Origin of the sequence: Rhizobium sp. YAF28 (genome assembly GCF_052113285.1) — a bacterium.
Lineage (GTDB): Bacteria > Pseudomonadota > Alphaproteobacteria > Rhizobiales > Rhizobiaceae > Rhizobium.
Map to the genome: position 1 here is coordinate 231863 of NZ_JBFRCX010000007.1, position 57671 is coordinate 289533.

47 protein-coding genes (2 of these 47 running past the window's edge) are annotated in these 57671 nt (G+C 60.2%); 26 read left to right on the top strand and 21 right to left on the bottom strand.

All coding sequences use genetic code 11. From position 1 onward, the window contains the following. The 11 genes from AB4Z13_RS18050 to AB4Z13_RS18100 all read left to right on the top strand — a co-directional run. Positions 1-703 carry the final stretch of a transglutaminase family protein gene (locus tag AB4Z13_RS18050; protein WP_442206418.1) on the top strand. 2624 nt of this gene lie to the left of the window's left edge, so 703 of the gene's 3327 nt are visible here — the last part of the coding sequence; the start codon falls outside the window, past its left edge; the stop codon is at positions 701-703. Positions 704-717: 14 nt separating this feature from the next. Further along, positions 718-3135, top strand: a complete 2418-nt coding sequence (locus AB4Z13_RS18055; RefSeq protein WP_442206419.1) for a circularly permuted type 2 ATP-grasp protein — start codon at positions 718-720, stop codon at positions 3133-3135. Continuing rightward, positions 3132-4019 (top strand): transglutaminase family protein, encoded by an 888-nt coding sequence (locus AB4Z13_RS18060; protein ID WP_442206420.1) that lies wholly within the window; start codon positions 3132-3134, stop codon positions 4017-4019. The genes AB4Z13_RS18055 and AB4Z13_RS18060 overlap by 4 nt, the downstream gene beginning before the upstream one ends. A 117-nt stretch (positions 4020-4136) precedes the next feature. Next, complete coding sequence (locus AB4Z13_RS18065; protein ID WP_442206490.1) at positions 4137-5327, top strand: pilus assembly protein TadG-related protein; 1191 nt, start codon at positions 4137-4139, stop codon at positions 5325-5327. A gap of 280 nt (positions 5328-5607) precedes the next feature. Beyond that, positions 5608-8067: a glycogen/starch/alpha-glucan phosphorylase gene (locus AB4Z13_RS18070; protein ID WP_442206421.1), complete on the top strand. Its 2460-nt coding sequence runs from the start codon at positions 5608-5610 to the stop codon at positions 8065-8067. Beyond that, positions 8067-10274 carry a 1,4-alpha-glucan branching protein GlgB gene (glgB, locus tag AB4Z13_RS18075; protein ID WP_442206422.1) on the top strand — a complete coding sequence of 736 codons (2208 nt, stop codon included), beginning with the start codon at positions 8067-8069 and terminating at the stop codon, positions 10272-10274. The genes AB4Z13_RS18070 and glgB overlap by 1 nt, the downstream gene beginning before the upstream one ends. 19 nt (positions 10275-10293) lie before the next feature. Beyond that, complete coding sequence (gene glgC / locus AB4Z13_RS18080; protein WP_113320954.1) at positions 10294-11556, top strand: glucose-1-phosphate adenylyltransferase; 1263 nt, start codon at positions 10294-10296, stop codon at positions 11554-11556. Positions 11557-11559: 3 nt separating this feature from the next. After that, the gene (glgA, locus tag AB4Z13_RS18085) at positions 11560-13002 is read left to right on the top strand and encodes a glycogen synthase GlgA (protein WP_442206423.1); all 1443 of its coding nucleotides are present in this window, start codon (positions 11560-11562) and stop codon (positions 13000-13002) included. A 6-nt stretch (positions 13003-13008) separates the two neighbouring features. Next, positions 13009-14640, top strand: a complete 1632-nt coding sequence (locus AB4Z13_RS18090) for an alpha-D-glucose phosphate-specific phosphoglucomutase (protein WP_442206424.1) — start codon at positions 13009-13011, stop codon at positions 14638-14640. A 14-nt stretch (positions 14641-14654) separates the two neighbouring features. Next, positions 14655-16625: a glycogen debranching protein GlgX gene (gene glgX / locus AB4Z13_RS18095; protein WP_439016578.1), complete on the top strand. Its 1971-nt coding sequence runs from the start codon at positions 14655-14657 to the stop codon at positions 16623-16625. An 87-nt stretch (positions 16626-16712) separates the two neighbouring features. After that, entirely contained in the window at positions 16713-17201 is a 489-nt protein-coding gene (locus AB4Z13_RS18100; protein WP_439016579.1) for a MaoC family dehydratase, read from the top strand. A gap of 15 nt (positions 17202-17216) precedes the next feature. On the opposite strand, the gene AB4Z13_RS18105 is transcribed toward AB4Z13_RS18100, so the two are convergent. The 4 genes from AB4Z13_RS18105 to AB4Z13_RS18120 are packed head-to-tail and all read right to left on the bottom strand — an operon-like array spanning position 17217 to position 22355. Beyond that, entirely contained in the window at positions 17217-17765 is a 549-nt protein-coding gene (locus tag AB4Z13_RS18105) for a sarcosine oxidase subunit gamma (RefSeq protein WP_442206425.1), read from the bottom strand. Next, entirely contained in the window at positions 17758-20751 is a 2994-nt protein-coding gene (locus AB4Z13_RS18110; RefSeq protein WP_442206426.1) for a sarcosine oxidase subunit alpha, read from the bottom strand. The genes AB4Z13_RS18105 and AB4Z13_RS18110 overlap by 8 nt, the downstream gene beginning before the upstream one ends. Then, positions 20748-21089 carry a sarcosine oxidase subunit delta gene (locus tag AB4Z13_RS18115; protein WP_007817381.1) on the bottom strand — a complete coding sequence of 114 codons (342 nt, stop codon included), beginning with the start codon at positions 21087-21089 and terminating at the stop codon, positions 20748-20750. Before AB4Z13_RS18115 ends, AB4Z13_RS18110 begins: the two co-directional genes overlap by 4 nt. A 12-nt stretch (positions 21090-21101) precedes the next feature. Then, positions 21102-22355 carry a sarcosine oxidase subunit beta family protein gene (locus AB4Z13_RS18120; protein ID WP_113320962.1) on the bottom strand — a complete coding sequence of 418 codons (1254 nt, stop codon included), beginning with the start codon at positions 22353-22355 and terminating at the stop codon, positions 21102-21104. Positions 22356-22596: 241 nt separating this feature from the next. Between AB4Z13_RS18120 and AB4Z13_RS18125 the strand changes: the two genes are divergently transcribed. Next, the gene (locus AB4Z13_RS18125; protein WP_442206427.1) at positions 22597-23793 is read left to right on the top strand and encodes a FecR domain-containing protein; all 1197 of its coding nucleotides are present in this window, start codon (positions 22597-22599) and stop codon (positions 23791-23793) included. Between the two features lie 4 nt (positions 23794-23797). Here AB4Z13_RS18125 and AB4Z13_RS18130 read toward each other — a convergent pair whose 3' ends face one another. Further along, entirely contained in the window at positions 23798-25969 is a 2172-nt protein-coding gene (locus tag AB4Z13_RS18130; RefSeq protein ID WP_442206428.1) for a CHASE2 domain-containing protein, read from the bottom strand. 300 nt (positions 25970-26269) lie between these two features. Here AB4Z13_RS18130 and AB4Z13_RS18135 point away from each other — a divergent pair, with 300 nt between their 5' ends. The 6 genes from AB4Z13_RS18135 (at position 26270) to AB4Z13_RS18160 (ending at position 32800) form a co-directional block, all read left to right on the top strand. Further along, complete coding sequence (locus tag AB4Z13_RS18135) at positions 26270-27898, top strand: adenylate/guanylate cyclase domain-containing protein (protein WP_442206429.1); 1629 nt, start codon at positions 26270-26272, stop codon at positions 27896-27898. 179 nt (positions 27899-28077) lie between these two features. After that, the gene (gene rpsU / locus AB4Z13_RS18140) at positions 28078-28293 is read left to right on the top strand and encodes a 30S ribosomal protein S21 (RefSeq protein ID WP_003542939.1); all 216 of its coding nucleotides are present in this window, start codon (positions 28078-28080) and stop codon (positions 28291-28293) included. 141 nt (positions 28294-28434) lie between these two features. Continuing rightward, the gene (locus AB4Z13_RS18145; RefSeq protein WP_113320966.1) at positions 28435-29301 is read left to right on the top strand and encodes a tetratricopeptide repeat protein; all 867 of its coding nucleotides are present in this window, start codon (positions 28435-28437) and stop codon (positions 29299-29301) included. Positions 29302-29326: 25 nt separating this feature from the next. Beyond that, positions 29327-30400 carry an NAD(P)/FAD-dependent oxidoreductase gene (locus AB4Z13_RS18150; protein WP_442206430.1) on the top strand — a complete coding sequence of 358 codons (1074 nt, stop codon included), beginning with the start codon at positions 29327-29329 and terminating at the stop codon, positions 30398-30400. A 211-nt stretch (positions 30401-30611) separates the two neighbouring features. Further along, positions 30612-32255 carry a sensor histidine kinase gene (locus AB4Z13_RS18155; protein ID WP_442206431.1) on the top strand — a complete coding sequence of 548 codons (1644 nt, stop codon included), beginning with the start codon at positions 30612-30614 and terminating at the stop codon, positions 32253-32255. Positions 32256-32317: 62 nt separating this feature from the next. Next, positions 32318-32800, top strand: coding sequence for a DUF992 domain-containing protein (locus tag AB4Z13_RS18160; protein WP_310383724.1), 483 nt, complete (start codon positions 32318-32320; stop codon positions 32798-32800). 45 nt (positions 32801-32845) lie between these two features. On the opposite strand, the gene AB4Z13_RS18165 is transcribed toward AB4Z13_RS18160, so the two are convergent. The 6 genes from AB4Z13_RS18165 to AB4Z13_RS18190 form a co-directional block, all read right to left on the bottom strand. Then, positions 32846-34240 carry an NAD(P)(+) transhydrogenase (Re/Si-specific) subunit beta gene (locus AB4Z13_RS18165; RefSeq protein ID WP_113320970.1) on the bottom strand — a complete coding sequence of 465 codons (1395 nt, stop codon included), beginning with the start codon at positions 34238-34240 and terminating at the stop codon, positions 32846-32848. Between the two features lie 7 nt (positions 34241-34247). Beyond that, positions 34248-34646: a proton-translocating transhydrogenase family protein gene (locus AB4Z13_RS18170; RefSeq protein WP_007817406.1), complete on the bottom strand. Its 399-nt coding sequence runs from the start codon at positions 34644-34646 to the stop codon at positions 34248-34250. Then, positions 34646-35794, bottom strand: coding sequence for a Re/Si-specific NAD(P)(+) transhydrogenase subunit alpha (locus AB4Z13_RS18175; RefSeq protein WP_442206432.1), 1149 nt, complete (start codon positions 35792-35794; stop codon positions 34646-34648). The genes AB4Z13_RS18170 and AB4Z13_RS18175 overlap by 1 nt, the downstream gene beginning before the upstream one ends. 106 nt (positions 35795-35900) lie before the next feature. Next, positions 35901-36125 carry an aa3-type cytochrome c oxidase subunit IV gene (locus AB4Z13_RS18180; protein WP_007817412.1) on the bottom strand — a complete coding sequence of 75 codons (225 nt, stop codon included), beginning with the start codon at positions 36123-36125 and terminating at the stop codon, positions 35901-35903. 165 nt (positions 36126-36290) lie between these two features. Next, on the bottom strand, positions 36291-37043 hold the full coding sequence (locus tag AB4Z13_RS18185) for an N-acyl amino acid synthase FeeM domain-containing protein (RefSeq protein WP_113320972.1): 753 nt from the start codon (positions 37041-37043) through the stop codon (positions 36291-36293). A gap of 143 nt (positions 37044-37186) precedes the next feature. Beyond that, on the bottom strand, positions 37187-39490 hold the full coding sequence (locus AB4Z13_RS18190) for a putative bifunctional diguanylate cyclase/phosphodiesterase (RefSeq protein WP_439016591.1): 2304 nt from the start codon (positions 39488-39490) through the stop codon (positions 37187-37189). 319 nt (positions 39491-39809) lie between these two features. On the opposite strand from AB4Z13_RS18190, the gene AB4Z13_RS18195 reads away from it, so the two are divergent. Further along, positions 39810-40349, top strand: coding sequence for a TRAP transporter small permease subunit (locus tag AB4Z13_RS18195; RefSeq protein ID WP_113325766.1), 540 nt, complete (start codon positions 39810-39812; stop codon positions 40347-40349). Between the two features lie 21 nt (positions 40350-40370). Further along, positions 40371-41861, top strand: coding sequence for a TRAP transporter large permease (locus tag AB4Z13_RS18200; protein ID WP_439016592.1), 1491 nt, complete (start codon positions 40371-40373; stop codon positions 41859-41861). 86 nt (positions 41862-41947) lie between these two features. Here AB4Z13_RS18200 and AB4Z13_RS18205 read toward each other — a convergent pair whose 3' ends face one another. The 5 genes from AB4Z13_RS18205 to AB4Z13_RS18225 all read right to left on the bottom strand — a co-directional run bounded on the left by AB4Z13_RS18205 (position 41948) and on the right by AB4Z13_RS18225 (position 47004). Beyond that, positions 41948-43054, bottom strand: a complete 1107-nt coding sequence (locus AB4Z13_RS18205; protein ID WP_442206433.1) for a TRAP transporter substrate-binding protein — start codon at positions 43052-43054, stop codon at positions 41948-41950. Between the two features lie 221 nt (positions 43055-43275). After that, entirely contained in the window at positions 43276-44055 is a 780-nt protein-coding gene (locus tag AB4Z13_RS18210; RefSeq protein WP_442206434.1) for a VWA domain-containing protein, read from the bottom strand. Continuing rightward, positions 44052-45098, bottom strand: coding sequence for a hypothetical protein (locus tag AB4Z13_RS18215; protein WP_442206435.1), 1047 nt, complete (start codon positions 45096-45098; stop codon positions 44052-44054). The genes AB4Z13_RS18210 and AB4Z13_RS18215 overlap by 4 nt, the downstream gene beginning before the upstream one ends. 13 nt (positions 45099-45111) lie before the next feature. Further along, positions 45112-45816, bottom strand: a complete 705-nt coding sequence (locus AB4Z13_RS18220; protein WP_037103435.1) for a TerD family protein — start codon at positions 45814-45816, stop codon at positions 45112-45114. 21 nt (positions 45817-45837) lie between these two features. Continuing rightward, positions 45838-47004, bottom strand: coding sequence for a toxic anion resistance protein (locus tag AB4Z13_RS18225; protein WP_442206436.1), 1167 nt, complete (start codon positions 47002-47004; stop codon positions 45838-45840). Between the two features lie 333 nt (positions 47005-47337). On the opposite strand from AB4Z13_RS18225, the gene AB4Z13_RS18230 reads away from it, so the two are divergent. Next, positions 47338-48117, top strand: a complete 780-nt coding sequence (locus tag AB4Z13_RS18230) for a gamma-glutamyl-gamma-aminobutyrate hydrolase family protein (RefSeq protein WP_442206437.1) — start codon at positions 47338-47340, stop codon at positions 48115-48117. Between the two features lie 56 nt (positions 48118-48173). On the opposite strand, the gene AB4Z13_RS18235 is transcribed toward AB4Z13_RS18230, so the two are convergent. The 4 genes from AB4Z13_RS18235 to AB4Z13_RS18250 form a co-directional block, all read right to left on the bottom strand. Then, complete coding sequence (locus AB4Z13_RS18235) at positions 48174-49205, bottom strand: aldo/keto reductase (protein ID WP_442206438.1); 1032 nt, start codon at positions 49203-49205, stop codon at positions 48174-48176. 262 nt (positions 49206-49467) lie between these two features. Next, positions 49468-50424, bottom strand: a complete 957-nt coding sequence (locus AB4Z13_RS18240; protein WP_113321896.1) for a 2-hydroxyacid dehydrogenase — start codon at positions 50422-50424, stop codon at positions 49468-49470. Between the two features lie 24 nt (positions 50425-50448). After that, positions 50449-51471: a LacI family DNA-binding transcriptional regulator gene (locus AB4Z13_RS18245; RefSeq protein ID WP_113321897.1), complete on the bottom strand. Its 1023-nt coding sequence runs from the start codon at positions 51469-51471 to the stop codon at positions 50449-50451. Between the two features lie 119 nt (positions 51472-51590). Continuing rightward, a complete protein-coding gene (locus tag AB4Z13_RS18250; protein WP_442206439.1) occupies positions 51591-52100 on the bottom strand; it encodes a MarR family winged helix-turn-helix transcriptional regulator in 510 nt (169 codons plus the stop codon). 83 nt (positions 52101-52183) lie between these two features. Between AB4Z13_RS18250 and AB4Z13_RS18255 the strand changes: the two genes are divergently transcribed. The 5 genes from AB4Z13_RS18255 to cysE all read left to right on the top strand — a co-directional run bounded on the left by AB4Z13_RS18255 (position 52184) and on the right by cysE (position 56540). After that, positions 52184-52975, top strand: coding sequence for a creatininase family protein (locus AB4Z13_RS18255; protein WP_442206440.1), 792 nt, complete (start codon positions 52184-52186; stop codon positions 52973-52975). A 143-nt stretch (positions 52976-53118) separates the two neighbouring features. Then, complete coding sequence (locus AB4Z13_RS18260; protein WP_442206441.1) at positions 53119-54210, top strand: CobW family GTP-binding protein; 1092 nt, start codon at positions 53119-53121, stop codon at positions 54208-54210. Further along, on the top strand, positions 54210-55202 hold the full coding sequence (locus AB4Z13_RS18265; protein ID WP_442206442.1) for a WD40 repeat domain-containing protein: 993 nt from the start codon (positions 54210-54212) through the stop codon (positions 55200-55202). Before AB4Z13_RS18260 ends, AB4Z13_RS18265 begins: the two co-directional genes overlap by 1 nt. A gap of 4 nt (positions 55203-55206) precedes the next feature. Further along, entirely contained in the window at positions 55207-55689 is a 483-nt protein-coding gene (locus AB4Z13_RS18270) for a GNAT family N-acetyltransferase (RefSeq protein WP_442206443.1), read from the top strand. 38 nt (positions 55690-55727) lie between these two features. After that, entirely contained in the window at positions 55728-56540 is an 813-nt protein-coding gene (gene cysE / locus AB4Z13_RS18275; protein WP_442206444.1) for a serine O-acetyltransferase, read from the top strand. Here the strand turns inward: cysE and AB4Z13_RS18280 are convergent. Further along, positions 56537-57671: the 3' portion of a GGDEF domain-containing protein gene (locus AB4Z13_RS18280; RefSeq protein ID WP_442206445.1), read on the bottom strand. Its footprint extends 23 nt past the window's final position; the window shows 1135 of its 1158 coding nt (coding positions 24-1158); the start codon falls outside the window, past its right edge; the stop codon is at positions 56537-56539. The two genes, cysE and AB4Z13_RS18280, sit on opposite strands and share 4 nt — an antisense overlap.

Here is a 57671-nt window from a genome sequence, read left to right on the forward strand (position 1 = left end):
CGATGGCAATTTCGTCCGCTGGGGTACGACACTGCACGACCGTTTCATGCTGCCGCATTTCGTCTGGACGGATTTCCTCGATGTGCTCGCCGACCTGCGCGAAAACGGCTTCGACCTCAGCCCCGAATGGTTCAAGGCGCAGCTCGAATTCCGCTTCCCCTTCTGCGGCGAGGTCGAATACGAGGGTTCGAAGCTGGAACTGCGCCAGGCGCTGGAGCCCTGGCACGTCATGGGCGAGGAAGGCGCGCCGGGCGGCACTGTCCGTTACGTCGACAGCTCCGTCGAGCGCCTTCAGGTTCGGCTCGAAACGAACAACGTCTCGCGCTACATCGTCACCTGCAACGGCCGAATCGTACCGCTGATGCCGACGGGCACATCGGGCGTGTCGGTCGCTGGCGTGCGTTTCAAGGCCTGGCAGCCGGCTTCTGGCCTGCACCCTGTATTGCCGGTGAATACGCCTTTGACTTTTGATATTTATGATACATGGTCGAAACGTTCGATCGGCGGCTGCATCTATCACGTTGCCCATCCGGGTGGTCGGAATTATGAAACCTTCCCGGTCAACGGCAACGAAGCGGAAGCGCGGCGGCTTGCCCGTTTCGAACCGTGGGGGCATACGGCGGGTGGTTATATCCCGCGCGCCGAAACGGTTTCGCCTGAATTCCCGCTCACGCTGGATCTGAGGCGGCCCGCTGGAATTTGAAGAAACTGGGTCTGATGGGCAAGAAGCCTGCACTAGAACTGAGGGACGAAATCGAAGAACGCGCCGGCGCGGACGCGGTCTTCGATTATGAGCCCTTGCCCGGTATCGCCGACGAGATGGTGGATAATAACGGCACCATCCGTCCGGTCTGGCAGCGCTTCCTCGCCCATCTGAACATCATGCCGGAAAAGGATCTGGCCGAGCGGTTCGCCCGCGCCGACCGCTATTTGCGCGACGCCGGCGTCTTTTACCGGGCTTACGGCGCCAAGGGCAGCGGCGAGCGTGCCTGGCCGCTCTCCCACATTCCAGTGCTGATCGACGAGCGTGAATGGCAGGCTCTTTCGGCAGGCCTCGTGCAGCGCGCCAATCTCCTCGAAGCGATGGTTGCCGATATCTACGGCGACAACGAGCTCGTCGAGGAGGGCATCTTTCCGCCCGCCCTCATCGCTGCCAATCCGGAATTCCAACGACCTCTGGTTGGCGTAAAACCGGCAACCGGGCACTATCTGCATTTCTGCGCCTTCGAGATCGGCCGTGGCCCTGACGGCAATTGGTGGGTACTTGCCGACCGCACGCAGGCCCCCTCGGGCGCAGGCTTTGCGCTGGAAAACCGGGTTGCGACCACCCGCGCCTTTTCCGATATCTACGCCGAAACGCCGGTCCACCGCCTCGCTTCCTTCTTCGGCGCCTTCCGCGATGCACTGCAGACGATGAAACATTCGGGTGACGACCGCATCGCAGTTCTGACGCCCGGCCCCGCAAACGAAACCTACTACGAACACGCCTACATTGCCCGCTACCTCGGCTTCATGCTGCTGGAAGGCGAGGATCTGACTGTCGTCAACGGCCGCGTCATGGTGCGCACCGTCGCCGGCCTGAAGCCGATCGGCGTTCTGTGGCGGCGTCTCGATTCCGCCTATGCCGATCCGCTGGAGCTGAACCAGAACTCGCATATCGGCACCCCCGGCCTTGTGGAGTCGCTGCGCGCCGAAACCATCACCATCGTCAACGCGCTCGGCACCGGCGTTTTGGAAACGCGCGCCCTGCTCGCCTTCATGCCCGCCGTCTGTCGCCAGCTGCTGGGCGAAGATCTGCGCCTGCCGTCCATCGCCACATGGTGGTGCGGCCAGAAGGACGAGCGTGACCACGTGGCTGCCAATATCGAGAAGATGGTGATCGGCCCGGCCTATTCCCGCGCCCCCTTCTTCGATGACAGCGGCGAATCCGTCCTCGGCTCGTCGCTGCGCGCCACAGCGAAGAACTCGATTACAGACTGGCTGACAAGCGACGGCGCAAAGCTCGTCGGTCAGGAAGTCGTCACCCTCTCGACCACACCCGCCTGGGTCAACGGCAAGCTGACGCCGCGGCCGATGTCGCTGCGCGTGTTCGCCGCCCGTACCGCCAACGGCTGGCAGATCATGCCCGGCGGCTTTGCCCGCATCGGCTCGGGAGACGATGTCGCCGCCATCGCCATGCAATCCGGTGGCGCGGCGGCCGATGTCTGGATCGTCAGCGACAAGCCGGTCGAGCGCCACACTCTTCTGCCCGCCGAGGGCAGCTTCACCCGCAACATGCCGGGCAGCCTGCCGAGCCGCGCGGCCGATAACCTCTTCTGGCTGGGCCGCTATATCGAACGCGCCGAAGGGGCGCTGCGCATCCTGCGCGCCTGGCATGCACGTTATGCCGAGGCGGCCGACCCGAACCAGCCGCTGCTTGCCGACGTCACCGAATATCTTGCCGCCGTCGATATCGACACCGCCGAGCCTGTGCCGGAATCGCTGCTGCGCAATATCGACAGCGCCGTCTATTCGGCGAGCAATATCCGCGACCGCTTCTCGCCGGATGGCTGGCTGGCACTGAACGATCTCGCCAAGACCGCCCGCCGCTTCCACTCGACTATCACCGCCGGTGACGATGCCAGCCACGCCATGACCATCCTGCTGCGCAAGCTCGCGGGCTTCGCCGGTCTCGTGCATGAAAACATGTACCGCTTCACCGGATGGCGCTTCCTCTCGCTTGGCCGATACATTGAGCGCGGCCTGCATATGACGCGGCTGCTCGGCCACATGTCCGGCCCGGAAGCGCCCGATGGCGCGCTCGACATGCTGCTCGAAATCGGCGACAGCGTCATGACCCACCGCCGCCGCTACAACGTCAACACGGCGCGGCTGACGGTCACCGATCTCCTGGCGCTCGATCCTCTTAATCCGCGCTCGATCCTCTTCCAGATGAACGAGATCCATCGCGAGGTGGAGCAGCTTCCAAACGCCTTCATGAACGGCCAGATGTCGCCCTTCTACCGCGAGGCGATGCGCCTGCATTCGGGCCTAGCCGTCATGACGCCGGAGACGATGAGCGACGATGTCTATCATCGGCTGGAGCGCGAACTGGAACACCTCTCCGACCTCCTGGCACAGACCTATCTCGGATGACGGCGGTGCTATACGATCTCACCCTGCATATGGGCTATGCCTACGACACGCCTGCGTCAGGCGCGCGCCATATCATGCGCCTCATGCCGCTCTCGCTGGCGAACCGCCAGCGGCTTGTCGCGGGCTCGATCAGCATTTCGCCGCAGCCGGACGAACAGTCGCATTTCGTCGATTTCTTCCAGCATCCGGCAACATCCTTCCTGCTGCGCTCGCCGCATGAAACGCTCGATATCCGCATGCAGGCCCGCGTGCAGGTCGAAAGCCAGGTCATGTCGGCCGACTTCTCGCCGCTGCTGGCTAACCTGCCGGAGGAAGTCGCCGGAATCTGGTCGCTCGATTCGGAATCGCCCCACCATTTCCTTGGCGACAGTCCGCGCCTGACCGAAACCAAGGCGATCAGTGAATACGCAAAGACCTGTGTACAGCCGTCGCTGACCATCATGCAGATCGCCTATGCGCTGTGCGCTCGCATCAACAAGGATTTCACCTACGATCCGGAAGCGACGACCGTCGACACCACGCCGCTGGAGTCCTTCAAACTGAAGCGCGGCGTCTGCCAGGATTTCACTCATGTCATGATCCTCGCGCTGCGCAGCCTCGGCATTCCCGCCGGCTATGTCTCCGGCTTCCTGCGCACAATCCCGCCGCCGGGCAAGGAGCGGCTGGAAGGGGCTGACGCCATGCATGCCTGGGTCCGCGTCTGGTGCGGCGAAACGGCCGGCTGGATTGAGCTCGATCCCACCAACAATATCCCTGCTGGAACCGACCATATCGTCGTCGCATACGGCCGCGACTATGCCGATGTCGCTCCCGTTATCGGTGTGCTCAAGAGTTATGGCAGCCAGCGTTCCGTGCAGGCAGTGGACGTAATTCCGCTCAAATAATCCCGAAATTGGAAAAAACAGCCAGTTGCCTGCAATTTTAGAGACCGGCTTTAGCGCCCATTAAAGTCATCTGGTCCATCAAGAGCCAAATAGGGCTCCTTCGAACCGGTGGACATGATGAACACCCTGCATTCGCTTCTTGATCGGCTGCGGCGCGACCGTGGCGGCAATTTCGGTATCATGACGGCCATCTTGCTGCCTGTGCTTATCGGCGCCGCGGGGTTGGCTATCGACTATTCAAATGCGATCCTGTCCAAGCGCGAGCTTCAGGAAGCGACGGACGCCGGCGCTCTGGCAGCCGCAACCGCGCTTGCCAACGGAACGGCCGCCAACAGCGCTGCCGCCGAAGCTCTTGCGAAGGATTTCGTCAGCGGCCAGATGGCCAATTATGTCGGCACTGACGCCGTGGACGACATCAAGGCCGCAACGAGCATCAACATCGACACCAGCACGACGGCAACCAGCAAGAGCTTTAAGGTTACGGTGAACAGCTCCTACGCTCTTGCCACCACGCCGTTCATGGGCGTCCTCGGCTACAAGACGATGAATGTCGGCACGACGAGCTCGACGACGAGCGGCACGAACGACACCAAGAGCGCCCTTTCGATGGAACTGGTGCTCGATCAGTCGGGTTCGATGGGCGACAAAACCAGCACCTGCGCCACGTATAATGGCACAAAGTGCAAGACCTATGTTATCAAGATCGACGCGCTCAAGCAGGCAGCCAATGCTCTCTTTTCGGCATTGAACACCGCCGATCCGGATCACAGCCTCGTGCGGACTGGCGCATACTCTTACAATAATGGTCTTATCTATAATTCAAAAAAGACCCAGATCAAAAGCATGAGCGCCATGGCGTGGGGCACGGCGACGACCGCAACCTATGTAAGCGGCATTACTGCGACCGGCGGCACGGATGCCACCGAACCGATGAGACAAGCAACTCTTTCCGTCCAGAAAGCCCAGGACGGTTCTGATGTTGAAAGCATGGCACACGAGGCCAAGGGCAACAAAAACGTATCGCGCTACATTGTCCTGATGACCGACGGCGAAATGACGGGCAACACAGGCGAATGGCAGAAGACCTACGACCAAAATGTTCGTGACCAATGCGATGCGACCAAAACAGCGGGCATCAAGATCTTCACCGTCGCGTTCATGGCTCCAGACAAGGGCAAGAGCCTGCTTCAATACTGCGCTTCGCCGGGCGGCAACTACTATGAGGCCGAGACCATGGAGAAACTGGTGGCATCCTTCACCAGCATCGCACAGGAGGCGACGAAGGCTCTCACACTGCTGACGAACTGACGGCCGCAGCCCGTATTTCACCACAGCAAAAAGCCGCTCCGGAACAAACCGGGGCGGCTTTTCGTTTAGACTTTATTCGGCCCATCAGATCGGGAAAACCGATTGAAATCAAGTCCCTTGGGCCTGTCGAATATGAAGGTTCCGCAAATTTTTCGTTTGCCCAATTCCCTTGTTGCAAGTGCGTGATAACGGTGCATAAACTGCCCTGTCGGTATAAGCGACAAATCGATTGAATCAGGCGTAAGATACTGTAACCAAATCAAAATTGGCGAGACCTGACATGAATACTGTTTCGAAGCCGATCATCCCCTCACCAGCTCCGCGCAGTTCCCGGCCAGAAATCCTCGCTGAGGAAATCATCGAGCGTCTGACCTACCGCATTGGCAAGGATGCCAAGGTCGCCAAGCCGCATGACTGGCTGACGGCAACCATTCTCGTGGTGCGTGACCGCATCATCGACAAGTGGATGGAGTCCACCCGCAAGGTCTATGAAACAGGCGCCAAGCGCGTCTACTACATGTCTCTCGAATTCCTGATCGGCCGCCTGATGCGCGATGCCGTGTCCAATCTCAACCTGATGGAAGAGGTTCGGGATGCGCTCGCTTCGCTCGGCGTCGATATCAACGTCATTGCCGGCCTCGAACCGGATGCCGCACTCGGCAACGGCGGTCTCGGCCGTCTTGCTGCCTGTTTTATGGAGTCGATGGCAACTGTCGATGTTCCGGCTTATGGCTACGGCATCCGCTACGTCCACGGCCTTTTCCGTCAGCAGATGGCGGACGGCTGGCAGGTCGAGCTGCCGGAAAACTGGCTTGCGCACGGCAATCCCTGGGAATTCGAGCGCCGCGAAAGCGCCTATGAAATCGGCTTCGGCGGCTCGATCGAGGTCATCAACAGCCATGACGAGCAGCCACGATACGTCTGGAAGCCGGCCGAGCGCGTCATCGCCGCCGCCTTCGACACACCTGTCGTCGGCTGGCGTGGCAAACGCGTCAATACGTTGCGCCTCTGGTCGGCACAGCCGATAGACCCGATCCTGCTCGACGCCTTCAACGCCGGCGACCATATCGGCGCGCTGCGCGAGAGCAACAGAGCTGAAAGCCTGACCCGCGTTCTCTATCCGGCAGACGCAACGCCTGCCGGCCAGGAGCTGCGCCTGCGCCAGGAATATTTCTTCTCCTCCGCCTCTCTGCAGGACATCCTGCGCCGTCACCTGCAGCAGTATGACGACTTCACCTCCTTGCCGGACAAGGTGGCGATCCAGCTCAACGACACGCACCCAGCGGTTTCCGTTGCCGAACTGACGCGCCTGCTCTGCGATGTGCACGGCATGGATTTCGATACGGCCTGGGATATCACCCGCCGCACCTTCTCCTACACCAACCACACGCTCCTTCCCGAAGCGCTGGAAAGCTGGCCGGTTCCGCTCTTCGAACGTCTGCTGCCGCGCCATATGCAGATCATCTACGCGATCAACGCCAAGATCCTGATCGAAGCGCGCAAGACGCGGAATTTCTCCGACACCGAAATCCGTTCGATCTCGCTGATCGATGAAAGCGGTGACCGCCGCGTGCGGATGGGCAACCTCGCCTTCGTCGGCTCGCATTCGATCAACGGCGTCTCCGCGCTGCACACCGACCTCATGAAGGTTACGGTCTTTGCGGACCTGCACAAGCTCTACCCTGATCGCATCAACAACAAGACCAACGGCATCACCCCCCGTCGCTGGCTGCAGCAGTGCAACCCCGGTCTGACCGGCCTGGTGCGCGAAGCGATCGGCGACGAATTCCTCGATGACGCCGAGAAGCTGCGTGCACTCGACAAGTTTGCAACGGACCCGAGTTTCCAGCAGAAGTTCGCGGCCGTGAAGCGCGCCAACAAAGTGGCTCTTTCCAATCTCGTCGCCAGCCGCATGGGCGTGAAGCTCGATCCGTCGGCCATGTTCGACATCCAGATCAAGCGCATCCACGAATACAAGCGCCAGCTCCTCAACATCGTCGAAGCCGTCGCGCTCTACGATCAGATCCGCTCGCATCCGGAGCTGGATTGGGTGCCGCGCGTAAAACTCTTCGCCGGCAAAGCGGCGCCGAGCTATTATAACGCCAAGCTCATCATCAAGCTCATCAATGATGTCGCCCGCACCATCAACAATGACCCGTCGGTCCGCGGCCTGCTGAAGGTCGTCTTCGTGCCGAACTATAATGTCACGCTCGCGGAAGTCATGGTACCGGCGGCAGACCTCTCCGAGCAGATTTCCACGGCCGGCATGGAAGCATCAGGCACCGGCAACATGAAGTTCGGCCTGAACGGCGCACTGACGATCGGCACGCTCGATGGCGCCAATGTCGAAATGCGCGACAATGTCGGCGAAGACAACATCGTCATCTTCGGCCTGCAGGCAGATGAAGTCGCCAAGATCCGTAGCGAGGGCCACAATCCTCGTGCAATCATCGAAGGTTCGCGTGAGCTGGCACAGGCGCTTGCCGCCATCAGCTCAGGCGTCTTCTCTCCTGACGACCGCAACCGCTACACCGGCCTCATCGACGGCATATATTCCCATGACTGGTTCATGGTCGCTGGCGATTTCGATGCCTACGCCGCCGCCCAGCGCGAGGTCGACCAGATCTGGACCAACCAGTCCTCCTGGTATGAGAAGACAATCAACAACACGGCGCGGATGGGCTGGTTCTCTTCCGACCGCACAATCCGGCAATATGCAGACGAGATCTGGAGAGCTTGATGAAGCCGCCGAAAGCCGCCCCTGAAGTGAAGCTTCCCTGGGAAATTTCGGCTGACGAAATAGCGGCAATCCTCAGTGGCTCGCATGACAATCCCTTTGCCGTCCTGGGCGTGCATCAGGCCGGCGAGGCCTTCATCACCAGGTGTTTCCTTCCGGGCGCCGAAGCTGTCACGGCAATGGCGCTGGATGGAACGCCGATCGGCGATCTCCACCAGCTCCATCCTGACGGTATTTTCGGCGGCCAGGTCTCCATCACAAAATTCCAGCCGGTGCGCTATCGCGCCCGGCGCGCCGACGCCGAATGGGCAGTGACGGACCCATACAGCTTCGGCCCCGTACTCGGCCCGATGGACGATTATTACGCCCGGCAGGGTTCGCATCTGCGGCTCTTCGACAAGATGGGCGCCCACCGCATCAAGCATGAAGGCGCGACCGGCATCCATTTTGCCGTCTGGGCACCGAATGCCCAGCGCGTTTCCGTTGTCGGCGATTTCAATAACTGGGACGGACGGCGTCATGTCATGCGCTTCCGTTCCGACAGCGGGATCTGGGAGATCTTCGCTCCCGACGTGCCGCTCGGCGTTCCCTATAAATTCGAAATCCGCGGTCATGACGGCGTTCTGTTGCCGTTGAAGGCTGACCCCTTTGCCCGCCGCAGCGAACTGCGCCCAAAGACGGCCTCCGTGACCGCAGCCGAGCTTATACAGGACTGGCAGGACGAGCCGCATCTGAAGCATTGGCGCGAGACTGACAAACGCCGTCAGCCGATCAGCATTTACGAAGTTCATGCCGGCTCCTGGCAGCGCCGCCAGGACGGCTCCATGCTGTCATGGGATGAGCTTGCTTCGAGCCTCATCCCCTATTGCGTCGACATGGGTTTCACCCATATCGAATTCCTGCCGATTACCGAACACCCTTACGACCCCTCCTGGGGCTATCAGACGACCGGTCTTTATGCCCCGACCGCCCGCTTCGGTGAGCCGGAGGGGTTCGCCCGCTTCGTCAACGGCTGTCACAAGGTCGGCATCGGCGTCATTCTCGACTGGGTACCGGCACATTTCCCAACCGACGAACATGGTCTCGGCTGGTTCGACGGTACCGCGCTTTACGAGCACGAAGACCCGCGCAAGGGTTTCCATCCGGACTGGAATACGGCGATCTACAATTTTGGCCGGACCGAAGTCGTATCTTACCTCGTCAACAACGCGCTCTACTGGGCGGAGAAATTCCATCTCGACGGTCTGCGCGTCGATGCAGTCGCTTCGATGCTCTATCTCGACTATTCGCGCAAGCACGGCGAATGGATCCCGAACGAGTATGGCGGCAATGAAAACCTCGAAGCCGTCCGCTTTCTGCAAAGCCTCAATACCCGCATCTATGGTGAGCATCCCGGCGTCATGACCATCGCCGAGGAATCGACGTCCTGGCCGAAAGTCTCGCAACCAGTTCACGAAGGCGGCCTCGGCTTCGGTTTCAAGTGGAATATGGGCTTCATGCACGACACACTGAGCTACATGAGCCGCGAACCGGTGCACCGCAGGCATCACCACAATGAGTTGACCTTCGGGCTGCTCTACGCCTATTCGGAAAACTTTGTCTTGCCACTGTCCCACGACGAAGTCGTGCACGGCAAGGGCTCGCTGATCGCCAAGATGCCGGGCGACGACTGGCAGAAATTCGCCAATCTGCGCGCCTACTACGCCTTCATGTGGGGCTATCCCGGCAAGAAGCTGCTCTTCATGGGGCAGGAATTTGCCCAGTGGGCCGAATGGAGCGAAAACAAGTCGCTCGACTGGAATCTGCTCCAATATCGCATGCACGAAGGCATGCGCCGCCTGGTGCGCGACCTCAATTTCACCTACCGCAGCAAGGCAGCACTCCATGCACGCGACTGCGAAGGCGACGGCTTCGAATGGCTGATCGCAGATGACTACGAGAACTCGGTCTTCGCCTGGCTGCGCAAGGCGCCCGGCCAGAAGCCGGTTGCCGTCATCACGAACTTCACGCCTGTCTATCGCGAGAACTACTCGATCCGACTGCCTTCGGCGGGGCGCTGGCGGGAAATCCTCAATACCGATGCCGACATCTATGGCGGCAGCGGAAAGGGCAATGGCGGGCGCGTGCAGGCCGTCGATGCCGGCGGCGAGATAAGCTGCTCGATAACCCTGCCGCCGTTGGCGACGATCATGCTTGAACCTGAGAATTAGTGACTGGTGGGAGGAGAAAATGGTAGAAAAGCGCATTCAGCCACTTGCCCGCGATGCAATGGCCTATGTTCTCGCCGGCGGTAGGGGAAGCCGCCTCAAGGAACTGACCGACCGACGCGCCAAACCAGCCGTCTATTTCGGCGGCAAGGCGCGCATCATCGATTTCGCATTGTCCAATGCCTTGAATTCCGGCATCCGCCGCATCGGCGTCGCCACCCAGTACAAGGCACATTCACTGATCCGCCACATGCAGCGTGGCTGGAACTTCTTCCGGCCGGAGCGCAACGAGAGCTTCGACATCCTGCCTGCCTCCCAGCGCGTTTCCGAAACGCAGTGGTACGAAGGCACCGCCGATGCCGTCTATCAGAATATCGATATCATCGAGGATTACGGCGTCGAGTACATGGTCATCCTGGCTGGCGACCATATCTACAAGATGGACTATGAATACATGCTGCAGCAGCATGTCGATACCGGCGCGGACGTGACCATCGGCTGCCTTGAAGTCCCGCGCATGGATGCGGTCGGTTTCGGCGTCATGCATGTCAACGAAAAGGACGAAATCTTCGCCTTCATCGAAAAGCCGGCCGATCCGCCAGGCATTCCGGATAAGCCGGATTTCGCCCTCGCCTCCATGGGCATTTACGTCTTCCGCACGAAGTTCCTCATCGAGGCACTACGACGTGATGCCGCCGATCCGACCTCCAGCCGCGATTTCGGCAAGGATATCATCCCCTATATCGTAGAGCACGGTAAAGCGGTCGCCCACCGTTTCGCCAAATCCTGCGTGCGTTCAGATTTCGAACATGAGCCTTACTGGCGCGACGTTGGTACGATCGATGCCTACTGGCAGGCCAATATCGATCTAACAGCGATCGTTCCGGCCCTCGATATCTATGACAAGTCCTGGCCGATCTGGACCTACGCCGAGATCACCCCGCCGGCGAAATTCGTCCATGACGACGAAGACCGCCGCGGTTCGGCAACCTCGTCCGTCGTCGCCGGCGACTGCATTATCTCAGGCGCAAGCCTCAACCGGAGCCTTCTCTTCACCGGCGTGCGGGCCAATTCCTTCTCCAAGCTGGATGGAGCGGTCATCTTGCCCAACGTGAAGATCGGCCGGCGCGCGCAGCTCAAAGATGTTGTGATCGACCATGGTGTCGTCATCCCGGAAGGTCTTGTCGTCGGCGAGGATCCGGAGCTCGATGCGCGGCGCTTCAGACGGACCGAAAGCGGCATTTGCCTGATCACGCAGCCGATGATCGACAAGCTGGATATCTGACTTATGAAAGTTCTTTCGGTTTCGTCCGAAGTCTTCCCTTTGATCAAGACAGGGGGCCTTGCCGACGTGGCAGGCGCCCTGCCAATAGCCCTCAAATCCTTCGGCGTTGAAACCAAGACCCTTATGCCTGGATATCCCAGCGTCATGAGGATGCTGCAGAATCCGGTCGTCCGGCTGGAGTTTCCGGACTTGCTCGGCCAGCCGGCAAGAGTGCTGGAGGTGGAGCACCAGGGTCTCGACATCCTCGTGCTCGACGCTCCAGTCTATTACGACCGCCCGGGTGGTCCCTATCTCGATACGACCGGCAAGGATCACCCGGACAACTGGCGCCGTTTTGCCGCCCTGTCGCTGGCTGGTTCCGAAATCGCCGCGGGCCTGTTGCCTGGCTGGCGGCCGGATCTCGTGCATGCCCATGACTGGCAGGCCGCCATGGTGCCGGTCTATATGCGCTATTATCCGACACCCGAACTGCCGAGCATCCTGACGATCCACAACATCGCCTTCCAGGGCCAGTTCGGCGCCGATATCTTCCCCGGCCTGCGTCTGCCGCCCCATGCCTTTGCCACCGAAAGCATCGAATACTACGGCACCGTTGGCTTCCTGAAGGGCGGCCTGCAGACTGCCTCCGCCATCACCACGGTCAGTCCCTCCTATGCCGACGAGATCCTCACTCCCGAATTCGGCATGGGTCTCGAAGGCGTCATCGCCAGCCGCCGTGACGTGTTGCATGGCATCGTCAATGGCATCGATGCTGACATCTGGAACCCGGCGACTGATCCGGTCGTCCACACGCACTACGGCCCGACGACGCTGAAAAACCGTCTGGAGAACCGCAGATCGATCGAGGAATTCTTCCATCTCGACCATGACGACGCGCCGATCTTCTGCGTCATCAGCCGGCTGACCTGGCAAAAAGGCATGGATCTTGTCGCAAGCACTGCAGATAAGATCGTCGCACTCGGTGGCAAGCTCGTCGTGCTCGGATCCGGCGAGGCAGCCCTCGAAGGTGCGCTGCTCGCCGCCGCCAACCGCAACCCCGGCCGCATCGGTGTTTCCATCGGTTACAACGAGCCGATGTCGCACCTCATGCAGGCCGGCTGCGACGCCATCATCATCCCGTCGCGGTTCGAGCCTTGCGGTCTTACCCAGCTCTATGGCCTGCGTTACGGCTGCGTGCCGATCGTGGCGCGCACCGGCGGGCTCAACGATACCGTGATCGATGCCAATCATGCCGCACTTGCGGCAAAGGTGGCGACAGGCATACAATTCGCACCTGTAAACGAAGAAAGCATGCTACAGGCACTGCGCCGCGCCATGCACCTTTACGCGGATCAAAAAGTCTGGACCCAATTGCAAAAGCAGGGCATGAAGTCGGATGTCTCTTGGGAGAAGAGCGCCGAACGTTATGTTGCCCTGTATTCAAGCCTCGTCTCGAAAGGCATGTGAACTAAAATGATCAAGTCCGTTCCCACCACGCCCTATCAGGACCAGAAACCCGGCACGTCAGGTCTGCGCAAGAAGGTTCCCGTCTTCCAGCAGCCGAACTACGCGGAGAACTTCATCCAGTCGATCTTCGATTCGCTGGAGGGCTATCAGGGCAAGTGCCTGGTCATCGGCGGCGACGGACGCTACTACAACCGCGAAGTCATCCAGAAGGCCATCAAGATGGCCGCTGCCAATGGCTTCGGCAAGGTCATGGTGGGCAAGGGCGGCATTCTTTCGACGCCCGCAGCCTCTCACATCATCCGCAAGTACAAGGCCTTCGGCGGCATCATCCTCTCGGCCAGCCATAACCCCGGCGGCCCGACCGAAGACTTCGGCATCAAGTACAACGTCAACAATGGCGGCCCGGCCCCGGAAAAGATCACCGACGCGATCTTTGCCCGCTCCAAGGCGATCGAGAGCTACAAGATCGCCGACTTCGCCGACGTCAACATCGACCGCATCGGCAAGGAAGAGCTGCCGGGCGGCATGATCCTCTCGGTCATCGACCCGGTCGAGGACTATGCCGCGTTGATGGAAGAACTCTTCGATTTCGGCGCAATCCGCAATCTTATCAGCCTTGGCTTTCGCATCGCCTTCGATGCCATGAGTGCTGTTACCGGCCCCTATGCCAAGGAAATCTTCGAGAACCGTCTCGGCGCGCCCTCCGGCTCCGTTCGCAATTTCATGCCGCTCCCGGATTTCGGCGGCCATCATCCGGACCCGAACCTCGTTCATGCAAAGGAACTCTATGACGAGATGATGGGTGAGGATGCGCCCGATTTCGGCGCTGCGTCCGACGGCGACGGCGACCGCAATCTCATCATCGGCCGCGGCATTTTCGTCACCCCGTCCGACAGTCTTGCAATCCTCGCTGCCAATGCCAACCTGGCGCCCGGCTATTCCGGCGGCCTCGCCGGCATTGCCCGCTCCATGCCGACATCGGGCGCGGCAGACCGTGTGGCGGAAAAGCGCGGCATCGGCATCTACGAGACCCCGACCGGCTGGAAATTCTTCGGCAACTTGCTCGACGCAGGCATGGCGACGATCTGCGGTGAAGAAAGCGCCGGTACCGGATCCAACCATGTCCGCGAAAAGGATGGCCTCTGGGCCGTTCTGCTTTGGCTGAACGTCCTGGCCGTCCGCGGCGAGAGCGTGCAGGAAATCGTAACCCAGCACTGGCAGACTTACGGCCGCAACTACTATTCCCGCCATGATTATGAAGGTGTCGACAGCGATGCCGCAAACAGTCTGGTCGACAATCTGCGCAGCCAGCTGTCCACATTGCCCGGCAAGACCTTCGGCGATCTGACAGTCGAGAAGGCTGACGATTTCGCCTATCACGATCCTGTCGACAAGTCGGTCAGCGAACATCAGGGTATCCGCGTCCTTTTCCAGGGCGGCTCCCGCGTCGTATTCCGCCTTTCCGGCACCGGCACGTCTGGCGCAACCCTGCGCGTCTATATCGAACGCTATGAGCCGGATTCGACTCGCCATAATATCGAAACGCAGGAAGCGCTCGCCGATCTCATCGCGGCCGCCGAAAGCATCGCCAACATTCGTGAGCGCACGGGACGCAACGAGCCGACCGTGATCACCTGATCCCGGGGGGGCATATGGGGGGCAACAGTTCCGCACAGGGCGGTGCCATCGTCTTTGAAACAGGCGTGGAGTTTTCTGTCTGGTCGCATCATGCAGCGCAGGTCGATCTCTGCCTCTTCGACGATGACGGCAAGGAATATGCGAGGCTCCCCATGGCCCGCGACAGCGACCACATCTTCCGTCTTTTTGTCGATGGATTGAAGGAAGGCGCGCGCTACGGCTACCGCGCGGACGGCATTTACGCTCCGGATAACGGCCTGTGGTTCGACCCCTCGAAGCTGCTGATCGATCCCTATGCCAAGGCGGTCGATGGGCCTTTCCATTACGACCCGCGGCTCGGCATCTTCGGCGAAGATACGCAGCACCTGATCCCGAAGTCGGTCGTCACCAAAGACGCGCCCCTCAAAAGCCGAAAGCCGCTCTTCAAACCGGGCGGCTTTATTTATGAGGTGGCCGTCAAGCCCTTCACCATCCTGCATCCGGACGTGCCGGAAGCTCAGCGCGGCACCGTCGCCGCTCTGGCTCATCCCTCCGTAATCGCTCACCTGAAGCGCATCGGCGTCGATGCTGTCGAGCTGATGCCGATCACCGCCTGGATCGACGAGCGGCATCTGCCGCCGCTCGGCCTGACGAACGGCTGGGGCTACAATCCCGTTGCCTTCATGGCACTCGATCCGCGTATCGTGCCGGGTGGTATCGTAGAGCTCAGCGAAACAGTGGCGAAGCTGCATGAGGAAGGCATCGCCGTCATCCTCGACCTCGTTTTCAACCATACTGGCGAAAGCGACCGATACGGCACGACGCTGTCGCTGCGCGGTATCGATAATCTCAGCTACTACCGCCACGTAGCGGACCGGCCATCCGTGCTCGTCAACGATACCGGCACCGGCAATACGGTTGCCTGCGACCATCCCTACGTCCAGCGGCTCATCATCGACAGCTTGCGCCATTTCGTCCGCAATGCCGGCATCGACGGCTTCCGTTTCGACCTCGCTCCCGTTCTCGGCCGCACAGCAAACGGCTTCGACCGCAACGGCACTCTGGCCGCGATCCTCGCCGACGACCTGCTCGCCGATCGCATCATGATCGCCGAACCCTGGGATATCGGCCCAAGCGGCTATCAGCTCGGCAATTTCCCGGCACCCTTCCTGGAGTGGAACGACCGTGCCCGCGATGACATCAGGTGCTATTGGCGTGGCGATGGCTGGAAGACGGGTTCGCTCGCGACCGTGCTGGCCGGCTCGTCGAACATTTTCTCAGCCAACGGCGGGACAGAGACCCGAAGCGTCAATTTCCTCGCTGCCCATGACGGTTTCACGCTCCTCGACCTCGTGTCCTATAGCGGCAAGCACAATGAGGCTAACGGCGAGAACAATCGCGACGGCCACAACGAGAACCATTCCTGGAACAACGGCGTCGAAGGTGAAACCGCCTATCCCGTCATCCGGGAACGCCGCAAGGCCGATGTCATAGCGCTCATCTCCACCCTCTTTGCCAGCCGCGGCAGCGTGATGTTGACGGCCGGAGACGAGGGCGGCCGCACGCAGCACGGCAACAACAATGCCTATTGCCAGGACAACGAGATCACCTGGGTCGACTGGAAGCTGCTGGACGAAGACCTGATCGCCCATACCGCCTTCGTCGCCACGCTTCGCCGCCGTTTCTCGGTCTTCTCCGACCTGGCCTTCTTTTCCGGTAACGGCGATGTGGAGTGGATTTCGCTCGCCGGCGAGCCGATGACAACAAGCGAATGGGAAACGCCCTCGCTCTCCACCCTCGGCATAGTGCTTGCAACGCACGATCGTTCCAACCGCAAAGAGACCCGCCTCGCCGTGCTCTTCAACCGCTCCGAACAGCATCAACTCTTCACGCTTCCCTCAGCCGGCGAAGCAAACTGGCGCCAGCTTCTGCCGGATGGCGCACGGAAAGTCGGTGGTCGCGCCACCGTTGAGCCGCGTTCGGTTGCCTATTTCGTGGAAAATTGATCCACGAAACCCGCGAGTACGAATCGTTATCGCAATCGTCACGAATGCGCGATAAGGCTTGCGGCTGCGGCTTTTTACGAGGAATGCATGGTCATGGAAATTTCGCTCTCGGATGTCCGGGGGCTGGTTGGCACGGAAACAGGATTGTCTGACTGGATCCTCGTCGATCAGAAGATGATTGATGCCTTTGCCGAGGCAACCGGCGACCATCAGTTCATTCACGTCGATCCTGTTCGCGCAGCAGCCGAAAGTCCCTTCGGCGGAACCATCGCCCACGGCTTCCTGACACTCTCGCTGTTGTCGACGATGAATTACAATTGCCTGCCCAACGTGCGTGAGCAGACGATGGGCATCAATTACGGCTTCGACAAAGTCCGCTTCATGTCGCCGGTCAAGAGCGGCACCCGCATCCGCGGCCACTTCGTGCTCTCGGACGCCCGCTTCCGCGGCGCCGGCATGCTGATGACGACCTATGATGTCTCGATCGAAATCGAGAACGAAAAGAAGCCGGCGCTCACCACCCGCTGGATCACCATCATCCAGTTCGACCCGAAAGACCGGCCGGAAGACGTTTAAGGACCTTTGCAGGCCTTAATGGCTCGCGTCCTCGGCGCCTTCGGCGAGCAGCCCGAAGACATAATCCGAAAACGACCGCCAGCATTCCACCCGGAACGTATCCTCCTCGGTGCGGAAGAGCACGATCTCGACTTTGCCGAAGATCGTCCGCGAGCAAGCGCCCACCCGGAAAATTTCCAGAGAGAGGTCCTGCGGGCAGCCGGCGGACAGCGTCGTCTCCGCACCCGGTCCGGAAGCAATGATACCGACGTTGCGGTGGGAGACATCGACCGCCGAATGCAGGACATCAGCGCCTGAAAGAAGCGCCGGAAGATCCGAACCAGCCTCGTCAATTACGAGCCATTCGTCCGGGCCGAGCCAGAGCGCCGAACGCCCCCCGGCACGGCCGGAGGTCTTGGGTAATGTCGGCAAAGTCAGCCCCAGCGCGGAAGAGAGTGCCGATACGGATTCAGCCGGCGCACGCAGCGCAAGGCGGCTTGCGACCGGTGCCACCGTCAGGCGCACCGTCGCCGAACCAGCAAGGAGACCAGAGAGAGCCGGTTTGCGAATTGCGACCTCAGCCATGGATACGGCCTCCTTCCTTGTCAAAGAACACCAGATCCGTCACCTCGACCGGAATGGTCCGGTCCGGCATCGGCACATAGAGCGTTTCGCCCACCAGATTGCGGCCACCTTCAACCAGTGCAAAGGCGATCGAGCGACCACAATTCTCAGACCAGTAGGCCGATGTCACGTGACCGAGCATCGTCATCGGCTTAGGCTGGTTCGGGTTGGCGACGATCTGCGCGCCCTCTTCGAGCACCAGCTTCGCGTCCTTCGTCGCAAGACCGACGAGTTGCTTGCGGCCGTCCTTGACAAGATCGGGCCGCTTCAGCCCGCGAATACCGACGAAGTCCGCCTTCTTCTTCGAGACAGCCCAAGAGAGCCCGGCGTCATCAGGCGTCACCGTACCATCCGTATCCTGGCCGACGATGATGTAGCCCTTCTCGGCGCGCAGCACATGCATGGTTTCGGTGCCGTAGACGCAGGCGCCGAGTGGCTCGGCATTGGCCCAGACTGCCTCCAGCACCGACTGGCCATAGTCGGCGGGCACATTGATTTCAAAGCCGGTCTCGCCGGTAAAGGAGACACGGAAGAGACGTGCCGGAATACCTGCCACCTTACACTCGGCGACACTCATGTGCGGGAAGGCTTCGTTGGATATATCAAGCCCTTCGACCAGCGGCGCCACGATATCGCGCGCCTTTGGCCCCTGCACGGCGATTACAGCCCACTGCTCGGTCACCGAGGTCAGCCACACCTTCAGATGCGGGAATTCCGTCTGCAAGTAGTCTTCCATGTGGTTGAGAACACGCGGCGCGCCGCCGGTCGTGGTCGTCACATGGAAACGGTCATCGGAGAGACGGCCGACGACGCCGTCGTCGTAAACGAAGCCGTCTTCGCGCAGCATGATGCCGTAGCGGCATTTGCCTGGTTTCAGCGTGTCCCAGGCATTGGTGTACATGAGGTTCATGAATTCGGCGGCATCGGGTCCGACGATCTCGATCTTGCCGAGCGTCGAGGCGTCGAAGATACCGGCAACTTCGCGCGCCGTGCGGCATTCGCGGGCAACGGCCTGATGCATCGTTTCGCCGGCGCGCGGATAAAACCAGGCGCGCTTCCAGTTGCCGACATCTTCGAAGACTGCTCCCTGGCCCTCTTCCCAGGCATGCAGCGGCGTCTTGCGCGTCGGGTCGAACAAGGGCCCACGCGAATGTGCGATCAGCGCTCCGTAAGTCACCGGCGTGTAAGGCGCGCGGAAAGTGGTAAGACCGACCTGCGGAATATCCTTGCCAAGCATTTCGGCAGCGATCGCCAGGCCATGCATGTTGGAAAGCTTGCCCTGGTCGGAAGCCATGCCGTTCGTCGTGAAGCGCTTGATATGCTCGATCGAATGCATGCCCTCGCGCACCGCAAGGCGGATGTCCTTGGCGCAGACATCGTGCTGGAAGTCGATGAATGCCTTGGCATTCGTCTCCGGCCCGGCACCTTCGGCAGCACCAATCATGCCACCCGTCCAGTCGAAGGCCTGCTCGACAGAAATGCCGATCTTGCTGCCCGCCTGCCTGCCGACGGCCTGCGCCATCAGCTCGCCGGCGGCAAGCGATTCCTCGACGGTCTGCTGCAGACCATCAGTGCCATTGCAGGCGCCAACGGAAAGGCAGTCCTGCGCATAGGTGCCGGGCAGGAAACGCTGCGTCTCGGCATCGAAGGCAACCTTGCCCCGCGACTGGGAGAAGAGATGCACGGAGGGTGTCCATCCAGCGCAGACCAGCAGCGCATCGACGGCGATCTTGCGTGGTGATCCGCCGCCGTTGCGCGCGACCGTCATCGACGAGATGCGCAGCGCACCCGACGTATTGACGACCGACTGACCGGTCAGCACATCGATGCCGAGCGTACGGGCTTCGGCCAATACTGCTGCACCCGGCGCCTGTCTACTATCGACGATCGCAGCGATCGAAACACCCGCCCTCTTCAGGTCAAAGGCCACCTCGTAGGCTGAATCATGCGCGGTATAGATGCCGACCTTCTGGCCGACCGCAACGCCATAATGATTGAGATACATCCGCCCGGCCGAAGCGAGCATGATGCCCGGCCGGTCATTGTTCGGAAACACCATGTGCCGTTCGATGGCGCCGGTCGCCAGGATGACGCGCTTGGCGCGGACCTGCCACAGCCGTTCGCGCGGCAGATCGCGGCCGGGGCGGGCGATATGATCCGTGACACGTTCGACGAGGCCGATGAAATTATGGTTGTAGTAGCCGAAGGCCGTGGTTCGGGTCAGGACCTCCACGTTCTCCATCGCCTTCAGGCGTGCAAGGGTCTTCTGCACCCAGGCGTAACCATCAAGCTCATCCACTTTCACGCCGGCATCGAAGCGCAATGCGCCACCGGCTTCCGCCTGCTCGTCGCAGAGGATGATTTTTGCTCCGGCTTCCGCAGCAGCCAACGCTGCCGAAAGACCGGCAATACCGGCACCGACGACCAGCACGTCACAATGGGCATAACGGCTGGCATAGTGGTCGGGATCGTCTTCCGTGGGCGCGACGCCAAGACCGGCAGCACGGCGGATCATCGGCTCGTATACACGTTTCCAGGCGGCCCGCGGCCACATGAATGTCTTGTAGTAGAAGCCCGCCGCGAAGAAGGGCGAGAACAGGTTATTAACCGCACCGACATCGAAGGAAAGCGACGGCCAACGGTTCTGCGACTTCACGATCATGCCGTCGAAGACTTCCTGCACGGTTGCCCGCACATTCGGCTGTTTACGGGCGCTGTCGCGCGCAACATCGATCAGCGCATTCGGCTCCTCGGCTCCGGCCGAAAGAATCCCGCGCGGGCGATGATATTTGAACGAACGGCCGACAAGATGCACACCATGGGCAATCAAGGCCGAGGCAACAGTATCGCCTTCGAGCGCTGTATAGCTCTTGCGGTCGAAGGTGAAACGCGCGGTTTTGGCGGGCGTCAGCCGGCCCTTGCCGGCAATACGGTTCGCGCCGCTCATTGGGCCTCTCCTTCAACTGCTTCGTAGGTCTCGACCGGCGCATGCGGCTCGGCCGCAGTCCCGATAGCAGGCTTCGGTTCGCCGGCCTTGTAGGTCATGATGAACTTGTCGCTGATGGTATCACGCGCCGCGTTGAAGAAGCGCCCGCAGCCGTGCATGTGCCGCCAGCGCTCGAAGATCAGGCCTTTCGGATTGTCGCGCAGGAAGAAATATTCTTCGAACTGCTCGTCAGAGATTGAGGCGATATTGGCCGGCCGAACGATGTGAGCGTCACCGGCACCACGGAACTCGAGCTCGGAGCGCTCTTCCTGACAGTAAGGGCAATAGATCAGCAGCATGTCGTCCTCCTGTCAGTGCGCGACGGCGGCAGCCGCCGCCTCGTCAATCAGCCGACCAGAGCGGAACCGCTCCAGCGTCAGCCCGGCATTGAACTTGTGCACCTCGTCGCGGGCGATCAGATGGGCGAAGAGATTGGCCGAACCCGGTGTCGCCTTGAAGCCACCGGTACCCCAGCCGCAATTGACGTAGAGCCCGGGAACAGGCGTCTTCGACTGGATGGCCGAACGGTCCGGCGTATTGTCGACGATACCGCCCCACTGGCGCATCATCTTCACGCGGCGGAACATCGGGAAAAGCTCGCAAATGGCGTCGAGCGTATGCGTGATGATCTGCAGGCCACCAGTCTGGGAGTAGGAGTTATACTGATCCGTACCCGCACCGATGACGAGTTCACCCTTGTCGGACTGCGAGATATAGGCATGCACCGTGTTCGACATGACGACGCAGGGAAAGATCGGCTTCAGCGGCTCGGAAACCAGTGCCTGCAGCGGGCTCGATTGCAGCGGCACGCGCACGTCCGCCATCTTCATGATTGTTGTCGTGTGGCCGGCAGCCGACACGCCAATCTTCTTCGCGCCGATGAAGCCCCTGTTGGTCTCGACGCCGGTGACCCGACCGTCCGGGCCACGGCGAATGCCGGTGACTTCGCAATTCTGGATGATGTGCACACCGCGGTCTGACGCCGCACGTGCATAACCCCAGGCAACCGCATCGTGACGCGCCGTGCCGCCGCGGCGCTGCAAGGCGGCGCCATTGATCGGGTAGCGGGCCGTCGCCGAAATATCGAGCGGCGGACAGTAGGCCTTGGCCTGCTCGGGTGTCAGCCATTCATTGTCGATGCCGTAGAGCCGGTTGGCATGGATATGCCGCTTGAAGCTCTGCATGTCATGCACATTGTGCGACAGCATCATCACGCCGCGCGGCGAATACATGACATTGTAATTGAGCTCCTGCGACAGCCCTTCCCAGAGCTTCATCGAATGCTCGTAAATGTGCATGCTCTCTTCATAGAGATAGTTGGAGCGGATGATCGTGGTGTTGCGGCCGGTATTGCCGCCGCCTAGCCAGCCCTTTTCCAGCACCGCCACATTGGTGATGCCGTGCTCCTTGGCAAGGTAATAAGCTGCGCCCAGCCCATGACCGCCACCGCCGATGATGATCACGTCATATTCGGGTCGCGGCTCCGGCGAAGTCCACTGCTTTTCCCAGCCCCTGTGCCCGCGCAGAGCCTCCCGCGCTACGGCAAAAACCGAATATTTCCGCATCCGCCATCATCTCCTTCAGGCAAAGGCATTTTCGTCGTGGCCATACAAATCGCAAATCGAATTGCGGCACAACGGTTCTTTTGCGACGTGAAAGAGCTTTTGTTTTGACACGGCGACGGCTGCATCGCGCCGCTTGGCGGCGATCGGCCTTCGCAAATGCGACATAACCCTTTTCTCACCCAACAGGGCAGGCAGAACGGGCCTACTGGAAATGTTAGTATCCCCTTATGTGGGGTGTACGATGTTGGGTTGGCGTAGCATACGGATCGCGGGCATCTGCTTCGCGCTGTCAGGCGCGTGGCCGGCGTTCGCCGCTGAACCCGTCGGCCAGGCGACTCTCATCAAAACCGAAGTGACGGGACAGGGCGGGCCGATCATCGTCAATGACGAAGTCCACCGCAACGAGCGTATCCGCACCTCCCAATCGGGGCTCGGCCAGTTCATCTTCCGCGACGGCACCAAGCTTGCCGTCGGCTGGGGCTCGTCCGTTGTCATCGACAAATATGTCTACGACGATACCGATTCAGTCAAACGCCTCTCCATCAAGGCGGCCAAGGGTACGTTCCGCTGGGTCAGCGGCAATTCGAAATCCTCGGCTTACCAAATCCAGACGCCGGCGGGCACGATCGGCGTGCGCGGCACTGCTTTCGATTTCTACGTCGGCCCCGACGGTACGACTGCCGTGGTGCTGCTGAATGGCGCGGCGACCTTTTGCGGTCCTGGCGGCTGCCGGCAATTGCAGCAGCGTTGCGATTGCGTCATTGCGCGGCCGAACGGCAACATGACGGATGCTCAGCCTGTCAACCGCAGCGTGCTGCAGAGGCTGGGCAACCAGCGCGCCCTTCCCTTCCTCTCTGGCAATCAGAGTTTAACGGGCGGCCTCGGTCTACTTGGCGGCTGCCGGATGGCCTCGGTCGACCCTGAGCGCAAAGACCGGCTTCGCCAGACACCCCGACCGCGAGATCCGGATCCACAGCCCCAGCAGCAACCACAGAAGCAGGATGCTCCGCCGACGCAGCGGCCGGAAAAACCGCATCACGACAAGCCGCATCATGACAGGCCCCACCATGATAAACCCCACCATGATAAGCCGGAGCGCGACTGGCATGACAAACACGACGGGCATGGCTGGAGGGACAAGCACGATAGAGACGACCACCATGGCGATCATGGAAGGCCGGACCGGCACGAAGGGTTCGGTCGCCCGGACCGGCACGACGCACCTGACAGGCCGAGCCGCACGGAAGGGGCAGATAGTCACCAGGACCGCAGCCATCAGGACAGACCGAGCACGCAGGAAAGAAGCGGAGGCGAAAATCAAACTGCCGGCAATGACCAGAGCGGGGGAAGAGATCGGGATCGTGACCGTAGCCACAATCGGGATCAGAACCGAAATCGAGGCTGGGGCGGAAACGGAAATCGGGACCGCAACCGCTGACTGACTATTCGACGGACTGCTGTTCCGGCAGGCCGATATCCTCCCGAAAATGATCGTTCCTGGCCGATATCCGCTCATAGAATTCCGTGAGGCCGGCCAGGACCTGTACCCCGGTGAGTTTTGCCCCACCGATCAGCTTGCGGCTGTTCCTCGAACGCTCGCGCAAGGCCCCCATTACCTCCTCATGGACGAGATGCAGCGCGCCGAATTCCGGCGAGGCAGCGACCTTCTCATCGCCGACCACGGCAAAGATCTGCGTTCGGCTGCTCTTTCCTTTGAGCGGAATGGCTCCTGCCTCCAAGAGCGCCGCCCCGCTTTGCGCCCGTGCAGTGGTGCCGGAGATCAGGATATCGAAGCCGACGTCCTTGCAGCAGGATTCGATGCGCGCCGCGACATTCACCGCGTCGCCCACCGCCGAATAGTTGAAGCGTGTCTTCGCGCCCATGTTGCCGACACAGGCGAGACCGGTATGGATGCCGATGCCGATTCTCACCTGCTGAGCGCTGCCGAAACCGAAGGCGTCATGAGCATTGAGCTCAGCTAGGGTCTCCCGCATGGCGAGCGCCGCCCGCAGCGCCTTTGCCGCATGATCCGAAACATCGACCGGCGCATTCCAGAATGCCATGATGGAATCGCCGATGAATTTGTCGAGCGTTCCCTCGTTCCCGACAACATGACGGCTCAGAGCATCGAGCAGCGTATTGAGAAACTGGACGACGGCGGTCGGAGTCAGCCTTTCACTGATCTCGGTGAAATTGCGCACATCGACGAACATCATGGTCAGTTCGCGCTCGTCCCCGCCGAGCTTCAGCGCATCGGGCGTATGCTCGATCCTGTGGAGCAGCGAAGGCGAGAGGTAATGGCCGAAGGCGCGCCGCACCTCCCGCCGCTCCCTGTCGATGACGAGGATGCGGAACGATGTTGCCGCGAAATGCGTGATGGAGCCGCTGATAATAGGCGCCAGCGGATCGAACAGCAGACCGGCATAAAGAAAGCACAGCCACGAAGCGGCAAGCGCCATCGCGGTGATCGCCAGGCCACAGACCAGCGCCACGGCCGGACTGACGAAGGTCGTTATGATGACGAGCAGGAAGCCAACCACGGCAATAGACAGGATCTCCAGCCCGTCGGCCCAGTCCGGCCGCGACAAGTAGCGTCCCGAAAGGATCTGCTCGACAGTCTGTGCCTGCAGCGAAACACCCGGCACATTTTCTCCGAGAGCGGTGGCGCGAATGTCCTGCAGCCCGACAGCAGAGGTGCCGATGAAGATGATGCTGCCTTCGACCTGGGCAGCGACATCAGCGGCCGCTCCACCGGCAGCAAGGACCTTTCCGGCCGAGATATAGCGCTCTGCCCGGTTCGGCGTCACATAAAGCCAGATCTCTCCGGCAGCCGTCAGCGGAATGATGAAATCGCCGATCTTTGCAGAGGTGATGATCCCTGCCCGGTCGGGTGCGCCGGCCAGCACATAGGTCGAGGCACCCTGCGCGACCCGCAACGCTTCGATCGCAAGATTGGGATAAAACTGCTCTCCGTCGCTAAGGAACAGCGGCACTGCGCGTACCACCGATGACGAGCTGCCGGGATTGAGACTGACATGGCCAAGCCCTGCGGCATTCGCCTCCAGCCCCGGCCGGAGCGGCGTCGAAGCACCAAGATGCGGAGGTGCCGACAGCGGACTCTCGCCGATAAAGGCAAAACCGGCTTTTACCGGCGGCTTGTAGTTGCCTTCGTTGGAAAGCCCGAAGCCGAGAACGACTGGCTTTCCTTCGATCGATTGCGCGAATATCTCGTCATTGTCAGGCAATTGCGCCGCAAGCGCTGGATCGACGCCCTCCACCTCCTGGATGACATTGCGCGGCGACATCCGGTCGGGCTCGGCAAAGATGACATCGAAGGCGATGGCCGCCGCTCCCATATCCGAGAGACGCTGGACCAGCATTGCCAGCCTGTCGCGGGGCCAAGGCCACTGGCCGAACTCCCGCAGGGAAGCCTCGTCGATATCGACGACTCTGACGGGCACGGCCTCAAAGCTGCGCGGCACAAGGCGCTGATATTCGTCGAAGGTAACGTCGCGGACCTGCCTGAGCACCGGCGGATCGCTTGCTCGGAACATCGTGAGTGCAGCCACGATGACGAGGCCGATCAGGACACCGATCTGCTGCAAACGCGTCATGCTTCCGTCGAAGTCCCTTACAAGCGCACCAAAGCTTTCCTGTCCGCCGGCAAGCTACGCTTGTTTGACGCCAAAGACTATTCGTTCATGCTCAGAAGCTGAAAAACCGTGTGAAATATGGCTGTCGGTTCCGCCCAAGCATTTTCGCTCCGGTGTAACAGCAACACAGTAAGCAATTACTTCCAGATTTGGCCAACCGTTGCGGCCAGACTTTCCAGCTTCGGCCTTGCCGCGCATGCGACGAAATGTTTTTCTCCTTCAGGGGATTTAACAATTCGATCATTGTCGAAGGGATGAGCCATGGCAGATCCGCAAGGAGAGACCACGGCAAGAACTGCGGAAAACTCGGCCTCTGCCGCCCGCAGAAGCGGCTATTGGCTGATCGCCGTCGTGCTGGCGATGCTGGCCGGGCTGCCGCTCGCCGTCTGGCTTGATATCAGCGACCTCTCCGAAAGTGCGCTGCGCCGGCAGGCGCGGGACATGAGTTCGCTCGTCACCAGCATACGCTCCTATTATTCAGCGAATGTCGTCGGCAGAGTGCTCGCCGCCCATCAGGCGGGCGATGTCAGCGGCACGGTCGTCTCACACAACTATGCCAATATTCCAGGCGCCATTCCGCTACCCGCCACGCTTTCACTGGAACTCGGCGACGTCATCAAGGAGCAGCAGGCCAACATCACCTACCGCTTCCTCTCTGACCTGCCCTTCAAGAATCGCGCGCCTCACGATCTCGACAATTTCGAAACGGCCTCACTCGCATCCTTGCGCGCCAATTCCAGCCAAACACTGACCGACCTCACCCGCGTCGGACTTACCGATACGCTGCGGCTTATCACGCCTGTGATCATGGGCCAGGCTTGCGTCGCCTGTCACAACACTCATCCTGAAAGCCCGAACAGGGATTGGAAGGTAGGCGATGTGCGCGGCATTCAGGAAGTCATCATCCGCCAGCCCTATGCGAGCAACGTTCTCGCCTTCAAATATCTGCTCTGCTATTTCTTCTTCGTCGCCATCATCGGCATCAGCTTCATTGTTCTGCAGCGTCAGCAGACGCGCGTCATCCACAGTGCCAACCGCGATCTTGAAGCAGCTAACGAATTCCTCGCCAGCGTTTCCCTGAAGATTTCCCGCTATCTCTCACCGCAGATCTACAAGAGCATCTTCAGCGGCCAGAAGGATGTGGTCGTCCATACCGAGCGAAAGCGCCTGACGATCTTCTTCTCCGACATCAAGGATTTCACCGCCACGACCGAGCGTCTGCAGCCGGAAGCGCTGACGGAAATGCTGAATGAATATCTGACCGAAATGTCCACGATCGCGCTCAAACATGGCGGCACGGTAGACAAGTTCATTGGCGATGCCATGCTGGTCTTCTTCGGCGATCCGGAAACCAAGGGAGCCGAAGAAGATGCCAAGGCTTGCCTGCGCATGGCAGTCGACATGCAACGCCGGCTCGGCGAACTGAAGGAGAGATGGCGCCGGAACGGCACGGAGGAGCCCTTCGTGGTGCGCATGGGAATCAATAGCGGCTATTGCAACGTCGGCAATTTCGGCAGCAGTGACCGCATGGACTATACGATCATCGGTGCCGAAGCGAACCTCGCCGCACGCCTGCAATCGATCGCCCAGGGCGGGGAGATCGTCATCAGCTACGAAACCTATGCGCTGGTGAAAGATATTGTTGATGCCCATCCTTTGCCGCCGATCACCATGAAGGGTATCCAGCGGGAGATCGTACCCTACGCCGTGGACGGGCTGATGCTCGGCGCCGATCACAAGAGCCGCATTCTCAGCGAACATCTGGCCGGACTGGACCTGCATCTGGACACGGCTCGGCTTGAGCCGGCGGATCGCTCCCGTGTTATCGCCGCGCTGAAAGAAGCGATCGCAGCTCTGGACGAAACGAAACCCGAGAAGCCACGCTCCTAGCTCCGTAGAGGCATGGGCGGGATTTTTCCAACCGATCGCATATCCCGTCTGGACTTCATTCCGTCGATCTGATATTTCGCAACACCAATCGCAAGGCCGCGGCCGCGCGAACGTTATTTTTTTGCCCCAGGCGCTGCGCCGCCTTTCGGCATTAAGCAAACCAAAGGAACGTGATTCTCGTGCAGGTACTTGTCCGCGATAACAATGTTGACCAGGCTCTCCGCGCTCTCAAGAAGAAGATGCAGCGCGAAGGTATTTTTCGCGAAATGAAGATGCGCGACTACTACGAAAAGCCGTCGCAGAAGCGTGCTCGCGAGAAGGCCGAGGCTGTTCGTCGTGTTCGCAAGCTGGCCCGCAAGCGCGCTCAGCGCGAAGGTCTGGTTGCAGCACGCTGAGGCGGTGCCGTCGTTTTTTCGACGTTTTCAGGTGCATGTGTGGCGGGGGCGATCAGTGTCGCCGCCGCCTTTTTAATTTTTTGCCGCTGAAGATTGCATATCCGCTTGTCCGGATATGATGCATGGGGAAAGCGAGCCCGAATGGCTGTAATAACCTTCAATCCGTCCCGCTCTTTGCGTTCGCAGAAATCGGTCATGCTTGTCTCGCTGGCGCTCGCCGCCGCGCTCGGCCTTGCCGGTTGTGAAACGACCAACACCTCGGATGCCGTGATCCGCATCGACAAGGCACAGGGCTCGCAGGAAAACATCGCTTCGCTGACCGGCGTCATCAACGCCAATCCGCGCGATCCGGAAGGCTATAACGTTCGCGGCTCAGCCTATGGCCGCGCCGGCGAATTCCGCAAGGCGCTCGACGACTTCAACACCGCGCTGCAGATCAACCCGCGCTTCTTCCAGGCCTATGCCAACCGCGCGCTGGTCTACCGCAACATGGGTCAGCAGCCGCAGGCAATCGCCGATTACAACGCCGCCCTGCAGATCAATCCGAGCTATGACGTCGCCTATATCGGTCGCGGCAATGTCTATCGCATGGCCGGCCAGGACGATCAGGCCTTCAACGATTTCTCAAAAGCGATTCAGCTCGGCACGACCGATGGTCGCGCCTATCACAATCGCGGCCTGATCTATCAGAAGCGTAATCAGCAGGATAAGGCGATCGACGACTTCTCCAAGGCGATCTCGCTGTCGCCGAACTCGCCCGAGCCCTATAATGGCCGCGGCATTTCCTATATCGCGCTGAACGACAACGACAACGCATTCGCCGACTTCAACCACGCGATCGAGCTCAACGGCAACCTCGCCGAATCCTGGGCAAACCAGGCTCTCGTCTACGAGCGCCGCGGCGAGAAGGACAAGGCCATCCGCTCCTACCGCCACGCTGTTGGCCTCGATCCGAAATACCAGCCGGCCCGGGACGGACTTGCCCGCGTCGGCGGCACCACCGGCTGACGGATAACGGGAAGAGGTGACGACGATGACAGCGAAACCGCATGTGATTGTCGTCGGCGCCGGCATTATCGGCGCCTCGATTGCCTGGCATCTCACACACAAGGGTGCAGCAGTCACCGTCGTTGGCGAAGAACTCGGCGGCGTGGCGACACCCTGCTCTTTTGCCTGGATCAATGCAAGCTGGGGCAATCCCGAATTCTATTTCCATCTTCGCCGTCGGGCGATGGCCGAATGGAAGCGACTGGCACGGGAACTACCCGGCCTGCCGCTCGCCTGGTGCGGCAGCCTCTGCTGGGATATGCCGGCGGCCGATCTCGAAGCCTATGCCGATGAACATGGCCGCTGGGGCTACGGTATCAGCCGGCTGAACCGGGAAGAAAGCGCTCTGCTCGAACCCGGCCTTGGCGAATATCCGGATTTCGCCCTCTATGTCGCAGAAGAAGGTGCGGTGGAGCCTGTTGCCGCCGCACGTTTGATGCTTGCTGATGCCGAAGCACATGGTGCGACGTTCGTTCATGCCACGGTCAACGGTCTGTTGCAGAGTGCTGGACGAATCGTCGGGGTCGTAACGTCGGAAGGCATGCTCGAAGCCGATCACGTCGTGCTGGCCGCAGGTGCAGGCGCAGTTCCGATCGCCGCCTCAGCGGGGATCACATTGCCGCTGTCTGCACCAGCTGGCCTGATCGTGCACTCCCGTCCTGTCTCGAAGCGGTTGAACGGCCTCGTCATGACACCGCAGCTGCATATGCGCCAGACGGCGGAAGGCCGTATCATCGCCGGCTCGGATTTCGGTGGCGGCAATCCCGGTGAAGATCATCAGGCAAGTGCAGCGGAACTCTTCGCACGCGTAAAAGCGATGATCATAGACAATGCCGATCTGAAGCTTGATTTCTTCACGGTCGGCTATCGCCCGACACCGGCTGATGGTTTTCCCATCATCGGCAATGCTGGCCTGCCGGGTCTCTATGCCACGGTCATGCACTCCGGTGTCACGCTTGCCCCGCTTGCGGGCATGCTTGCTGCCGACGAGCTTCTGTCAGGTAAGAGTGACGAAAGCCTCGCGCCCTTCCGGTTGCAGCGCTTCACCGACGAAGGATAGTCCTTAAAAAATTGACGATTTTGCACCTGACTATTTTAGTAGGTTGCAACCAAATGCCCCGCCCCCTAACATGACCCCGCTTTGATAGCGGGCTATTGGGCGGTACGAAATGTAAGGGGCGTTTGCGAGCGATGCGGATTCTTGCTTTCGTTAGACTCTGCGAAACCGAGCTTCCCCAGCATCCAGTCCCGGCAGTTCGGGGGCGGTATCGATGAGGTTCGCCGTACGTCTTTTTCCGAAAGCTTCCATCGGAACATATCTTATCGCCATGGCCGTGGCGATTGCACTGCCGATCTTTGCCTTCGTTGCCCTTCTTCTCATGCAGCTGGAAGACAATCAGCGGTCTACGCTCAAGCGCGAAACCGCGCAGGATGCGCTCGCCCTCTCACGCACCATCGACCGCCAGCTTCAGGATATGGCAACGACGCTTCGGCTGCTGTCCTCCTCGCCGGAGCTGGAGAGCGGCGACTATGAGTCTTTCTACAATCGCACGGAAACAGCGCTGCGCGGCGATACGCTCTATGTGATCGCGGTCGACAGAGCCGGGCAGCAATTTCTGAATACCCGTCGCGCCTTCGGCACGCCGCTCGGCAAGACGACGAACATCGCGGCTTTGGAAGCCGCGATGAAGTCCGGCCGGATCGAAGCCTCCGACGTCTTCATGGGCGCGACGAGCGGCATGTGGGTCTATAACGTCACGCTGCCGCGTGACGAGGATCCTGTCGCCGCATTGATCATCACCCAGAATGCCACCGATCTTGCAAAGCTAGTCACGACAGAGGGCCTTGCCTCCGGCTGGTCAGCGGCGGTCATCGATCAGGGTGGTCATGTCGTGGCGAGCCGCGGCCCTGCCAATCTGCAGCCTGGCGAACCCTTCGACCCGCGCATCCTGCCTTCGCTCGTTGCATCCAGCGGCGTTTTCGAAGACAGCGATATCCTCCCGCACGCCCTGTTGGGCTATGCGCAGATTCCCGGCTGGTCCTGGAAGACCGTGGTATGGGGGCCGATCGCCACCGCCCAGGCACCGATCCTCAGCACCTGGCGCTTCCTACTGATCGGCGGCCTTGTGCTGCTGCTCGTTGCCGTACTTGCCACCTATGCCGTTGCCCGGCAGGTCCGCTCGACGATCCGCGAAATAGCAGACATGGCGAACCGGCTCGGCGAAGGCCATATCGTCTCCCCCGTCGAAACCAGTGTCATCGAGGCCAACCAGGTGGCGATTGCGCTTTCCAATGCCTCTTTCGACCGTAGCCAGAGCGAAGACCGGCTGCGCTTCGTCATGCATGAGCTGGTTCATCGCACCAAGAACCTGCTGACGCTTGTTCTCGCAATGATGCGCCAGCTCTCCAAGCAGGCCGACAGCGTCGAGACATTCCGGCTGGCCGTCGCTCACCGCCTTGAAGGACTCGTGCGCTCGATCGAGCTTCTGACGGGCGAGCAATGGTCCGGCGTCTCGCTGCATCGCGTCATCGATATTCATCTCCAGGCCTTTCCACAGGCTCGCGAGCAGGTGAAAATCGAGGGCATGGATTTCATCCTCAAGCCCGATGCCGTGCAGAATCTCGGCCTGGCGCTGCATGAACTCGCCACCAATTCGGTGAAGTACGGAGCGCTCTCCGTGCCACAGGGCAGTGTGCGCTTCGAATGGCAGCCAGCAGAGGACAACATGTTGCGTTTCACCTGGACTGAAAGCGGTGGCCCGTCCGTCAGCCCGCCGTCGCGCACCGGTTTCGGGACCACCGTCATCAAGGCGCATGCCGCCTCCGCTTTCCGGGGCAAGGTCGATGTCGACTTCCATCCGGAAGGTCTCGTCTGGACCCTCACAGCCCAGCGTGGGACGATGGAGCGCGAGTAGCGCGACCGGAACAATCACTGCAATCGCCCGTTTCGAACAGGTCATTCAAAAGGAGAAGGACCATGTTCAAGCAAACCATGATTGCCGCTGCAATCGTTTCGGCTGCGACTTGGGCCAGCTCGGCCGCAGCAGCCGACTATATGTCGCTTGGCCGGCTCGTCTGCGGATCGGATGGCGGTCAGGGACTGATCGTCACTTCTGAGAAAAACCTAATCTGCACCTATACGCCGGCTTCCGGTGGCCCTAAGGCGGTCTATGCCGGCAAGATCGAGAAATTCGGCATCGATATCGGCCAGACCGGCAAGAGCGTGATGATCTGGCAGGTGCTCGCCAAGACCGGCACCAACATGCCTGATTTCGCACTCGCCGGCGAATATTACGGCATCGGCGCAGATGCCAGCCTCGGCGCCGGTGGAGGTGCCAAAGTCATTGCCGGTGGCACCGACAAGGCCTTCATGCTGCAGCCGCTGAACCTGCAGGCGCAAGAAGGTCTCAATCTCGCCATCGGTGTCGAGAAGATGACGCTGGTGCCGGGCGAGATCTGACAATGCACCGATAAAAGAAAAGCCTGCCGAAGCGGGCTTTTTCGGTTAGTGGGCGATTGCCTTGTTGATCTCTTCGGTCACCTTCTTGGCGTCCCCGAGCAGCATCATCGTGCCGTCCTTGTAGAACAGCGTGTTGTCGATGCCGGCGTAACCCGAGCCGAGCGAACGCTTGACGAAGAGGCATGTTTTGGCCTTGTCGACGTCAAGGATCGGCATGCCGTAGATCGGCGAGGACTTGTCGTCGCGCGCCGCCGGGTTGGTGACGTCATTGGCGCCAATGACATAAGCGACATCGGCCTGGGCGAATTCCGAGTTGATGTCCTCAAGCTCGAAGACTTCGTCATAGGACACATTGGCCTCGGCAAGCAGCACGTTCATATGACCCGGCATGCGGCCGGCGACCGGATGAATCGCATACTTTACTTCCACGCCGTTCTTCTTGAGATTGTCGGCGAGTTCGCGCAACGCATGTTGTGCCTGCGCCACCGCCATGCCGTAGCCCGGCACGATGATGACCTTGGAGGCATTCGCCATCAGGTAGGCCGCATCCTCAGCCGAGCCGAGCTTGACGATCTTCTCCGACGTATCCGCCGCGCCGCCTGCCATCTCGCCGCCGAAACCGCCGAGGATGACGGAAAGGAAAGAGCGGTTCATGCCCTTGCACATGATGTAGGACAGGATCGCACCCGATGAGCCGACCAGCGCACCGGTAATGATAAGCGCCAGATTGCCGAGCGTGAAGCCGATGCCGGCGGCAGCCCAACCCGAATAGGAATTCAGCATCGACACGACGACAGGCATGTCTGCGCCGCCGATCGGCACGATCAGCAGGATGCCGAGTAACAGCGAGAGCGCAACGACCGCCCAGAAATCCAGGTGGCTCTCAGTCACCGCCAGACCGATGATGAAGAGCACGATCAGGACAGCGAGGGCGATGTTGATCAGGTGGCGGAAGGGCAAAAGGATCGGCTTGCCGGACATGCGCCCATCGAGCTTCAGGAAGGCGATGATCGAGCCGGTGAAGGTCAGCGCGCCGATCGCCACACCGATCGCCATTTCGATGCGTGCTTCCGTATGGATCTGGCCAATCTCGCCGATACCGAAAGCATCAGGCGTATAGAGCGCCGATGCCGCGACCAGAACCGCGGCAAGACCAACCAGCGAATGGAAGCCGGCAACGAGCTGCGGCATCGAGGTCATGGCAATGGTGCGGGCAATATAGGCGCCGGCGCTGCCGCCGATGGCAAGACCGAGAATGATGAGCACGAAGCCGCCGAAGTCAGGCGTCGCCAGCACCAGCGTCGTGAGGATGGCAATCCCCATGCCGATCATGCCGTAGAGATTGCCCTTGCGGCTAGTCGCCGGATGCGAGAGCCCCCGCAACGCAAGGATGAAGAGAACGCCGGAGACGAGATAGAGGAAGGCTGCAAGATTGGTCATCGGCCCCTCACTTGTCCTTCTTGCGGTACATCGCCAGCATGCGCTGCGTGACGAGGAAGCCGCCGAAGATATTCACGGAGACGAGCACGAGCGCAACGAAACCGAAGCCGGTCGCAAGACCGCTGGTCGAAATGCCGACGGCAAGCAGCGCACCGACGACGATGACCGAGGAGATCGCGTTGGTAACGGCCATCAGCGGCGTATGCAGCGCCGGCGTTACCGACCAGACGACGTAGTAGCCGACGAAGATCGACAGCACGAAGATCGCGAACTGGAAAACGAAGGGATCGATCGCACCGCCGGTGGCGGCACTTGCCGCTTCAGGCGCCTGGGCAGCAGCGGTGATGACCGCGGTGACGGCCTGGTCGAGCTGCTCCAGAGCCTTGTCCATTGCTTCACTGGCCATCAGTTATCCCCCTTCTTGGCGCCGCCGAATGCCGGATGCACGACATCCCCCGCATAGGTCAGCATAGTCGCCCTGATGAGCTCGTCCTCGAGGTTGAGCACGACCGATTTCGTTTCCTTGCTCACCATCGTCTCCAGGAAGGTGACGAGGTTCTTGGCGTAAAGCGCTGAGGCGCTGGCCGCCACACGGCCCGCCATGTTCGGAAAGCCGATCACCTTCACACCTTCGACATCGGCGACCTGCCCTGTAACCACACCTTCAATATTGCCGCCCCGCTCGACTGCGAGATCGACAGCAACCGCCCCCGGCTTCATCGAGGCCAGCATGGTGCGCGAGACGAGCCGCGGCGCCGGACGGCCGGGAATGAGAGCCGTGGTAATGACGATGTCCTGCTTGGCGATGTGCTCGGTCACGAGCGCAGCCTGCTTCGCCTGATAGTCGGCCGACATTTCCTTGGCATAGCCGCCGGCCGTTTCCGCCGCCTTGAACTCGTCATCCTCGACAGCGATGAACTTCGCGCCGAGAGATGCAACCTGTTCCTTCGCTGCGGGGCGGACATCGGTTGCCGAAACGGCGGCACCGAGACGGCGCGCCGTCGCAATCGCCTGGAGGCCGGCAACGCCCGCACCCATGACGAAAACCTTAGCGGCAGGAATAGTACCCGCTGCCGTCATCATCATCGGCATGGCGCGGTCATAGACGACTGCTGCCTCGATGACCGCCTGATAGCCTGCAAGATTGGCCTGCGACGAAAGCACATCCATCGACTGCGCACGGGTGATGCGCGGCATCAGCTCCATGGCGAAGGCGGAAAGACCGGCGCGGGCCATCGCGGCGACCGCCTCGTCATTGCCATAGGGATCCATGATGGCAATGACGACGGCACCGGTCTTATAGCCGGAAATTTCGCTTTCGCTCGGCCGGCGGACCTTGAGGACCACATCGGCGGACGCGGCATCTGCGAACGTGCCGATTGCGGCGCCCACGGCCTCGAACTCACTATCCGGAATGCGAGAAAGTGCCCCCGCGCCCGCTTCGACGATGACATCGAAGCCGAGCGACTTTATCTTTTTCACGGTTTCGACAGACGCGGCAACGCGCGTCTCATCGCCCGTGATTTCCTTTGCTACGAAAACGATATTGGCCAACTGCCCCCTCCTCCGGGTCAGCTGGGCCGTGGCAGGCTGCTTGCCTGCACGGGCCAAGCATCTACATCACAAAGTTCGGAAGACCGTGTCTTCCCGCAGGCCGCGCTTAGCGGAGCAGGAAGATGCCGGCAACGAGGATGATGAGGAAGACGAGGATGCCGCCGAGGAAACCGGCGCCGCCGAAGAAACCGGCAGCCATGGCAAGCATCAGGGCGATCAGAAGCATCGAGCCGTATTTCGTGCCGGCAATGAACATGTTGTAGGTCTTTTCATGTTCCTTGTAGTCCATCGGCGCGCCGGTCTCGACCGGTCCGGTATGATGTTCGGCCATGAATATCGTCTCCCTGAAATGCCTTAGCGCTGCCTGATTCCCTCGCCTCGGCGAGGCAAATCCCCACCCGCAGGGATTACACAATGACGGGAGAAAGCGCAATGCATGAGAATGCCGCAGGAACGCCCTTCTCCTGATGTGGAGAGGGCGTTCCCTATGGAAGAATCAAAGCGGCAGATCCGTTCCGAGCTGGCCTTCCGGCACGAAACGGGCGGTGGGAACGATGGTGAGCGAAGGCCGCGTGTTTTCCGGGCCGCGCGCGAACATCATCCGCTGCTCGCTGGCGCTGGAAATGAAGAAGGGATAACGCGTGAGAAGCTTGCGGCCGACCTCGACGACGTTGGTCGCCATCAGCGTCATGTCGATCCCGTAATTTTTGGCCTTCTGGCCCGGCACGACGGTGTCTGCATAGAAGACACGCTTGTAGAATGCCGCATGCGGCGGGCGGACGAACTGCAGAACCCGATGTGCACGGAAATGCGCGGCCGCGACGATGCTTGGCCGCAGCGTCAGGTAGGGAATCCAGGTCAGATCGGCGGTCAGATCAGGATCGGCGGCAAAACGCGCCGGATCGATCAAGCTGAGGCCGGCATCGAGAAGCGCATCGATTGCTTCCGGGAAGGCTCCGGCCGACTGGCTGACGCGATGTTCCGGTGTCACATGGTGGATACGGATCGTGCTGACCAGCTCGCCGTAATAATAGAGCCCGAAAACATGAGCATGGCTATCGAAATCCGTGTCGTCGAGCAGTCCCTTTGGGGCCAGCGCCAGCGTGTCGTGCGCCTTGTAGGCCTTGTAGCGCAGCCGCTCGACACCTTCCATGTCCTCAGTGCTTTCGACGCGGCGATATTCGACATTATCAAGAACTTCGAGAACCTTTTTCGAAAAGTCGCTCGTACTCAAAGGGACAGACGCCATAGATGCACCCCGTTGTTAACGGGTCATTAATCATACCACATTCAGTAAAGCGCAAGATTTGATAAGAATTTTGGACGTATTTGAATCATTAAGGTTAACGGCCGCGAGTATGCCCGTGGTCACACCGTCAGGTAGCGCCCTGATCAGGCGACCTTGCTGCGGCGACGCGGTGCCGTGCGGCGGTTGAGAGCGTGGGAGAGGATGCCAATTTCCTTCGAGGGGACTGGCGGGGAAAAGACGTAACCCTGTACGAGATCCGTGCTGCGGTGCTTGTTGAGAAGCGCCAGTTGCTCCGGGGTCTCGACACCCTCGACGACGATCTTGAGGCCGAGCTCGCGGGCAAGGTGGACCGTGCCGCGCAACAGTTTCAGACGGCGCGTATCTTCAACGATGTTACGCACGAAGGAACGGTCGATCTTGACGATGTCGAGCGGCAGCGTGTCGAGATAGCTGAGGCTGGAGAAGCCGGTGCCGAAATCGTCGATGGCGATGGTGATGTCGCGGCTTCGCAATTCGGCGAGGATGGCGCGCACGACCGCCGGCTCGTCGATCAGGCTGCTTTCGGTGATTTCCAGATGCAGGCGCGATGCCTCAAGACCGGAATACGCCAGCGCGTCCGCAACGACCGACAGGATGTCCGCGTCACGCAGGTCGCGCGCCGACAGGTTGACTGAAACGGCGATATGATCCGGCCAGCTCATGCATTCTTCACAGGCCTTGAAGAGCACGAAACGCGTGATCTGCGAGATGATGCCCATCTCTTCAGCGAGGCGGATGAAGACGTCGGGCGGAATGGAGCCCTTTTCCGGATGCACCCAGCGAGCCAGTGCTTCGGCGCATTCGATGCGCGTACCATCAGCCTTGAACATCGGCTGGAAGGCGAGGTGCAGCGCATTTGCAGCCACAGCCTCGCGCAGATCCGCTTTGAGCTTCTGCTGCTCGATATAGCGACCGTCCATTTCGTGCTCGAAACCGGTGATGCCGCCCTTCAAGCGCGACTTGCTTTCGAACAGCGCAAGGTCAGCCTTGACGCTCCATTCGTCCATGGCGAAGGCGTCGCTCTCGAGGACGGCGTACCCGGCACTGAGCGAGACGAGGAAGGTCACCTGATCGACTTCATATTGACCCTGGATCGCGGCATGCAGCTTGCGGATGTCGGCATCCAACACCTGCCGGTCACGCGCATGCGGGAAGAAGAGGATGAATTGGTCGCCCATCAGGCGGCCGACGATGGCGTTGCCGGCCATCTCCTTGACCCGCACGGCGATGGCGCAGAGCAGGTGGTCACCGGTCACATGGCCGCGCATGTCGTTGACATGCTTGAACTCGTCGATATCGAGGATCATAAAGCCGAGGGGACCGCGTTTCTTCGAATGTCTGGCGAGATAATCCTGCACGAGATGGCCGAAATATTCGCGGTTCGGCAGGCCGGTCAGCGCGTCGAAGCGCACCATATGCAGGATCTTCTGCTCGGCCTTCACACGGCTCGAAACGTCTTCGAAGATCAATACCGCACCGCCATCTGCGCGCCGGCTTGCCGAGAATTCCAGCGACAGTCCCTCAGGGAAATGAATGAGCGTGCGCGACAGGCTGCCTTCGGCCACCTGTGTCAGTTGCCGCAGGATCAGCTCCGGCTGCGAAGCGTCCATGAAGCTGTAGCGTGCGCCGTAACGCAACACAGCGCCGAGATCGCGGTCCTTCAGCCGGTCCGGCACGCCAATTTTCAAGAGTTCGCAGGCCTTGCGATTGATGACCTGGATCCGGTTCTCCTCGTCGACCATGACGAGGCCATGCGGCATGTTGTTCAGTGCCGTATCGAAGCGATCGGCAATCGAAGCGATCTCGCGGCGTGCGATCACGTTCTCATAGAGGAACTCGCGCACGCCGGTGGCCATGGCCCGTGTCGTCAGCCAGAACGGAATGAGGAAGACTGACAGGATGCCGCGGTAGAAATCGAGCGTCATGACGCTGCAGATGATCATCGGCAGACAGCAGGAGAAGGTCTGCAGGTCGACCGCCATGCGCGAGCCGTAGTTGCGGCCGACGACCGAAACCATCGTCGCCATGGTCACTGCAATACAGGCGAGCTCGGCAAAGGAATCACGCGTGAAAAAGATGGCATAGCCGCTGCCGATGCCAAGAAGTGTAGTAATGCCGGCTGCGCCGACCACGAGAATCTTCTCCCAGCGCTCGATCTCGGCAAAGGAGAGCTTCTCCTTGTCTACCTTATCGAACAGCCGGAAAATCGCCATGCGGGCGCAGAACACCATGATGACGGCGACAGCCAAGAATATATAGACGGGAGAGTCAGTCTTAGCAGCAACAGCAAGGAAAGTGGCGGAGTGTACAATGACGCCAGCGAGAAGCGTCATGCGGTTCCCGGAGAGGGAACTCACAAACGACAGATACACATCCTTAGGGACCCTGTTCGGGTTATGTGGCTTCATCCATACTTTCCCTGTGCGCGGGAAATGTAAACCGAACCCTTTAAAAATTGATTTCAAACGGTTCAAACATTTGGTCAATTTTTCTAAAACCATAGGATGAGCTACTCATCCAAGGCGCGATAATACAGCTTTCTCGCGAGGTTTTTGAAAAAAATATCCGCGCCTGAGTTGCCAGAATTTTTCAAAGGGATCACAGGGTCTAGCCGCATAAGACTATACTCCAAGGCGGGTCATTTATCCTTCCAATTTCAAAAACCCTAGTTTACACCGATTGCAGAGGGAGAACTGCCGAAAACGGCAAGACAATAAGGGGAGGCGAATGTCGGTATTCCTGGCCGTCAGTCGGCTGATTGACTCGATCAGCGAGTTCATTGGCAAACTATCCGAATACATGGTGTTGTTCTGCTGCCTGATCAGCGCCGGAAACGCCGTCGTCCGCTACGCTTTCAACTACAGTTCAAATGGCTGGCTCGAGATCCAGTGGTATCTCTTCGCCTTCGTCGTCGTGCTCGGCGCCTCGCACACCTTGCGCAAGAACGAACATGTGCGGGTCGATCTGATATACGGCTCTGTCTCTGACAGGGCAAAGATGTGGATCGACATCGTCGGCCTGATCGTCTTCCTCATCCCGGCCTGCATCTTCCTTTCCATTCTCTGCTGGCCCTATTTCCTACTCGCCTATCAGCAGGGCGAGGTTTCCGCCAATGCCGGCGGCCTCATCCGCTGGCCTGTGAAGCTGGTGCTTTTTGCCGGCTTCGCGCTTCTGACCCTTCAGGGCATTTCGGAATTGATCAAGAGGATCGCCGCGCTGTCCGGCACGATCGAGATCGATACGAAATACGAAAAGCCGCTGCAGTAACGCGCGCCTGGAGGAACAAATTTGTTTGACTACGGTATCATCCCGCCGGCGATGTTCCTGGGCATGGTCATTTTCATGCTCTACGGCTTCCCCGTCGCCTTTTCGCTCGCCGCCGTCGGCCTTTTCTTCGGTATCATCGGCATTGTGACCGGGCATTTCGGAGAGGTCTTCCTGCAGGCGCTGCCACTGCGCTTCTTCGGCATCGTCTCCAACGATCTGCTGCTCGCGATCCCTTTCTTCACCTTCATGGGCGCCATACTAGAGCGTTGTGGGCTGGCCGAAGATCTGCTCGAAGGCACCGGCAAGCTCTTCGGTGGCGTTCCCGGCGGCCTGGCCTATGCTGTCATCCTTGTCGGCGCCGTGCTCGGCGCGATCACCGGCACGGTGGCCGCCTCGGTCATCACCATGGGTGTGATTTCGCTGCCGATCATGCTGCGCTACGGCTACAATCCGCGCCTTGCTACCGGCGTCATCGCCGCCTCCGGCACGATCACCCAGGTGATCCCGCCCTCGCTGGTACTCGTCGTTCTCGCCGACCAGCTCGGCAAATCGGTCGGCGACATGTATCGCGGCGCGATCGGCCCGTCGATCCTGCAGGTAGCGATCTTCGTGCTCTTCATCCTGGTGCTGTCGATCTTCCGGCCAAAATCGATGCCGCCGCTGCCAAAGGAAGTGCGCGGCGACTTCAATTGGGCGCTGCTCATGAAGGTGCTGATGGGCATGGTGCCTTCGATCGTGCTGATCTTCCTCGTGCTCGGCACGATCTTCATGGGTCTTGCGACGCCGACGGAAGCCGGCGCGCTCGGCGTCGTCGGCGCCATGGCGCTCGCGGCCATGAACCGGCGCCTCACCTGGCCGCTGATCCGCGAGGCGATGACATCGACCACGCACATCACTTCCATGGTTGTGATGATCCTTATCGGCTCCACCTGTTTCAGCCTGGTCTTCCAGGGCATGGACGGCTCGCGCTGGATCGAGCATATGCTATCGGGCATTCCCGGCGGCCCGGTCGGCTTCCTGATCTTTGTCAACATCTTCATCTTCGTGCTCGCCTTCTTCCTCGATTTCTTCGAGATCGCCTTCATCGTCATCCCGATGCTCGCCCCGGTCGCCTCCAATCTCGGCATCGACCTGATCTGGTTCGGTGTGCTGATCTGCGTCAACATGCAGACGAGCTTCATGCACCCGCCCTTTGGCTTCGCGCTCTTCTACCTGCGCTCGATCGCCGGCCGCGAGGTCAAGACCTCGGATATTTACATGGGTGCGCTTCCCTGGGTCGGCATGCAGCTGATCCTGGTGGCGATCGTGATCTTCTGGCCACAATCGGTGACCTACTGGCTGGACCATGGCCCGAAGGTCGACCCGAACTCGATCAAGATTGAAGTCCCGGGCTTCGGCGGTCAGCTCGGCCTGCCCCCGCTCGGCGGCAACAACGGCTCGCCGCAGATCCCGGGCCTGACCCTGCCGCCGCTGAATGGCCTGCCGGGAGCGCCGCCGGCGCCTGCCAAATAGCCAGCAAAAAAGCAAAACCCCGGATCGAAATCCGGGGTTCTGGTATCGTGTGCGTGTAAACCACCAATGTTAGCGGCGGGGGCTCCTCAGATCTTGCCCGCGCGCTGCTGGATCATCATGAACGTATCGAACGTGTATTCCGAAAGCTGCATCCAGAGATAGGCATCCCGCTTGAAAGCAGTCTGGTCATCGTAGATCTTCTTGAAATATTGGTTCGTGCCTGAGATTTCGCCGTAGATGCCCATCGCGGCCTGGAAGCAGGCCTCCATGATCTCCTGGCTGAACGGCCGCAGCGTTGCGCCTTCCGCAACAAGCTGCTTCAGCGCGCTCGGGTTCTTCGTGTCGTATTTTGCCAGCATGTTGGTGTTGGCGAAGGCGCAGGCGTCGTTGAGCGCTGCCTGATAGTGCTTCGGCAGGCTGCTCCACTTATCGAGGTTGAAGAAGGCATGCACCGTCGGGCCGCCTTCCCACCAGCCCGGGTAATAGTAGTACTTCGCCACCTTGTGGAAGCCGAGCTTCAGGTCGTCATAGGGGCCGACGAATTCTGCCGCGTCGATCGTTCCCTTTTCCAGCGCCGGATAGATGTCGCCGCCGGCGATCTGCTGCGGGATGACGCCTACCTTCTCCATGACGCGACCGGCGAGACCGGCAATGCGCATCTTGACGCCCTTGAGGTCGTCGAGCGTATTGATTTCCTTGCGGAACCAGCCGCCCATCTGCGCACCGGTATTGCCGGCCGGCAGGGCATACATGCCCTGCGTGGCATAGAATTCGTTCATCAGTGTATTGCCGTTGCCCTGGTAAAACCAGGCATTGGTCAGGCGGCTGTTCAGTCCGAACGGAATGGCAGTTCCGATGGCGTAGGTCGGGTCCTTGCCGACGAAATAATAGGAGGTGGTGTGGGCTGCCTCGACAGTACCGGCCGCCACCGCATCGACGGCCTGCAGGCCGGGGACGATTTCGCCGGCTGCGAAAGGCTGGATCGTGAAATTACCATCAGTGGAAGCCGAAACATGCTTGGCAATATCTTCGGCGCCGCCATAGATCGTGTCCAGGCTCTTCGGAAACGACGAGGTCATACGCCAGGCAATCTTCGGGTTTTCCTGCGCAATTGCAGGTGCTGCCAAAGCAGTCGCGGCAACGGCACCGGCGCCGGCTGTTCCCGCCTTCTTCATAAATGAACGACGATCCATCAAAAACCTCCCGTATAGATGGCACTGCGTGGTCAATCCTCACCCCTACCCGCAGTAATGGCAAAGCTAAGCATGGCGGAAGAAGCGTTTCAAGCTTTAGTCTATTAGTCTTTGGGATCACGACGCTTCTGTGGCACACGCCACACATCCATCGGAATCAGCAGCTTAGCTGTATCGTGCCGGCCGCTTCCGCGATGAAGCGACCGGGCTTGCCTTCGGGATCAATGATGATCGTCGTCCTCGTCGTCATGCTCATGTTTCAGCCAGGTGCAGAGTTCGGCCGGAAGCAGTTTTTCGTAGGCATCGTCGCTGCCGACGAACTTTCCGAGATCCCTGACGCTGACGAAACCGACATTCGGGAAATGCTCCGCGGCGCTACGCAGGAATTCAAACTTCTCGTCGCCGATACCGACCATGACATAGTAAATCTGCGATTCAGCCTGTTCGGCCTTCTGCAGCAAGTCCCAGGCCGCGTCCCGGTCGGAATTCTCCCCGTCTGTCAGGAAATAATTGATTGCCGGAATGCCCGACCGCGTTTCTTCACCGAAGGCGTCGCGCCGCATGCCGAAGATCATGCCGAGCAGGCCACCTGCCCCTTCTTCCTCCATAAGCCCGTAAGTCATGAGGTTCGAGCGGATGACCGGACCGTAATCAGTGCCACCCCACAGGATTGGCTGGACATCCTTGTTGCCGACAATCTCGCGCTGAATGTAGCCCTCGTAATTCTTGGCCGTGGCAGGTGTCAGCGACGCCATATTCTGCTTGTTGGAAAAAGCCCAGGTATCGATATGGCCATCATCGTCGAAATAGAGAGCGACGGGAAGGATGCGCTCCAGCGCTGCCTGCACAGCGCCGGATTTGAAAAGGTCGCCCATGGACCCCGAGACATCGATATTGATGCCGACCTGCGCCGGAATGCGCTCGTGAATGCCCTGCTTCTGCAAAACGAAGCCGACGCGGCGAACTTCTTCCTCCGGCTTCTGTAGCTTGAATGTCGTCACGGCCTATTCCTCTCCAGTTTGAGTTTTCCAAGAATGCGGGTGTGAAGGTCGCGAAGCGGCACCCTTGTACTTGCCTGCTCCGCCGATTGAGCGGTTCGCGCTGCCGTTAGGGCTGCGGAATATGCCGCATGCCAGGCAGGCAGGTCTTCCTGCAGCAGGCCCTCGGCCAAGCGGGCGAGCGCTTCGATTTCCTGCGAGACGGCCGCAACGGTCCAGATGCTCATCTCGACGGTCGTCTTCGTTGCCGAAAGGCTTGATGTCCGTGTTTCCAGCGCTTCAGACTGCGAGGCATAATGAGCCTGCCGCTCGCGGTCGGGCAGTTGAAGGCTGTCGATGTGGTGGACGAGGAATCGACCGGCAAGAATATGCCCGGCAAGGTTATTCGAGAGCGACTTATAGGCCTTGCCGACAGCGCGTACCTGCTTGGCAACGGCGACAATCTCGGGCGCAAGCGCATTAAGTTCAGTCGCCAAAGCCCGCACCTCCGGATAGAGGCGAGAAAAAAGGCCGGCTGGATCACGGGGCGCGGCGAGAGCCTTGACGGTATTGAGAAAACCGCCGCGGACAGCAAACACCCTTTCCGGATCGAGGTCCATCAGGCACTGCAACAATTCGGCCGCAAACCGTCTCCCCTCTGCCACAACTTCACTGCCGACGATCTTGAGTTCGCTTTCCGCCAGTCTGCCGTGCTCGGTCTGCAGAGGAGCACCAAAGCGGACCACATCATCGAAATAATGATCATCGAGATTGGTGCTGTCGACGATCCGCAAGGCCGCTTTTGCGACAGCCTCGGTCGCGTTCGCGTCCATGCCCTGAAGGTCGGCGACGCCGCAGGAGATGCGTTGCCTCACCTCCCCAGCGGCTAGAACCCGCGGGCGATCGCCCTTGGGCGTGGGAGCACGGGGCGCACCGAAGAGTATCTTCGGCTGATTTCCGTCCTTCGGAGCGGCGACAGCCTGAGGCGCGGCACTTTCCGGGAAAAGCACCCTGGGTGATCCGCCCGGCTTTTTCTCCGGCGGTTCATCTGCCTTGCCGCTGGTCAAGCAGAGCCTCCGCTCAGCCGAGATAGGCCTGGATGACATCGCCGAGCCCGGCATTCGATCCCGCGCCGACGGCATAGAATTTCCAGGATCCGTCCGCCTGCTTCAGGAAGGACGCAACCTGGATCGTCGTTTTGCCGGCAAATTCGGCCGTCAGCTGATAGCGGCAGAGCTCATCGTCCATGGCATCGCAGACTTCAATATAGGCGTTCTTGACCTTGCCGAAATCCTGCTTCTTGCGAGCGGCATCGTGGATCGTTGCCCAGACGGCGAGCTCGGAAATCTCTCGCGGCAGCTTCGCCAGCACGATCTTGAACTCCTCGCGAAAGCCCTCGTCGTGATGACCGCCGCCATGATGATCGTCATCACCATCGTCATCGGGCTCCGGCTTGGTGAGAGCGCCACGTCCGGTGCGGTCGTCGCGCTCATGCCACATGGAGCCGTCATCCGTCTGGAAGGATCCGTCGGCATTCTTGGACAGTGATCCCTCAGGATTGCTGGAGCTGCGCACGAACGCGTAGCACAGCGCATGCGAACCGTCATTGTAGAGCCGCGCCCGGTTTGAATCGCCACCAGGATGAACCAGCGCAAAACAATGGACATCGAGGTCGAAGGCCGGGCCGGAGCCTTCCGGCGGATCCCAGACCAGTCCGGAATGAACGAGCTGGATCTCTTTCTGGATCTGGAACGACTGACCCTTGTTGAGATTAAAGGTTGCCATGCGCTGTCTTCTCCTGAGGTCTCAGATCGGGCGGGCAATCACGATCTGGCGTGCTTGTTCAAGCTTGGTGCGGGCGGCGGCATAGCGCTCCTTATTGCGCTCGCCTTCGGCAACGACCTTGTCAGCGATCGCCCGCAGCCGCTGGGCGGTACCGAGCACAAGATCGGCATCCGCAAGGCGGGTTTCGCCGGCTGCCTTTACCGCATTGACCGAAACATCTTCGAGCACCTGCGAGCCATACTGCTGCAGCGAGGCCCGCAGCTCACGCCGCATAGCATTGATCTGCTGGATCGACTGCATCTGGAAGAGCGCATGCAGCCTGATCAGGATCGACTTGATGTCGTTGAATTCGGCATTGGCAGAGGTGACGGTATCAGCGAGCGTCGCAAGGGCCGCACCCCGCGCAATGCCGATCGAGTCGAGATCCGTCGGCGCCTTGGCGTAGGCCGTTTCAAGAACGAGCACGCGGTTCTGGAAGATATCCAGCTTCTGCGAGAAGTCGCGAGCTTCCTGAACCTTGAGCGGATCGCCCGAGACCGCCTCTTGCTTCAGTCGTTCGAGATCCCTGCTTGCGTCAGCGATGATGCGACGGCCGGCCTCGACGAAAACCCCAAGCGAAACGATCGTATCGCGATATCCCTCCGCCAGGGTGCTCATACGCGAGACTTCGAGAATGAGCTTGCCGCTTTCCTCATCAATCTGGGCTTCCATCGGCTTGATGAGATCGCTGAGCGACTTCGCCTTGCTCTGTAGCATGCCACGCACTTCATCCGTCACGGCCTTCAACCGTTTGGCAGGGTCGCCAAGACCGACCGCCATCAGCAGACGTTCGAGAAAGCTTCCCTTCAGCTTCTCTCGGATGCTTGCCTCCAGCTCTTTCAGATCCGCATCCTTCACACCCTCGCGAATCGTGCGGAAAAGCTCGAAAAGCACCGGCGACTGGGCGTTGGTAATCTGCGAGAGAATAGTATCCAGCTTGGCACCGAAACTGCTGATAGCTTCCTGGCCGAAGGTAACAAGCGTATGCGGCTCTGCCGTCGCCAACCGATACCGCTCTGCTAGATCGCTGATATCGCCAGCCTTTTCCGGCGGAAGCACGACGGTCACGACGGCGGGCGGGCCGCCGGCTGCGATCGAGGGCATGAAGTCAGGTTTCGTCTCGAGTGCCGTCGTCTTCGGTTCCGACATGCCGTCAATCCTCTTGGTCCGTCCTCTTAACGATACGGTCAAGCCGCACGAAAATTACGAACACAGGTTGCAGAAATCGGCTGGAATGTAATTCAAGGGATGACACTCGGCAACACGATCCCCAACAATATTGGATGTATTTACCGACATTCCAATATCGTCGCGTTTGAAACTTGAAAGAGCTGGAAAACTTTAAAATCAATTATTTAGTCAACTTCCACTAAACACCGGACTTTTGAACCGCCGCAATTTGGCCACCGCGTGCATCCAAGCGTTGACTTCACGGTCGATCTGGCCGCACAAACGTCCGATATTGTTTTCTTCGGGGCAAAAATGACGAAACCGATCGTTGCGATTCCCGCCGATATCCGCAGCCTTGATGGCGCAACCTGGCATGCCGTGCAGCATCAATATGTGCGCGCGGCGCTGAATGCCGCCGGCGTAATGGCCTTCATCATTCCTGCCTTTGAAGAAGGCTATGACATAGATGCCATTCTCGATCGCGTGGACGGCGTGCTGGTTTCCGGCTCCGCAAGCAATGTGCACCCCTCGCTCTACGGCCTCGAAGCCACCGAAGCCGATGGCCCCTTTGATCCCGCCCGCGACGCCACGAGCCTGCCGCTGATCCGCCGCGCCATCGATCGTGCCATCCCGCTTCTTGCCATCTGCCGCGGCATTCAGGAATTGAATGTTGCGCTTGGCGGCTCGCTTGCGAGCGAAATCCAGGACCAGCCCGGCATCTGGGACCACCGGAAACCCGATGTGAAAGATCGCGACGGCATGTATGCGATCCGCCAGAGCGTCTTCGTCAAGGAAGGCTCCTGCATCGCCGGTATCATCGGCGCCGGCGAAATTCGCGTCAACTCGCTGCATCGCCAGGCGATCGCCAAGACCGCCCCGCGCCTGCAGGTCGAAGCTACAGCAGAGGACGGCACGGTCGAAGCCGTCTCCGTCATTGACGCCAAGGCCTTCGCAGTCGGCGTACAGTGGCACCCGGAATACTGGGCCGAGACCGACAAGCCCTCGAACAAGCTCTTTATCGCTTTCGGCGATGCCGTCAGAGATTACGCCGCCAGTAAGTTGCCATCGCTTCCGGCGCAAGCAATCGCCTGAAAACGGAAAGGCCGCCGGATCGCTCCGGCGGCCTTCTTCATCTCCAACTCATTGGCTCAGCGGCCGCCTTCGATCTTGCGGTGACGCTGGTTGGTGCCATTCGCACCATACGGATATTGCCCCGGCGTCGGCGCGCTGACTTCGTTGAGCTTTGCCGTCTCTTCCGCCGAAAGCACGAATTCCGCCGCAGCGAGATTGTCGGCGAGCTGTTCGGATGTGCGTGCGCCGAGAATGACCGAGGTCACGGCCGGGCGCGCGGCCACCCAGGAAAGCGCCACCTGCGCCATGCTGACGCTGCGTGCCTTGGCAATCTCCTCGACGGTGCTGATGATATCCCAGGTCCGCTCCTGCGCGTTGCGGGCAGCATAGGCCTCGCCGCCGCGATTGGGATTTTCGCCGAGGCGCGTCGCACCTGTCGGCGTCTCGTCGCGCTTGTACTTGCCAGTCAGCCAGCCGCCGCCGAGCGGCGACCAGGGCAGCAGGCCCATGCCTGCATCCTGACAGGCATCGACGATCTCGAGCTCGATGTCGCGCATCAGCAGGTTATACTGCGGCTGCAGCGTCACTGGGCGCGTATAGCCCTGTGCCTTGGCGATCTCGGAAGCCTTGGCAATGTGCCAGCTGACATAGTTGGAGAAGCCGTAGTAACCGATCTTGCCCGCGCGAACGGCATCATCGAGGAATCGCAGCGTCTCCTCGATCGGTGTCAGCGCATCCCAGGCATGCATCTGGTAGAGATCGATATGCTCGACGCCGAGGCGGCGCAGCGAGTCGTTCAGCGCCTGATTGAGGTGGCGGCGGGAAAGGCCGATATCGTTCGGCCCGTCGCCCATTGGGAAGCGACCCTTGGTGGCGATGACGGCCTGCTTTGCCTGCGTCGGACGCGCCTTCAGCCAGCGACCGATGATCTCCTCCGATACACCGTTGCTATAGACGTCTGCCGTGTCGATGAAATTGCCGCCCCAGGCGAAGTAGTCGTCGAGCATCTTGAAGGAAGCCGCCTCGTCGGACTCCTTCCCGAAGGTCATGGTACCCAGGCAATATGCGGTGACGATGGCCCCGCTGGGACCGAGCTTGCGATAATCCATTTCTGCCTCCTTCCAGAGGCGCCGGCTGCCCGCACGAAAAGTCGCCGGGCGGAGCAGACGCTCCCCGATCAAATCGCTATGTGTAAGCTTGAGACGGCGAAATGCCGCCGATGAAATCACGGCCGCTGGGAATGGACGCGGCCGGAACCAATCATAGCCAATCCTTCCCGGTCGACCAAGTGGGAAACAGGAAAAAGACTAACGGCAAAATAGGAACAAGCGAAACGCGCTCTCCGCCTTCACGGAAGGAGTGGGGAACGGCCTATTGCTTGACCGGGGTTTCCGCCACGGGTGTCACCGGCTTGCCCTGCTCGAACCAGGAGATGAGGTTTTCCGCCACCAGATCCGCCATCGCATTGCGCGTCGGGATGGAGGCCGAGCCGACATGCGGCACCAGCACCGTATTCGGTGCGGAAAGCAGACCGGCCGGCACGTTCGGCTCGTCATAGAAGACATCGAGGCCGGCGCCACCGATGGTGCCTGTATTGAGCGCAGCAATCAACGCATCCTCATCCATCGTCCAGCCTCGGCCGACATTGACGACGATGCCATCAGGGCCGAGCGCTGAAAGAACATCCGCGTTGATCGTACGGTGCGTCTGCGGCGTTTTCGGCACGATCGCAATCAGCGTGTCGACGGCCTCGGCAAGACCCTTCAGCGTCGGATGATAATCATAGGGCGCATCGGCATGGCGGGAGCGGGTGTGATAGCTGATCTTCACCTTGAAGGGTTCCAGGCGCTTGGCGATCTCAAGACCGATGCGGCCAAGGCCATAGAGGCCGACATGGCGGCCTTTCAGGGAAAAGCGCGTCAGCGGATAGGCAGAACCCGGCTTCCAGTTGCCGCCCCGCAGCCAGGCCTCGGCCTTCGGCAACTCGCGAATGGCGTTAAGCAGAAGCGCAATGGCTGTGTCGGCCACCTCGTCGTTCAGCACGTCGGGCGTATTGGTGACGATGATGCCCTTCGAACCTGCAAGCTTCGCATCGATGCCGTCGTAACCCACCCCGAAACTGGCGACGATCTCCACATTCGGCAATTGTTCGAACCAGGCGGCCGGGAAAACTCCGCTGAGCGCCACTCCACGAATACGTTTCGCCGTCTCGGCATCGAGCTTCAGCGTCTCGTCGCGATCGACAGTTACTACCTCGAAACGATCCTTCAGCTGGGCGAGAACGCGATCATGTATCTTCCCGGGAACGAGAACGGCAATGCGGGACATGGCTTTTCCTCTTGGCTTCGGCGGTCAGGAACGCGGCCGATAAGGGCTTGTGGACTGGCGGATACGCATTTCCGGCTTGATGAGATGGATGCCATCAGGCTCATGACTGCCCGCAAGTCGATCAAGTAGGGCGCGGGCGGCAAGACGTCCAACCTCTGTCTGGCCGTTCCAGACGGTGGTCAGTGCCGGCGTGGCAATCGAGGCTTCCTCCAGATCGTCATAGCCGGTCACCGAGATATCGCTGCCGGGCACAAGGCCGGCACGCGCTATGCCGTTCATAAGACCGATCGCGACCAGATCGTTCCAGCAGACGGCCGCCGTAGGCTTCTGCGGCAGGGAGAGGAAATGCACCGCCGCCTCGAAACCGCCCTGCTTCGAGCGCGGGCCGGGAATGCGCAGGTTCGGATCGACCTCGATGCCGGCCTTGCGCAGCGCATTGACATAGCCCTGATAGCGGTCGCGCCCGGTCGAGGTCTGGTCCGTACCGCCGATCATCGCGATCGTGCGATGGCCGAGGCCGATCAGGTGGTTGGTGGCAAGCGAAATGCCGTAGCTGTCGTCGCCGCGATAAGTCGGCACATCCTGGCTGTCCATGGAACGGGCGACGAGGATCGCCGGCATGCCGTTTTCTTCCGCGAGCTGGATATCCTCCGGCGGCGTGCCGATCGCCGGCGACATGATGACCCCGTCACCACCGAGCTGCAGCAGGGTTTCGATGAAGGTGCGCTGCTTCTCGACGGAATCGTAGTGATTGGAGAGAATGAAGGTGTGGCGGCTGCGATCGAGTTCGCTTTCGATCGCCTTCAGGATTTCCCCGTAGAACGGGTTCATGATGTCGTGAACGACAACGCCGATAATGCCGGAGCGTGACGTCCGCAGGCTGGCGGCGCGGCGATTGTAGATATAACCGAGCGCGCGGGCCTGTTCCTTGATCTTTTCGCGAGTATTGCCGGCAACCAGCGGACTATCGCGTAAGGCAAGGGAAACGGTCGCCGTTGATATGCCGAGTGTTTCGGCAATCGTCGAAAGCTTGATCTTCTGAACCACGTCTCCTCCTCCAGGCAACGCGTGAAGCTGGTCGACGGCTGCCGCAGTGCAACGCCAGCCTTAAAAAGTTTAATTAAAAGATTTAAGCGGCGCAGGCAATTCGCCTTTTGAGGAAATTTTCAGTCTTCCTCATCTTCGTCGACATGCACTGCCTCCGCCTGCAGATTGGCGTCGATCGCCTTGAGCAGACGCACCAGATTGCGGATCTCCTTTTCGGAGAAATCAAGCGTCGCCAGCTTGTCGCAGGAGGAAGCCGCAAGCTCGATTGCCTGCACGCTGCCACGACCGAGTTCAGTGAGGTATACCTTGGTGAGGCGGGCGTCTTCGGCGTCAGGCTTGCGTTCCAGGAAGCCCTGAGCCTCCATGCGGCCGATGGTGCGGGTCATGGTGGGCGCCTTGACACCGAGCTTCTGGGCAAGCCCGCCGGCTGTCATACCATCGCTTTCGGCAAGGGAAGTGATGACCCCGTCCTGGCCGGCATAGAGACCACTTTCAAGAAGGTTGCGCGACAGGACCGTACGCATGGAGCGAGCAGCCTGCGTCAGAGCCGGCGAAAGATCGACAAGCGTATACTCGGTCTGGTCCTTCTTTTTCTTGTGCTTCTTGCCGTCCTTATGCTTCTTGCCCATTGCCATCCCTTTGATCTTTAAGCACTGCCCAGGCTGGGTTATGACATTGCCCATCATCTCGTCATAAACAAGAGGCAAGGCCGATGTTGGTTCCGTCGTTCCGTTTCGAGGACAATGATCCGGCACTCGCTCCGGAGGCACGCCGCCGGTGGATAGCGGTCCTGCCACTCGGCGCACATGAACAGCACGGCCCCCATCTGCCCTTCGAAACCGACACATTGATCGCGCAGGGCATCGTCAACAGGCTGAAAACCGCCCTGCCGGCCGGTTTGCCCGTCACCGTACTCCCCATCGAATCGGTCGGCTACTCCTTAGAGCACATGGATGTTGAAGGAACGAAGACGCTCCCTTTTGATACAGCCGTAAAGCGCTGGCTCGATATCGCTGAAAACCTCTCGAAGCTCGGTATCCGCAAATTCGTGATGCTGAATGCCCATGGCGGCAACTCGCCGCTGATGACCATCGTCGCCACGGAAGCGCGTGTGCGCTTCAGCATGCTGGCCGTCTCCACGAGCTGGACCCGCTTCGGCCTGCCGGAGGGTGTGATCTTGCCGGATGAAAAGGCTGTAGACATTCATGGCGGAGATATCGAAACATCCGTCATGCTGGCGCTCTATCCGGACAGGGTGGATATGGAGAAAGCTGCCGACTTCCCTTCCAACCAGACAGAGTTCGCCCGGTGCTTCAAGCACCTGCGCGCCTATGGCCCGCATGCCTTCGGCTGGAAGATGTCCGATCTCAACCCGCAAGGCGCTGCAGGCAATGCGAAAAAGGCGACTGCAGAAAAGGGTGAGGCGCTGATAGCCCATGCGGTCAGCGGATTGGTGGAGCTGCTGCAGGATGTCGATGCTTTCGACACAGAAACGCTGCGATGAAGGCGCGGCTTTGCATAGAAAGCAATGTGATCTTATAACATACAAAACCCTTTGAACTGCCGCTTCCAAGCGCCTATATGAAACCGACCCATTCAGGCCCCGCACTTTGCCCTCGGGGTCAATATCCTACTTTCGAGGTTCTCATGACCGACGCGATCCAGACACAGCAGAAGCCCATCCCCGTCACCGTGCTCACCGGTTATCTCGGTGCCGGCAAGACGACACTGCTCAACCGCATCCTTTCCGAAAACCACGGCAAGAAATATGCAGTCATCGTCAACGAGTTCGGCGAGATCGGCATCGACAACGACCTGATCGTCGAATCCGACGAAGAAATCTACGAAATGAACAATGGCTGTGTGTGCTGCACGGTCCGAGGCGACCTGATCCGCGTCGTCGAGGGCCTGATGCGCCGTCCCGGCCGTTTTGACGGCATCATCGTCGAAACCACCGGCCTCGCCGATCCGGTTCCGGTTGCCCAGACCTTCTTCATGGATGATGACGTCCGCGCCAAGACCGAACTCGACGCCGTTGTTGCCCTCGTCGATGCCAAGCATCTGCCGCTGCGCCTGAAGGACAGCCGCGAGGCCGAAGACCAGATCGCCTTCGCCGACGTCGTCATCATCAACAAGACCGATCTCGTCACGCCAGAAGAACTGGCCCAGATCGAAGACATCGTGAACGCCATCAACCCCGCTGCTCGCGTCTACAAGACAAGCCGTTCCGGCGTTGATCTTGCCCGCGTTCTGAACCAGGGCGCCTTCAACCTCGAGCGCGCGCTGGAAAACGATCCGCATTTCCTCGAGCACGGCCATGACGATCATGTCTGCGGCCCGGACTGCGATCATGATCACCATGGTCATGACCACCATCATCACGATCATGACCACGACCATCACCACCATCATCATGGTGAGATGTCGGCCATCCATGACATAACGGTGCAGTCCGTTTCGCTGCGCGGCGGCGAGATGAACCCGGAGCGCTTCTTCCCCTGGATCCAGAAGATCACCCAGACGCAGGGCCCGAACATTCTGCGCCTCAAGGGCATCATCGCCTTCAAGGAGGACGCCGAGCGTTATGTCGTCCAGGGCGTGCATATGATCATCGAAGGCGATCACCAGCGTCCGTGGAAGGATGGCGAAAAGCACGAAAGCCGTCTCGTCTTCATCGGCCGCGACCTTGATCGCGCAAAGCTGGAAGAATCCTTCAAGGCGTGCGAGGCGACTGCCTGATGCCCACAGTTGCACCGCTTGATCTCGACGGCCACGTTCTGGCCGTCGAATTTTTAGGTGATGTCCCCTTTTTCGCGAATGCCGACGGTACCTTTCACCGGCTCGATGGCGGCGATAAGGTGATCGAAGCCCATCAGGGCATGCTGACAGCGATCCGCGACCCCTACAGCGAAAGCCTGATTTCGGGCGGCGAGGATGGCAAGGTGCTGCGCATTACCGCTGACGGCGGCGTCAGCGAAATTGCCTCGGCCCCGCGCAAGTGGATTTCGCAAGTCGCCGCCGGCCCGCAGGGTGCGATCGCTTATTCCTATGGCAAGAGCACGCTCGTGCGCCTCACCGATGGCACGACGAAGGAATTTCCCGAAGAGCGCACGGTCGAAGGCATCGCCTTCGCACCCAAGGGCCTGCGCATCGCAGCAGCCCGTTATAACGGCGTATCGCTGCATTGGGTCGGCACAAGCGCCAAGCCTGTTGATCTCGAATGGAAGGGCGCCCACACCGGCGTCACCTTCTCGCCCGACGGCAATTTCCTGGTCACATCAATGCAGGAAAATGCGCTTCACGGCTGGAAGCTCGACGTCAAGTCGGGCACCGAAGCCCGCCACATGCGTATGACCGGCTATCCGGCCAAGGTGAAGTCGCTCTCCTGGTCCGCCAAGGGCAAGTGGCTTGCCTCCTCCGGTGCGCCTGCCGCCATCGTCTGGCCCTTCCAGGGCAAGGACGGTCCGATGGGCAAGGCGCCACTGGAGCTCGGCACGCGCGCCAACATCATGGCAACTGCGGTGAAATTCCACCCGGTCGAGGATATACTCGCCATTGGCTTCATCGACGGCATGATCCTTGCCGTTCGCCTCGCCGACAGTAAGGAAGCGCTACTGCGCCGCCCCGGCAAGGGCGCTATCACCGGTATGAGCTGGAGCAAGGACGGCAAGCTGCTCGCTTTTGCTTCCGAGACCGGCGATTGCGGCGTCGTGGATATTGCGACGGCCTGATCCCATGGCTGTCGAAGTTACAGCCCTGGGTTCCAAGGACATGTATGAGGCTGCCATGGTGCGGCGCATCGCACTATGGAGCGTGATGCCGCACCTTCCCGATCTTCACGCCCCTGAGGAAGACGAGGAATACTGGCGAACACATCTGCTGCGAGAACACACGGTTCTTGGCGCGCTTGTCGACAGACGGCTGGTTGGCGTTATCGCCTACGGCAATGGTTGGATCGAGCAGCTCTACGTTCTGCCCGACGCCCAGCGTGCGGGAATCGGTACGACGCTTCTCTCTTCGGCAATGAATGATATGGACGATATTCGCCTCTGGACCTTCCAGCAAAATCGCCGCGCCCGTGCCTTCTATGAATCACATGGATTCTCGTCCATTGAAGAAACAGACGGCAGCGGCAACGAGGAAAGAGAGCCCGACATGCTCTATCATTGGCGCCGCCTACCAGAACCGGTGTATGATCCCGGCCCAGCCCATCGCTGACACGCCGTCGCAAGAAGATTTTTGAGAAGGACCCGACAATGCCTGTTCCGAATAACGCTGCCGCCGATGAGCCGTGCGCGTTCTGGTCCGTCTGGTCGGCAATCCGCACGGAAGCGGTCGATCTGGCAACGCGGGAACCAACCCTGCGGACACTCCTTGAAACACAGATCATCCGCGCAGAGAATGACGCTGACATCATCGCGCATGTGATTTCGGCGCGCCTCTCAGTCGCGAGGGTCGATGCCGAAGACCTGTTCCAGCTGTTTTACAGCACACTGCAGGAACACCCCGATATCGGCGCCGCCATCGAAGCCGATCTTCTGGCCGTGCGCGAACGAGATCCCGCCTGCACCACCTATCTGCACGCATTGTTGAACCTCAAGGGCTTTCACGCCCTGCAGACCCATCGCATTGCCCATGCCCTGTGGATGGTTGGCCGTGTCGAGATTGCGAGCTGGCTTTCAAACCTCGCCTCGCTGGTCTTCGGTCCGGATATCCATCCGGCTGCAAGGATCGGTTCCTCGATCATGCTCGACCATGGGTCGGGCATCGTCATCGGCGAGACGGCCGTCATCGAAGATGAAGTCTCTATCCTGCAGAACGTTACGCTTGGTGGTACGGGCAAAGAGACAGGTGATCGCCACCCGAAAATCCGCCACGGCGTGATGATCGGCGCCGGTGCGAAGATCCTCGGCAATATCGAGATCGGTGCTTTCAGCAAGATTGCGGCCGGCAGTGTCGTGCTGAAGCCGGTGCCGGCTCATTGCACGGTTGCCGGCGTTCCGGCAGCTGTCGTGCGTATTCATCGCAATGATGAAATTCCGGCCGAGACAATGGATCAGAATATCTAAGCGGCTTGCTGGTTTTCCCCTGCCGCCTCGACGCGGTTGCGGCCTTCGCGCTTCGAACGGTAGAGCGCCTCATCCGCCTTCTGCACGAGCCGCTCAAAATCCCCGCTCTCGTTCATGCGTGTGGAAACGCCGATGCTCAGTGTCGGGAAGATCGCCAGGTCCGGCATCTGCATGACGGTTGCCGCAAAGGAAAGACGGATGCGGTTTGCGATCTCTACCGCTTCTTCCCGATCGACATTGCGGAGCACCGCCAGGAATTCGTCTCCGCCTTGCCGGGCGAGCAGATCTCCGGAGCGCATGATGCCCTTCGACACTTTAGAGAAAAGTCGCAGGACCTCGTCGCCGGCGGCATGACCGTGCTGGTCGTTCAACTGCTTGAAATTGTCGATATCGATGACGAGGAGCGATACCGGCTGGCCGGTAAGCAACGGCACATGCTGGGCAAGGCCGCTACGGTTGAGCGTTCCGGTCAGGGGATCGTGATGAGCAAGCTCGATGAGCTGGTTCCGGCTCCTTTCGGCCGCCATCAGCACCATTGCCATGCTGCGAAGCATGATGAAGGCCACGGCCGATACCGCCATCCAGCTATGGATGACGCTGCCGCCGAAGGGATCCGGCCCGCCGATGTCTCCGGTTGCGGCTAGAAGGCTGCGAACTGCGAAGATCGCCGCGGTGACGACGTAAAGCCCCAGAAGAAGAGCCGCCGAATAAAGTTTCTCGCGGCGGAGAATGCCGGCTGCTTCCCTGGCGATCGTGATATCGCAGAGGCAGCAGATCACCGAGACATAGAGGAGACGCTCAGATATCGCTGCGGGATCGCTGATGAAAAGCGCCACCGGCATGCTGCCGCAGATTATCACGAGCCAGGAATAGCGCCGGTCGATGGGATGTCCCGCAAAGGCGCGGACGGCAAAGAACATCAGCATGTAGCCGACGATGGTCAGCACATTGCCCGCATCGATGGAGATATAGTAGGGAACGAGATTGCGCAGCGCGACGAGGAAGGAACCGATACCGACGAGCAGGTTGCTGGCGCCCCACCAGAGCGGCCAGCGTTCGAAGCGGCCCGTCGCATAGGCAGCGAACTGGAGAGCGCTCAGAACGACGCAGCTCACCGCAACGATGAAATAA

What these genes read in the sequence shown, in the direction of transcription:
- AB4Z13_RS18160 (WP_310383724.1), top strand. Translation starts at nt 32,318, where the DNA reads ATGTTCAAGCAAACCATGATTGCCGCTGCAATCGTTTCGGCTGCGACT.
- AB4Z13_RS18135 (WP_442206429.1), top strand. Translation starts at nt 26,270, where the DNA reads ATGGCAGATCCGCAAGGAGAGACCACGGCAAGAACTGCGGAAAACTCG.
- AB4Z13_RS18145 (WP_113320966.1), top strand. Translation starts at nt 28,435, where the DNA reads ATGGCTGTAATAACCTTCAATCCGTCCCGCTCTTTGCGTTCGCAGAAA.
- AB4Z13_RS18120 (WP_113320962.1), bottom strand. Translation starts at nt 22,355, where the DNA reads ATGCGGAAATATTCGGTTTTTGCCGTAGCGCGGGAGGCTCTGCGCGGG.
- AB4Z13_RS18130 (WP_442206428.1), bottom strand. Translation starts at nt 25,969, where the DNA reads ATGACGCGTTTGCAGCAGATCGGTGTCCTGATCGGCCTCGTCATCGTG.
- AB4Z13_RS18250 (WP_442206439.1), bottom strand. Translation starts at nt 52,100, where the DNA reads ATGGGCAAGAAGCATAAGGACGGCAAGAAGCACAAGAAAAAGAAGGAC.
- AB4Z13_RS18165 (WP_113320970.1), bottom strand. Translation starts at nt 34,240, where the DNA reads ATGACCAATCTTGCAGCCTTCCTCTATCTCGTCTCCGGCGTTCTCTTC.
- AB4Z13_RS18150 (WP_442206430.1), top strand. Translation starts at nt 29,327, where the DNA reads ATGACAGCGAAACCGCATGTGATTGTCGTCGGCGCCGGCATTATCGGC.
- AB4Z13_RS18065 (WP_442206490.1), top strand. Translation starts at nt 4,137, where the DNA reads ATGAACACCCTGCATTCGCTTCTTGATCGGCTGCGGCGCGACCGTGGC.
- AB4Z13_RS18055 (WP_442206419.1), top strand. Translation starts at nt 718, where the DNA reads ATGGGCAAGAAGCCTGCACTAGAACTGAGGGACGAAATCGAAGAACGC.
- AB4Z13_RS18170 (WP_007817406.1), bottom strand. Translation starts at nt 34,646, where the DNA reads ATGGCCAGTGAAGCAATGGACAAGGCTCTGGAGCAGCTCGACCAGGCC.
- AB4Z13_RS18235 (WP_442206438.1), bottom strand. Translation starts at nt 49,205, where the DNA reads ATGGATTATCGCAAGCTCGGTCCCAGCGGGGCCATCGTCACCGCATAT.
- glgA (WP_442206423.1), top strand. Translation starts at nt 11,560, where the DNA reads ATGAAAGTTCTTTCGGTTTCGTCCGAAGTCTTCCCTTTGATCAAGACA.
- AB4Z13_RS18070 (WP_442206421.1), top strand. Translation starts at nt 5,608, where the DNA reads ATGAATACTGTTTCGAAGCCGATCATCCCCTCACCAGCTCCGCGCAGT.
- AB4Z13_RS18260 (WP_442206441.1), top strand. Translation starts at nt 53,119, where the DNA reads ATGACCGACGCGATCCAGACACAGCAGAAGCCCATCCCCGTCACCGTG.
- AB4Z13_RS18190 (WP_439016591.1), bottom strand. Translation starts at nt 39,490, where the DNA reads ATGAAGCCACATAACCCGAACAGGGTCCCTAAGGATGTGTATCTGTCG.
- AB4Z13_RS18255 (WP_442206440.1), top strand. Translation starts at nt 52,184, where the DNA reads ATGTTGGTTCCGTCGTTCCGTTTCGAGGACAATGATCCGGCACTCGCT.
- AB4Z13_RS18230 (WP_442206437.1), top strand. Translation starts at nt 47,338, where the DNA reads ATGACGAAACCGATCGTTGCGATTCCCGCCGATATCCGCAGCCTTGAT.
- AB4Z13_RS18270 (WP_442206443.1), top strand. Translation starts at nt 55,207, where the DNA reads ATGGCTGTCGAAGTTACAGCCCTGGGTTCCAAGGACATGTATGAGGCT.
- cysE (WP_442206444.1), top strand. Translation starts at nt 55,728, where the DNA reads ATGCCTGTTCCGAATAACGCTGCCGCCGATGAGCCGTGCGCGTTCTGG.
- AB4Z13_RS18205 (WP_442206433.1), bottom strand. Translation starts at nt 43,054, where the DNA reads ATGGATCGTCGTTCATTTATGAAGAAGGCGGGAACAGCCGGCGCCGGT.
- AB4Z13_RS18180 (WP_007817412.1), bottom strand. Translation starts at nt 36,125, where the DNA reads ATGGCCGAACATCATACCGGACCGGTCGAGACCGGCGCGCCGATGGAC.
- AB4Z13_RS18155 (WP_442206431.1), top strand. Translation starts at nt 30,612, where the DNA reads ATGAGGTTCGCCGTACGTCTTTTTCCGAAAGCTTCCATCGGAACATAT.
- AB4Z13_RS18115 (WP_007817381.1), bottom strand. Translation starts at nt 21,089, where the DNA reads ATGCTGCTGATCTATTGCCCTTACTGTCAGGAAGAGCGCTCCGAGCTC.
- AB4Z13_RS18125 (WP_442206427.1), top strand. Translation starts at nt 22,597, where the DNA reads ATGTTGGGTTGGCGTAGCATACGGATCGCGGGCATCTGCTTCGCGCTG.
- AB4Z13_RS18240 (WP_113321896.1), bottom strand. Translation starts at nt 50,424, where the DNA reads ATGTCCCGCATTGCCGTTCTCGTTCCCGGGAAGATACATGATCGCGTT.
- AB4Z13_RS18105 (WP_442206425.1), bottom strand. Translation starts at nt 17,765, where the DNA reads ATGGCTGAGGTCGCAATTCGCAAACCGGCTCTCTCTGGTCTCCTTGCT.
- AB4Z13_RS18185 (WP_113320972.1), bottom strand. Translation starts at nt 37,043, where the DNA reads ATGGCGTCTGTCCCTTTGAGTACGAGCGACTTTTCGAAAAAGGTTCTC.
- AB4Z13_RS18110 (WP_442206426.1), bottom strand. Translation starts at nt 20,751, where the DNA reads ATGAGCGGCGCGAACCGTATTGCCGGCAAGGGCCGGCTGACGCCCGCC.
- AB4Z13_RS18225 (WP_442206436.1), bottom strand. Translation starts at nt 47,004, where the DNA reads ATGTCGGAACCGAAGACGACGGCACTCGAGACGAAACCTGACTTCATG.
- glgX (WP_439016578.1), top strand. Translation starts at nt 14,655, where the DNA reads ATGGGGGGCAACAGTTCCGCACAGGGCGGTGCCATCGTCTTTGAAACA.
- AB4Z13_RS18060 (WP_442206420.1), top strand. Translation starts at nt 3,132, where the DNA reads ATGACGGCGGTGCTATACGATCTCACCCTGCATATGGGCTATGCCTAC.
- glgB (WP_442206422.1), top strand. Translation starts at nt 8,067, where the DNA reads ATGAAGCCGCCGAAAGCCGCCCCTGAAGTGAAGCTTCCCTGGGAAATT.
- glgC (WP_113320954.1), top strand. Translation starts at nt 10,294, where the DNA reads ATGGTAGAAAAGCGCATTCAGCCACTTGCCCGCGATGCAATGGCCTAT.
- AB4Z13_RS18195 (WP_113325766.1), top strand. Translation starts at nt 39,810, where the DNA reads ATGTCGGTATTCCTGGCCGTCAGTCGGCTGATTGACTCGATCAGCGAG.
- AB4Z13_RS18220 (WP_037103435.1), bottom strand. Translation starts at nt 45,816, where the DNA reads ATGGCAACCTTTAATCTCAACAAGGGTCAGTCGTTCCAGATCCAGAAA.
- AB4Z13_RS18090 (WP_442206424.1), top strand. Translation starts at nt 13,009, where the DNA reads ATGATCAAGTCCGTTCCCACCACGCCCTATCAGGACCAGAAACCCGGC.
- AB4Z13_RS18100 (WP_439016579.1), top strand. Translation starts at nt 16,713, where the DNA reads ATGGTCATGGAAATTTCGCTCTCGGATGTCCGGGGGCTGGTTGGCACG.
- AB4Z13_RS18265 (WP_442206442.1), top strand. Translation starts at nt 54,210, where the DNA reads ATGCCCACAGTTGCACCGCTTGATCTCGACGGCCACGTTCTGGCCGTC.